Origin of the sequence: Streptomyces sp. NPDC096048, from assembly GCF_044763415.1 — a bacterium.
Lineage (GTDB): Bacteria > Actinomycetota > Actinomycetes > Streptomycetales > Streptomycetaceae > Streptomyces.
On record NZ_JBIWGG010000007.1, the window covers coordinates 372,480 to 426,511 of the forward strand.

Consider the following 54,032-nt stretch of genomic DNA (forward strand, 5'->3'; position numbering starts at 1 on the left):
CCGGCGCCGTCGGCGAGCAGCACGTCCCCGACCGGCGCCACGCCGTCCGCGGCCTTGGGGGTCCGCGGACAGCTGCGGGCCGACGGCCACACCCGCCGGTACCTCCTGCACCGGCCCGCCGCCGCCGACGACGGCCGGAGGCCTCTCGTCATCGCCTTCCACGGCCGCGGCGCCGACGCCGCCGAGATGCGCGAGAAGACCCGGCTGGAGAAGGCCGCCGGGGCGCGCGGCATGCTGGTCGCCTACCCCGAGGGACTCGACAACGGCTGGGGCGCGGGTACGCAGGCCACCGAGCGGCGTCCGGATCCCGACCTCGACGTGCGGTTCACCGAGGCACTGATCAAGCACCTGGTGCGCACCGAGCGGGCTGACCCCGAGCGGGTCTACGTCGCCGGGTTCTCCAACGGCGGCTCGATGGCGCTGCGCATGGCCGCCCAGCGTCCCGGCCTGCTGGCGGGAGCCGCCTCGGTCTCCGGGCAACTGCCCGCGGGCGCCGCCGCGGTCGAGCCCACGGGGCCCGTCCCCGTCATGGTCGTCTACGGCGCCGACGATCCCGTACGCCCCCTCGCGGGCTGGCCCTCCCCGCCGCCGGACCCCGAGGAGCCGATCCTGCCGAGCCTCTCGGCCCGGGACAGCGCGGAGGCGTTCGCGGCGGGTGGCGCGGGCGAGCCGGTCACGGAGGACAGGAAGGGCTACGACCGGACCGTCTGGCGCCTGAGGGAGGATCCCGACGCCTCCGACGCCTCCGACGCCTCCGACGCCTCCGACGCCTCCGGCGACGGCCGGGAGGCCACCGTCGAGCTCCTGGTCGTCGACGACGCCGGTCACACCTGGCCGGGTTCGTCGATCACCCCGCCCAAGGGGTTCGGCCCCACCAGCAAGGCCCTGAACGCCACCGACACGATCCTCGACTTCTTCGCCGCCGCCTGACCGGCGACGCGGCCCGACCCACGGACAGGAACCCTGATGCCGGACTCCCCTTACTCCACCCCTCCGCCCCGCCGCGGGCCGCGCAACGGTGTGCGGGCCGTGGCCGCGGTGGGGGTCGTGCTCGCCATCGCCGCGGGCGGCTCCTACGCCGCCGGGTTCGGGCCCTTCGCACGCGGCGACGACGGTCCCGACCCCGCCGCGATGAAGCAGGCGCGCGCGTTCCTCGCCGACTGGGCCGCCGGGCGCCTGCCGAGCGCGGCCGGCCGCACCACCAGACCCGGCACGGCGCAGGAGGTGCTGCAGAGCTTCACCGCGGGCCTCGACATCGGCGAGCCGCGGCTGACGGCGGCGGGGGAGGCGAAGGAGGCCGAGGACGGCACCCTCGGCGTCCCCTTCACCGCGAAGATGCCGATCAAGGGCCTGGGCACCTGGTCGTACGAGTCGCGGCTGCCGCTGCGCGAACAGGAGGACGGCGGCTGGAAGGTGGACTGGCGGCTGTCCCTGGTGCACCCGCGGCTGAGCGACACGGAGAAGTTCCGGCTCGAACGCGAGGAGACGACCCCGCCGAACGTCACCGACCGCGACGGGACCTCCCTCTCGGGCGGCGAGTACCCGTCCCTGGCCCCGCTCCTCGGCCGGCTCGCCGGCAGCTCCGGTGGCGGACCGCGCGGCGCGGTCGAGCTGATCGACCGGGCCACCGGCGAGACCGTGCGCACCGAGGCGAGCTTCGGGATGCGGCCCGACCCGGCGACGGACGGCAAGCCCGTCCGCACCACCCTGGACGCCACCTGGCAGTCCGCCGCCGAGCGGGCCCTCACCGAGGCCGACGGCAAGAACGCCGCCCTCGTCGCCCTGCGCATCGACAACGGCGAGGTCCTCGCCCTCGCCAACTCCCCCGCCACCGGCTTCAACCGCGCCGCCTCCGGCACCTACGCGCCCGGCTCCACCTGGAAGATCGTCACCAGCAGCGCCCTGCTGCTCAAGGGCGCCGTCCAGCCCGACGACGTGGTGGACTGCCCCAAGTACCTGACCGTCGGGAAGGAGTTCCACAACGTCGAGACGTCCGAGTACCCCGGCGCCACCTTCCGCAAGGACTTCACCGAGTCGTGCAACACCGCGTTCATCAGCCTGCGCGGCAAGCTCGACGACGGAGAGCTGGGCAAGGTCGCCCGCACCTACTTCGGGGTCGGGCAGGAGTGGCACATCGGCATCCCGACGTACGACGGCTCCGTGCCGGTGCCCAAGGACGAGACGGAGAAGGCCGCGTCGATGATCGGGCAGGGCCGCGTCCAGGCCAACCCCCTGATCATGGCGTCGGTAACGGCCACCGCGGTCTCCGGCGAGTTCCACCAGCCGTCCGTCACCGCAGGCCATCCGGACGAGACCCGCACCGAGCCGCTCCCCGACGAGGTCGCCACCCAGCTGCGCGAACTGATGCGGGCCACCGTCACCGACGGCACCGCGCACGCCCTGGCCGGCCTGCCCGGCGAGATCGGCGCGAAGACCGGTACCGCCGAGGTCTCCGACGACCAGGACAACAACGGCTGGCTCGTCGCCCACCGGGGCAACGTGGCCGTCGCCGTGGTGGTCGAGGAGGGCGTCACGGGCGGCGGCTCGGCGGGACCGGTCGTGCACAGCCTGCTGTCCGCCGTACCGGAGGATCCCTCCTGAGCCGTTCGGGACGCGGCGGGCGGTCAGCCGAGGCGCACCGGAAGTTCCGCCAGACCCCGCAGCAGGGTGCTGGTGCGCCAGGTGAGCGTCGCCGGGTCGGCGGCGAGGGCGAGCGCGGGGTGCCGCCCGAGGAGCAGCCGTACGGCGACGGCGGCCTCGACGCGGGCCAGCGGGGCGCCGAGACAGTGGTGGAGGCCGTGGCCGAAGCCGAGGTGGCCCTGCGCCCGGCGGCCGATGTCGAAGTGGTCGGGGTCGGGGAAGTGGCCGGGGTCGCGGGAGGCGGCGGCGAGGGAGACGAGTACCGAGTCGCCGGCGGCGATCCGGGTGCCCGCCAGCTCCAGCGGCTCGGCCGCGAAGCGGAACGCGGTGGCGTGTACGGGGGAGTTGTACCGCAGCGACTCCTCGACGGCACGCTCGGTCAGGTCCGGCTCGGCGCGCAGGCGGGCGAGCTGGTCGGGGTGGGTGAGCAGGCTGTGGAGGGTGGCGGAGATCAGGTTGACGGTCGTCTCGTGGCCGGCGACGAGGAGGAGGAAGGCCATGCCGAGCAGCTCCTCGGCCGTGAGGGCGCCGCCGTCCGCGGCGGCGGCCAGGTCGCTGAGCAGGGTGCCGTCCGGGGCGCGGCGCTTGTGGTCGGTCAGTTCGGTGAGGTAGCCGGTCAGCGCGCCGGCCGCCGCTGCCGCCGCCTCGGGGGAGGTGGGCATGACCAGCTCGTTCGACCAGGTGTGGAAGCCCGCCCGGTCGGTCTCCGGGACGCCCAGCAGGTCGCAGATCACCGTGACCGGCAGCGGCAGCGCGTACCGGCCGACCAGGTCCGCCGTGCCCTGCCGCGGCAGCGCCGCCAGCAGGTCGCCCGCGACGCGCTCGACACGCGGGCGCAGCGCGGCGATCCGTCCCGCCGTGAAGTGGCCGGCCACGAGCTGCCGCAGCCGGGTGTGGAGCGGCGGGTCGCTCTGGAGCATGTTGCGGCCGATGGCGTGCCCGCCGTCGGTGCGCCAGGACGCGGAGTGCCGGATGTCGTTGCGCAGCCGCGGATCGGTGAGCGCGGCCCGCGCCGCCTCGCGCGTCACGACCAGCCGGCTCTCCCCGCTGCCCGGCACGAGCACCCGGTGCACGGCGCCCCGTGCCCGCAGGGCGGCCAGTTCCTCGACGGTGGGCGCGGACATGGGGCCTCCCGGTGCAGGAAGAGATGAAACGGGGAATATTCCCCATTTAGAGGTTCGACGATAGCATCGGCACCGCTGGCTCGGGGAGCACTCCCCGGTTCGTACGACCCGGAGGGTGAGGGATGACCGTCGGCGCACGCGACGGAGCGCCCCGGCAGCGACGCGACGCGCGGCGCAACCGGGAGCTTTTGCTGGGGGCGGCCCACGAGGTGTTCACCGAGGAGGGCCTGGACGCGCCGCTGGACGTGATCGCGCGCCGGGCGGGCGTCGGCAACGCGACGCTCTACCGCCACTTCCCCACCCGCGCCGCGCTCGTGGACGCCGTCTTCCGCGACTCGCTGACCGGCACGATGGACGCCGGCGAGCGGGCCAGGAACGCCACGGACGCCTGGGCGGGCCTCACCGCCTATCTCGACGCGGTCTTCGGCACCCTGGCCGCCGACCGCGGCACCAACGACCTCATGACCACGCACCTGCGGGGCGTCGACAGCCTGGAGGCCGTGCACGAGCACAACCGCCGGACCGTTGACTCGCTGCTGTCCCGCTGCCGCGCCGAGGGCACCGTCCGCGCCGACGTCACCGCCGAGGACGTCCTGTTCGCGCTCGCGGCACTGGGCCGTGCCGTCCCGGCCCTGACCGCGGCGACCGCGCCGGACGCCTGGCGCCGCCCCCTCGCCCTGCTCCTCGGCGGCCTGCGCACCGCGCCGGTCCCGTCGCCCCTGCCCGCCCCCGCGCTCACCGCCGCCGAACTCGGCGACGTCCTGCGGGAGATGGGCCCGCACCGCACGCGCGGTGGCGGCCGCGAGGCCGACGCGTGAGGTGAGGTGGCTCAGCCCTGGGAGGTGGGGGCCGCGGGCCCGCCGTCCGCGGTGTCCTCGCGGCGGACCGCCTCACCCCGGATGACGCGCGGCGCCTCCCGGTCCTCCGCCGGCGTCCGCTCCTCGGCCTTCGCCGCGCGGGCCTCGGCCTTGAGGATGCGGGCCGACTTGCCCGCCGAGCGGGTCAGCTCGGGGAGCTTCCTGGCGGCGAGAACGGCAATGACGACGATGAGAATGATCGCGAGCTCGCTCAGTCCGAACACGGCGCTCCCCTGTGGGCGTACGGTGCGGGCCCGCGGCACGGGCCCGCACGGAATCTACGGCAAAGTCGGCGGAGGTCGGGGCCGGGGCCGGGGGCCTCAGAGGTCGAACTCGTGCGGCGGCAGGTCCAGGGCGTAGCACGCCTCGCGGACCACGGCCCGCTCGTCCTTGTCGAAGTCCCCGTCGGCGCCGCCGATCACGATGCCGATCTGCACCACGGCCCGTGCCTCGGCGGGCTTCTTCTTCGCCTTGGCGATCTCCTGGAGGACGCCGACCTTGCCGAAGGCGAAGTCGGCGGTCAGCTTGTCCAGGTTGGCCTCGAAGCGGCGGCGCAGATCGTCGGCGGGGAAGTTCCGCAGCACCTCGTTGGTTCCGAGCAGCTGGGCCACGCGCTGCCGCTCGGACGGGTCGACGCTGCCGTCGGCTGCCGCGACCAGCGCGCACATCGCCATGCTCGCGTCGCGGAAGGCGCCGCTCTTGAGGTCGTTCTTCTTCGCCACGAGCTGCGTCTGCATCTGCGACGCGGACTCCTTGAAGCGGTCCCACAGGGCCATGAGAACTCCGTACGGGTCGGGAGGGGTGAGTTTCTACACCCTTGTAGAAGTTATCAGGCGTCCCCCTCGTCCTCGAAGCCGTCCGCGAAGCCGTCCGCGAAGCCGTCCTCGGACTCGTCCTCGGGCTCGCCCTCGAAGAAGTCCCCCACCTCGTCGACGACCTCGGCCGCCACCAGACCGCCGGCGACCCCCACCGCGAGTCCGGCGCCGCCGGACAGGGCCCCGGACTCGTGCCCGTACACGGCGTGGGAGCCGTACGACGCCCGGTGCTCGACCAGTTCCCGGACCCAGCCGTCGACGAGGGCGTTCCAGTCCCGCGGCCCGGCCGCACCCTCGTGGGAGACGGTGAAGCGACTGAGGGCGTCGTGCCCGTCGGCGAACGGACCGCCGCGCTTGTCCGCCTCCAGCACCACCTCGAGGGCGCCGGGCACGGCCAGGAAGGTCAGCTCGATCTCGTTGACCTGGTGGGCGTACCGAGGGGGCGGGGTGAGCTCGATCTCCTGGTAGAAGGGCAGCTGCTGCCCGGTGCCGCCGATGCGGCCGTACTCCAGGTCGGCGGAGCGGAAGCCGAAGCCGAGCTGCCCGAAGGCCTCCAGGACGGCCTCCTGGGCGGGCAGGGGCGCCACGGTCAGCCGGTCCAGGTCGCCCTTGTCCCGGGCGCCGGCGACCGCCAGCTCGGTGCGCACACCGAGCACGGTGCCCAGGGGCTGCCCGTAGAGCTCGGTGACCGGTGTCTCCCAGGGCAGCGGCACCGTGAACGGCACGCTGCGCCGCTCGCCCGCCGCGAGCCGGAAATCCCCGCCGACGGTGTGCCGGCCGAAGACGACGACGCCCTCGTCCTCCCCGTGGCCGCCGTGCTCGGCCTCGACGCGGGCCACCAGCTCCAGTGCGACGTGCTCGACATCGTGGTCGGCGGTGCCGCCGACCAGCTGGACGTGGCCCGGCAGCACGCCCCCCGGCCGGGCGGCGCCCGGGGCGAGGACCGTGTCCACCGTGGGCCCGCCCACGCCGAGGGAACCGAGCAGCCGCTTGAACACCATCGAGGCGTTCACTCCTTCACGTTCGTTCTCACGTTCGTCCGGGGAACAAACCGGAACCGTCCGGCTGTTCTCTACAGGCGAGTAGAAGCATAGGGGTCCGGGGGTATTCGAGGACTCCCCATGCTTTTGCTCGTCCTTTACCATGAGAGGGAAATCCTCGGGCAGCCGGCTGGTACCGGCGCCCGCCGACCCCGTTAAGGAGTCCCGTTCCGTAATGGAGCCTCCCAGTACCGGCCGTGCCGTGGCCGGCCCGCAGTCCTTCCTGTGCGCGCGTGCGCCGTATGTGCGTGAGGGAAGCGGGGTGGCACGGTGACCGAGGTCCTGCTGCTCCTGCTGGCCCTCCTCCTCACCCTGGCCTGCGCCCTCTTCGTGGCGGCCGAGTTCTCCCTCACCACCGTCGAGCGCGGTGACCTGGAGCGTGCCGCGGAGTCCGGCGAGCGCGGCGCCGACGGCGCCCTGAAGGCCGTACGCTCCCTGACCCTCCAGCTCTCCGGCGCCCAGCTCGGCATCACCGTGACCTCGCTGGTCATCGGCATGCTGGCCGAACCGTCCCTCGCGGTGCTGCTGCGCGGCCCGCTGCGGGCGATCGGCCTGGGCGGTGCCGCCTCGACGGTGGCGACCGTGCTCGGCGTGGTCGTCTCCACCGTCGTCCTGATGGTCGTCGGTGAGCTGGTCCCCAAGAACTGGGCGATCTCCCGCCCGCTGGCCGTCGCCAAGGTCGTCGCGGGTCCGCAGCGCGGCTTCACCACCGCGTTCGGACCCTTCATCCGGCACCTGAACGGCACCGCGAACCGCTTCGTGCGCCGCTTCGGCCTGGAACCGGCCGAGGAGCTGGCGTCCGCCCGCAGCCCCGAGGAACTGGTCGCCCTGGCCCAGCACTCGGCCGCCGAGGGCGCCCTGGAGGCGGACTCGGCCGAGCTGTTCGTACGTACCCTGCACCTGGGCGAGCTGACCGCGGAGAACGTCATGACCCCGCGCGTGGACGTCAAGGCCCTGGAGGCCCACGCCACCGCCGCCGACGCCGCGAACCTCTCGCACGCCACCGGCCTGTCCCGCTTCCCGGTCTACCGGGACAGCCTGGACGAGGTCATCGGCACCGTGCACATCCGCGACGTCCTGGCCCTGGAGCCGGAGCGGCGCACCGGCACCCCCGTCACCGAGCTGGCCACCGCGCCGCTCCTGGTGCCGGACAGCCTGCCCGCCGACCGCCTCCTGGAGCGCATGCGCCGGACCCGCACCATGGCCGTCGTCATCGACGAGTACGGCGGTACGGCGGGCGTGGCGACCGTCGAGGACATCGTGGAGGAGGTCGTCGGCGAGGTGCGCGACGAGCACGACCCGGTCGAGATACCGGACCTGCTGCCCGCCCCCGCCGGGACGGACGGCCGCACCGCCTGGGAGGCCGACGGCTCGCTCCGCCTGGACCGGCTCGCGCGCATCGGCCTGACCGCACCGGACGGGCCGTACGAGACCCTGGCCGGCCTGGTCGCCACCCACCTGGCACGCATCCCCGCCAAGGGCGACGTCATCGACCTGGACGGCTGGCGGCTGGACGTCCTCGACGTCGACCACCACCGCGCCGACCGGCTGCGGGTCACCGCACCCGCGCCGGTCCCGTCCGCCGAGCGGACGCCGGAGGTGGCCCGATGACCGCCGTACAGCTCCTCATCGGCGCCCTGACGCTGCTGACCAACGCGTTCTTCGTCGGCGCCGAGTTCGCCATGATCTCGGTACGCCGCAGCCAGATCGAGCCGCGCGCGAAGACGGGCGACAAGCGCGCCCGGATGACCCTGTGGGGCCTGGAACACATCTCCGCGATGATGGCCACCGCCCAGCTCGGCATCACCGTCTCCTCGCTGGTGCTCGGCGCGGTCGCGGAACCGGCCATCGCGCACCTGATGGAGCCGGTGTTCGAGGCGGTCCACATGCCGCACGCGCTGGTCCACCCGATCGCCTTCGCCATCGCGCTGGCCCTCGCCACGTATCTGCACATGCTGATCGGCGAGATGATCCCGAAGAACATCGCGCTGGCCGCCCCGGCGACCACCGCGCTGGTCCTCGGCCCGCCGCTGGTCGCCCTCACCCGGGCGCTGAAGCCGGTCGTCTTCGGCATCAACGCCTTCGCCAACACGCTCCTCAAGCTGCTGCGGGTGGAGCCGAAGGACGAGGTCGAGGCCGTCTTCACCGACGACCAGCTGGCCCGCATGGTCGTCGACGCGAGCGAGGCCGGACTCCTCACCCCGGCCGACGGCGAGCGTCTGCGCGACGCGCTGGAGCTGGGCACCCGCCCGGTCGGCGAGATCCTGGTCCCGGCCCAGAAGATGCGCACGGTCGACCACACGGTCACCCCGGCGCGGCTGGAGCGCATGGCCGCCGATGCGGGTTACTCCCGCTTCCCGGTCACCGGCCCCGGCGGCACCGTCCTCGGCTACCTGCACATCAAGGACACGCTGGGCCTCACCGACCGCGACCGTCCCTTCCCGCGCACGGCCCTGCACCGGGTCACCCGGGTCCGCATCGACACCCCCCTCGACGACACCCTCACCGCGCTGCGCACCGAGGACAGCCACCTGGCCGCCGTCACCGGCGAGACGGGCGCGGTCCTGGGGTTCGTGACGATGGAGGACGTCCTGACGGAACTGGTGGGCCCGACGACACCGGTGGCCTGACCCGGGATTCTCGTACGGCGACGGAACTCCGTCTCGACCACGGGCGTCTCCCACAGCGAAACGGCGCCGACACCGGCGCCGACACCGCCGCGGGAGGCGCTCATGGCCATGGTCGGCCTGTTCTGGATCACCGAGGACGCCGTGTACGTGGGCGCCGAGCCCACCGGCACGGCGTCCGGAGTGCGCCTGACCAAGGACGGGGTCGAGATCCTCGGGCTCGGCCAGGACCGGTTCTGGCCCTGGCCCGAGGTCCGCGGCCTCGACGTCCGGGACGTGGCCGTGCGGTCCGCCGCACGCCGGCTGGCCTCCATGGCCTTCGACTCGCTGGTCGTCCTGGCCACCGGCGACGGCGAACACCCGCCGGCCTTCACCGTGCGGGTGGACACCACCGCCGACGGCACGGTCGAGGCCGGCGCCCTGACCGCCGTCCCCGGCGGCATCCACACCCCGGACGAGTACGACCTCTCCCGCACCCTCCTCACCCGCCTCACCACCGGCGCCACCCCCGTCGACGACCTCCTCGCCTGGCGCCGCGACGAGCCCGAGGACGTCGCCCCGACCAGGGACGAGCGCCTGGCGCTGCTGCGCCATTGGACGACGGCCGCCGCCTGACCGCACGAGGCCTCGCTCGACCTGCCCGCCCCCGTCTTCGCGCCGGATGCCGAGCTGCACCGAGCGGATGCTCTGCCGTACGGGGGCACGTGGCGTGGGCACAGGGGAACGGCGCGGTTCCTCCTCGCGATGGGCCAGGCCTGGGAGACGCGAGGTCAGCTTCCCGATCCTGCGGGCGATCACGGCCCGGGACGCGCGGATCACTGAGGTATGCCCGTTCCGCTGGGCCACCCGAGCCATCGCCGCCGCCTGCGCCGCGTCCGCGCCGGCGGACTGACACCGACCCTGAATCCGCCGGCGCCGCCCGGGCCCCGGCCCCGGCGTACCGACGGCGGGCCGGGGCCCCGGAGTACCGTGGAGGAACCGGGAGCATGCCGCGCACCGGCCCCGACACCGGTGCCGCTCCCGGCGATCGACGACGCCGGGCCGGTCCGCCCGAGCCCGGGGCGGGACTCGCCTCATGACCGTGAACGTGCCGGTACGTCCGACGACCACAGAACGTGACAGGCGGCCGGTCGGCCCGGACCGGCCGGTCCCGGGGAGGCCGAAGGCGGAAAGGGGCTCCTCGCCCCTCGCCGGAGAACGCGTCCGGCCGTTGACGCGGCGCCAGACAGAGGACCGGTTCGGAGACCTGGGCGACCTGTACGCGCAGACCTCCGGCGGCGGCCCGCGGGCGTGGAACGAGGCCCGCGGCGCCTTCCTGCGGCAGTTGGCGGCCGACGTACGGCGACCGGGGTTCTCGCTGCTGATAGCGGAGAGCACCGTCCTGACCGGCTGCGCCTACGGCTACCCCGTACCCGGCGGTGGTACGGAGGGAATGCGGGGCCTGGACGCGTACCTGCCGAGGAGCGTGCTGCCCGTCGCCGCGTCCGGACGGCTCTTCCTGATCTCCGGGATCATCGTCCCGGCGCGTGTGCGCAGGCGGAACCAGGACCGCGCCTGGAACCTCGCCCGGCGCCTGCAGAAGCGACTGCTCACCGAGCACGACGCCGTCCTCGGGGTCACGCTGGTGGACCGGACCGACGTCGCGACCGTCCACGCGCTGCGCTCCTGGGGCTGGCACTACGCGGAGGGCGACACCCTCCAGGCATCCCTGCTCGGCCAGTACGGCGTCCTCCTGCTCGGCCCCTGAGCCGCCCGGCGCCGTCTCGCGCCGCCCCGCCCCGCGTCAGGGCGCCGGCAGGCGCAGGGCGAGGAGGGCGATGTCGTCGGTGCTGCCGGCCGGCATCCGGGCCAGGACCTCGTCGCACAGGGTGTCCAGTGGCTCGTGGACGAGCGCGAGGGCGTTGCGGCGCAGCCGGCCGAGGCCGGTGTCCAGGTCGCTGCCCGGTACCTCGACCAGGCCGTCGGTGTAGAGCAGCAGTGTGGATCCCGGCGGCAGCGGCTCCGTGGCGTCCGGCCGTCGCCCGCCGGCGCCCAGGCGGGCGCCGAGCAGCAGCCCCTGCCCGGCCTCCAGATACCGTGCCCCGCCGTCCGGGGTCAGCAGGAGAGGCGGTGGGTGCCCGGCGCTGGTCCACCGCAGGGCCCACGGGCCGGTGCGCGGGCCTTCGACCCGGGCGAGGACGAGGGTGGCCATCGAGACGGTCGTGACGGCCTGCATGGCGTCGTCGAGGCGGTCGACCACGGCACCGGGCGGCTCGGCCCGGTCCCATGCCAGTGAGCGCAGGATGCCGTGCAGCTGGGCCATGCCCGCGGCGGCCGTCAGGTCGTGCCCGACCACATCGCCGATGACCAGCGCGACCGCGCCGTCCTTCAGCTCGAACGCGTCGTACCAGTCTCCGCCGACCTGGGAGCCGGCCGGGGCGGGCTGGTAGCGGGCGGCCAGCCGCAACGGGCCCGGCTGGGGCAGCGGGGCGAGCAGGTTGCGCTGCATGGCCTCGGCGACGGCGCGCTGGCGTCCGAACCGGCGCGCGTTGTCGATGACCAGCCCGACCCGGCGGCCGATGTCGCCCACCACCTCCAGGTCCGCCGCGTCGAAGGGATGCGCCGGGTTGGTGCGCACCAGCGTCAGGGCGCCGGTGACCTGCCGCTGGGCGCCCAGCGGCACCGTGAGGACGGAGGTCGCGCCCACGCTCCGCAGGAAGTCGTCGTGCACGGCGGTCAGCGGGGAATCACGCCGAGCGCATCCCCCCTCCCGCACCTCCTCCTGCCCCTGTCCCGCCTTCTCCGTCTCCTTCCTCTCCTGCTCCTGCTCCTGCTCCTGCTCCTCTTGCTCTTGTTCCTGCTCCGGGGCCGGCTCGGGCTCGGGCTTCTGCCCCTGCAGCATGGGCTCGCCCCCGTTCAGCACCCGGGCCGGCTGTGTCAGGGCCGCGTTCCCGGTCCTCGGCACCGGACCGCGCCAGTCCTCCCGCGACGCGTCCCGGCCCGCGGGACCGGTCACCGCCACCCGGTGGACCTGCCCGGAGCCGACCAGGAGGTCCACCGCCGCCCAGTCCGCCAGACGGGGCACCAGAAGGCGGCCCAGCCGGGCCAGGGCCTCGTCGGTCTCCAGCGTCTGCCCCAGTACGTCCGTGATCTCCGCGACCAGCGTCAGCCGCTCGGTCAGGTCCTCCAGGGCGCTGGTGTAGGCGGCGCGCTCCCGGCGCGCGCCGCGGTCGGCGGCGATGTCGCTGAACAGCAGGGCGATGCCTCTCGGGAGCCCGTCGTCCGTCAGCGGGGACGCGGACCAGGACACCGCCGTCAGGCCGCCGTCACCCCGCAGATAGCAGTCGCCCTCGCCACGCGCGGCGGTCCCCCGGGCCAGCGCCTGGAGCAGCAGGCACTGGTCTCGCGGAATCCTGCCGCCGTCCGGGCCTCGGTGGAGCAGCTCATGGACGTCGGCGCCGAGCATCGTCGCCGCCGGACGGGCCAGCAGCAGCTCGGTGGCCCGGTTGACCGCGACGATCCGCCCCGCCGTGTCGATCACGGTCAGGGCAGTGTCCAGCTGTTCGGCGATCCGCTGCCAGAACTCCGGTTCAGCGGCCCACCGCCGTTCCGCGCCCTCCGCACCGGGCCCCACACCGTTCGCCACGTCGCCCCTCCCGTCCGCCACCAGTGTCCGATCGTCGCCGGACGGGAGCCCGGCCGCACCGGCGACACACGTCGGCTGCCCCGGCGCCGCCGCCGGAACCCTCCGGATGTGTGTTCGCCGCGACAGATATCCGGCAGGCGCGATTAGAGTTCAGGTGCGGGAGAACGGATTCCCCGCGGCGGGCCGTGTCCCCAGCGGTTCGCGGGAAGGTACGCATGCCCTCGAAGAGCGGGCTGAACGCCGAAGGCCGGCCGCAGGTCGCCGACCGGCTCGACGACGATCAGTACCCGGCGTACACCATGGGCAGGGCGGCCGAGCTGATCGGTGCCACGCCCGGTTTTCTCCGCGCCCTCGGTGAGGCGGGGCTGATCAGCCCGAAGCGTTCGGAAGGCGGGCACCGCCGCTACTCGCGGCGGCAACTGCGCCGCGCCGCCCGCGCCCGCGAGCTGGTCGGCCAGGGAACGCCCATCGAGGCCGCCTGCCGCATCGTCCGCCTGGAGGACGATCTGGAGGCGGCGCTGCGCATGAACGAGGAGCTCCGCCGCGAGGCCGACCGGCCCGGCGACGGTGGGAACGGGGAACGACGCCGCGAATGAAAACCTGCCCCCGGTGAAGCAGATATTCGCAGAACGCCGGAAAAACAATTCTTGCGTGGAATCGGGGCGCCATTCCGCGCGATTCATTTCCTGCGTCGCCAGTTCATATCGTGCTAGGCTGGACATCAGTTGCAGTTGTGGTTGCCATTTGTGTTACCGGTTTTCCGGGCAGGTGATCATCGCAGCGATGGGAAGGTCCGCACAGTGCGGGCCTCCAGCACTGCCTAGGAGTAAAAGACATGGCTTCCGGTACCGTGAAGTGGTTCAACGCCGAAAAGGGCTTCGGTTTCATCGCGCAGGACGGCGGCGGCGCCGACGTCTTCGCCCACTACTCGAACATCGCCACCCAGGGCTTCCGTGAGCTCCAGGAGGGCCAGCGGGTGAACTTCGACGTCACGCAGGGCCAGAAGGGCCCGCAGGCGGAGAACATCGTTCCCGCGTAACGCGCGAACCACTCATGAGGGCTCGCACCGCAAGGTGCGGGCCCTCATGCGTTGCGCGCCCGGCGTCCGCTCACCAGCCGGTCGCCAGCAGATGGTTGAGGAGCAGGGCCAGTACGGCCTGCGCCGCCAGCCACCCGCGCGGGCGGCCGAGGAACGCGCAGGCCGGGAGCAGCCACAGGGCGAAGGGCAGCCAGATGCGTTCCGTCTCCGCCTTGCTCATGCCGGACAGGTCGGCGACCAGCAGGGCGAGCAGCCCGGCGCCGACGAGAAGCGCCAGCCGGGTGTCCTCGCCGGGCACGGCCCCGCCGCCCCGCCGGACCAGCAGGCCCCCGGCCCTGCGCAGGCCCGCCACCGTCGCCAGGCCGGTGATGAGCACCGTGCAGGCAAGGTTCGCCCACACCCAGTAGCCGTAGGGCCGGACCCCGCCCGCGCCCTGGTAGTACCGCGTGACCAGCAGGTGGTAGGCCTCCCACCAGTCGAACCCGGCCATGGTGAACGCCACCGGCACGACCGCCAGCCCGGCCAGCAGCGGCATCAGCAGCACGGGACGCTCCCGCACCCGGCGTCGGCCGAGCCACAGCACCGCCGCCCCGATCACCGCGAAGAGCGTGAGCCCGTACGAGAGATAGCAGGTCAGGCCGAACAGCAGCCCTGAGCCCGCCGCCCACCACAGCGAGCGTCCGGTGACCGCGAGGGCCAGCAGCGCCACGGCCCACGCCGCGACCGCCGCGAAGTAGGCGTCGGCCGACGTGCCCAGCCACACCGCGGCCGGCGTCAGGACCAGGAAGGGCGCCGCCCGCCGGGCGAGCCGCTCGCCGGCGAGCGCCCGCACCGCCACCAGCACCGCCACGCACGCCGTCGCGCCCACCGTGATGCACCAGGCCCCGGCCCAGCCCCCGCCGCCCAGCCCGATCCGGTCGAGCAGCACGAAGGTGAGCGTGGCCCCCGGCGGGTGACCGGCGACATGGGCGGGCCAGTTGTCCGGGGAGTGGAGAAGGATGTGCCCGTTGAACTCACGCAGAGTCGCCGGTACGTCGTGCCAGCGGTCGATGACCGAGAGGTACTCCTGCCTGGTGGTCAGCCGGCCGGCGACGCCCCGGTGCCAGCCGTCGACGAGGGCCAGCGACCAGGTCCAGGCCATCGCGGCGCCCCAGGCCGCGGGGAGCAGCGCGCGCCATGGCAGGCGGCCGGCGACGGCCGGCCCGTACGCCGCGGTCGCCGCCGCCACCAGGACGGCCGCCGGGGTGCCGGGGCCCAGGTGCGGGCCCCAGCGGCCGAGCAGCGGTGGCCAGCCGACGATCAGGGTGTCGTAGGAGTACACGTAGCGGCCGACCAGGACGGCGGCGGCGACGAGCAGCACGGCGGCCGCGGCGGCGTAGAGGTCGCGAGAAAGGGAGCGCAGGCGGGTCACACCGGGACCGTAGGCCGGGAGATCGCCGACCGGACGGTGCACGCGGCGGACGTCAGCGTTTCGTCATGGGTCGGAGCCCGCCCGCGGGGCCGGTCCCGGCCTACCGTCGGGACATGCGCGACCTCGCCTCACGGCTCCCGTCCTCTCCGGGCTTCTGGCGCAGCCCCCTGCGCGGCCCCCGCTTCACGGCGGTGCTCGGCCTCGTCCTGCTCGTCGGCATCACCGTGCTGTTCGTGACGGGCCTGCTCTCGTACGCCGCGTACAACCCCGGCCTGGACCCGGTCAACGACAAGACCCCGGACAAGGGAATCCTCGGCTTCTACCTCTTCGCGTGGCCGACCGACCCGGACTGGCTGTACCGCCTCACCCAGGGCGTCCACGTCACCCTCGGGCTCACCCTGATCCCGGTGCTGCTGGCCAAGCTCTGGTCGGTCGTGCCGAGGCTCTTCACCCTGCCGCCGGCCCGCTCGCTCGCCCACGCGCTGGAGCGGCTCTCGCTGCTGCTGCTGGTCGGGGGCGCGCTGTTCACGTTCCTGACCGGTGTGCTCAACATCCAGCTCGACTACGTCTTCCCCGGCTCCTTCTACCCGCTGCACTTCTACGGGGCCTGGGTCTTCTTCGCCGCGTTCGTCGCGCACGCCGCGCTCAAGGTGCCGGTGGCGCTGCGCAACCTCCGGGCGATGCGCGAGGAGCGCGACGACGACCTGGTCTCCCCGCGGCCGGACCCGCCCACCGTCTCGCGGCGCGGGGCGCTGTGGCTGGTGGGCGGCGGCTCGCTCCTGATGTTCGCGACGAACGCCGGCCGCAGCTTCGACGGACCGCTCCGGGAGACGGCCGTGCTGTCGCCGCACGGCGGGCCGGAACCGGGGAACGGCCCCAATGGCTTCCAGATCAACAAGACGGCCGTCCACGCGGGCATCGACCCGGCCGAGACCGGCGAGGACACCTGGCGGCTCGTCGTCACGGGACGCACGGGGACCGTCCGGCTCGGCCGGGCCGAACTGCTGCGCCTGGAGCAGTACAGCGCGGCGCTGCCCATCGCCTGCGTCGAGGGCTGGTCGACGTCCGATCAGTGGTGGCGCGGAGTGCGGCTGCGGGACCTCGCCGCGCTCGTGGGCTTCGAGGACGACCCGCCGGACGTGTTCGTCGAGTCCCTCCAACGGCGGGGTGCGTTCCGCAGCGGGGCACTGCGCGCCAACCAGGTGGCCGACCCGCGCTCGCTGCTCGCCCTGCACGTCAACGGCGAGGCGCTGAGCCCGGACCACGGATACCCGGCGCGGATCATCGTGCCTGCCGCGCCCGGCGTGCTGAACACCAAGTGGGTGGCCCGGATGACGTTCGGAGACCTGTGATGAACCCTGTGCGTGGGCTGCGGCCCGGGAAGCGGCTCGGGAAGCTGTCCGTGAAGTGGCCCGCGTCGCGGCCCGTGATCGGCGGCCCCTTCCAGATCCTCCTGCTCGCCTGCTCGTTCGCGCTCGCGGGCTACGCGGGTGTGCGGCTGCTCGCCGGCGACTGGCTGGGCGTGGTGCTGTGGTTCGTGGGGGCGGCGCTGCTGCACGACCTGGTGCTGCTGCCCCTGTACGCGGTGGCCGACCGGGCGGTCGTACGAGGGCTGGGGGCGGCCGGACGCCGCTCGTGGGCACTGTATGTGCGGGTCCCGGCCGCGTTCTCCGGGCTGCTGCTGCTCGTGTGGTTCCCGCTGATCGGCGGCCGGGTGGACCGGCGCTATCAGTCGGTCGCCGGGCTGTCGGCGGAGGGCTTCCTGGCCCGCTGGCTGCTGATCACGGCGGTGCTGTTCGGCGTCTCGGCGCTGCTCCTGGTGCTGCGGCGATCGCGTCCGCCGCGCAGCGCGACGAAGCGGCGCCCGCCCGACGTCCACTGAGCCACGACCCGCCAGCCGGCGGCGCCCGCGTCGCGGACCAGAGCGGGGGTGCCGATCCGCGCCCAGGGGAAGGGGCTGCCCGCCGTACGGGCGTCGGTGACGTCGACGACCTGCACCTGGGCGCGTTCGTCGACATCGGCCTCGGCCGCCTCGGCGATGAGCAGGCCGCCCGGTGCGAGCAGGACGGCGACGCGGGCCAGCAGGGCACGGGGGTCGCCGCCGATACCGATGTTGCCGTCCATGAGGAGGACGGTGCCCCAGCGTCCCTCGCCGGGCAGCGGGTCGAAGACGGAGCGCCGCAGCGACTGGCCTCCGAGCCGCAGGGTGTGGGCGACGGCGGCCTCGCTGACGTCGATGCCGAGGGCGGTCCGGCCCCGGGCGGCGAGTTCCGCCACCAGCCGGCCGGGTCCGCAGCCCACGTCGAGCACGGTGCCCTCGCACCGGTCGAGCACCTCCAGGTCGACCGGATCGGCCCGCGCGCACCAGCGCTCCACGTCCAGCGGCAGCAGCCAGCCGTCCGTGCGGCGCAGGAACAGCGGGCCCCGGCCGGCGCGCAGGGCGGCGGCGTAGGGGTCGGAGGCGGCCCAGGGAGCGGCAGCGGTGGTGCGCGGGGCGGGTTCCGCGAGGAGGGCGGGGGCGCTGCCCGGCCGGCCGTTCGCCGGTCCGCCCGGCGCGCCGCTCAAGGCCCTGCTCATCGGTCTGCCCGCCCGCCCGCGACCGCCGTGGACGCGGCCAGCCGGGCGGCGAACCGGGTGTGCGGGGCGCAGGCGGCGACGGCCCGTGCGTCGGCGGCGGTGTCGACGTCGCGCAGGCACGGCAGGTCGCGCACCCGCAGCCCCGCCGCGAGGAGCCGCGCCCGCTGCACGGCCCCCGTCACCGGTGTCGACATGGGTACGCCCCGCAGCAGCGCGGGGTCGGGGCGGGCCAGGCCGAGCGCCCAGAAGCCGCCGTCCTCGGCCGGACCGAAGCAGGCGTCGCAGTCGGTGAAGTCCACGGTGAGCAGCTCCGGTGTCACCTGCGGGGTGTCCATCCCGATCAGCAGGGCGGGCCCGGCGCACCCGGCGAAGGCGTCCGCGAGCCGTTCGTCGAGGCCGCCCGCGCTCTGCGGTACGACGTCGATGCCGGGCGGCAGCCAGGGGCCGGGGGCGCCGTCGAGCACCAGCACCCGGCGCCGCGCGGGCGTCGCGGCCACGGCGCGCAGGGTGTCGGTGAGGGCCGCCTCCGCGAGCGCGGCCGCCTCGGCCGGGCTGAAGGGCGGGGTGAGCCGGGTCTTGACCCGGCCGGGCCGGGGCTCCTTGGCGACGACGAGGAGGGTGCTCACCATGTTCACCGTGAGTTCCCCTCGTGGGCGGCGCCACGCGGGAGCGGGCCTGACGGCCCCTCGGCGAGGACACCGCGCATGTCCCGTACCGCGTGCCAGGTGCCCCGCCAGGTCCCCGTCACCTTCGAGGCACCGGTGCGGGGCAGGTAGGGGACATCGTGCTCGGTGATCCGCCAGCCCGCGTCGGCGGCGCGCACCACCATCTGGAGCGGGTAGCCGCTGCGCCGGTCGGTGAGGCCGAGGGCGAGCAGCGGCTCGCGGCGGGCGGCGCGCAGCGGGCCGAGGTCGTGCAGGTCGAGGCCGGTGCGGCGGCGCAGCATGCGGGCGAGCGCGAGGTTGCCCGCGCGGGCGTGCACGGGCCACGCGCCCCGGCCCTGTGGCCGCCTGCGGCCGAGTACCAGGTCGGCCGTTCCGGCGCGGACCTCGCGCACGAAGGGCGCGAGCAGGCCCGGGTCGAGGGACGCGTCGCAGTCGCAGAAGCAGACGACGTCGGCGGTGGCGGCGGTCAGCCCGGCGTGGCAGGCGGCGCCGAACCCGCGGCGCGGCTCGGGCACGACCGTGGCGCCGAGCCCGCGGGCGATGTCCGCCGAGCCGTCGGTGGAACCGTTGTCGACGACGAGCGCGCGCCAGCCGGACGGGATGCGGGCCAGGACCCAGGGGAGGGCCCCGGCCTCGTTCAGACACGGGAGTACGACGTCGACGTCGGGAGCGGGCGAGGTGGTCACGGCTTTCACCCTACGAACCGGAATCGGACGAATCGGACTCTCGCTCCTTACGAAACGCGGACGTCGAGGCCCCGGCCCCCCTCCGGGACGACGCCGAGGAGGACGCGGTGCGAGGCTGGGCGCATGCAGCATCAGCCGCACGAGCCAACACCCCGGGACGGGTCCCGGGCCGGGTCCTCGGCCGGGCCACCCGCCGGGCCCCTGGACGCGCCCCGGACCGGGCCCTCCGCCGGGCCCTCGACGGGATCCCCGGCCGCGCCCCCGCCCGGGACCGCCCGTGTCCTGGTCGTCGACGACGACCCCACGGTCGCTGAGGTCGTAGCCGGTTATCTGGATCGCGCCGGTTACCTCGTCGACCGGGCCGACGACGGTCCGGCCGCGCTCACCCGGGCCGCCGCGCACCGGCCGGACCTGGTGGTGCTGGACCTGATGCTGCCCGGCATGGACGGCCTGGAGGTGTGCCGGCGGCTGCGTGGGCAGGGGCCCGTGCCGGCCATGCCGGTGATCATGCTGACCGCGCGCGGCGACGAGGACGACCGCATCCTCGGTCTGGAGGTCGGCGCGGACGACTACGTGACCAAGCCGTTCAGCCCGCGGGAACTGGTGCTGCGGGTGGAGTCCGTGCTGCGCCGCACCCGGCCCGCCACCGTGGAGCGGCCCCTGGGCGCGGCCGGTCTGACCGTCGATCCGGCCGCCCGGCGGGCGACCAAGAACGGCAGCGAACTCGCGCTCACCCTGCGCGAGTTCGACCTGCTCGCCTTCCTCCTGCTGCACCCGGGAAGAGCGTTCGCACGGGAGGAGCTGATGCAACGGGTGTGGGGCTGGGACTTCGGCGACCTGTCCACCGTCACCGTTCATGTCCGGCGGCTGCGCGGCAAGGTCGAGGACGACCCGGCCCGGCCCCGGCTGATCCAGACCGTATGGGGCGTGGGCTACCGCTTCGACCCGGCCGGCGGCCCCGTCGGGCCCGAGGCGGACTGAACCATGCACGACACCCTCCTCATCGCCCTCTACGCCTTCGCCGGCGCCGCCGCCACCGGCCTGGTGGGAGCGTGCATACTGCGGCTGATCCGGCGGCGCTCACTGACCGCGTCGCTCGCGGTGGTGGCGGCGGTCGCCGTCCTCGCGATGCTCGCGGGCACCCTCGCGGTCGCGTGGGCGATGTTCCTGTCCCCGCACGACCTGACCGTCGTCACGACGGTCGTGGCGATGGCGGCCGTCGTCTCCCTGGCCACCGCGCTGCTGCTGGGCCGCTGGGTCGTCGCCCGCAGCCGCGAACTGACCGCCGCCGCCCGCTCGTTCGGAGAGGACGGCGGCTACGCGCCCCCCAGGGCCGGTGCGACCGCCGAACTGGACGCGCTCAGCCGTGAGCTGGCGGCCACCAGCGCCCGGCTCACGGAATCCCGGGAACGGGAACGCGCCTTGGAGACCTCCCGGCGCGAACTGGTCGCCTGGATCTCGCACGACCTGCGTACGCCGCTGGCCGGCCTGCGCGCCATGTCCGAGGCCCTGGAGGACGGCGTCGCCGCGGACCCCGCCCGCTACCTCCGCCAGATCCGCACCGAGGTGGAACGCCTCAACGACATGGTCGGAGACCTCTTCGAGCTCTCCCGCATCCACGCCGGCACGCTGCCCCTCGCCCCGGCCCGGATCTCCCTGTACGACCTGGTCGGTGACGCCCTCGCGGGCGCGGACCCGCTCGCGCGGGAGCACGGCGTACGGCTGGTCGGCGACGGCGTGGCGGCCGTGCCGGTCGAGGTGGACGGCAAGGAGATGAGCCGGGTCCTCGGCAACCTGCTGGTCAACGCGATCCGCCGGACCCCCGCCGACGGCACGGTCGCGGTCGCCGCCGAGCGCTCGCCCGACGGCGTGGTGGTCTCCGTGACCGACGGCTGCGGCGGCATCCCCGAGGAGGACCTGCCGCGCGTCTTCGACACCGGCTGGCGCGGCACGCACGCCCGTACCCCGCCGGCCGGCGCGGGCCTCGGCCTCGCCATCGTCCGGGGCATCGTGGAGGCCCATCGCGGCCGGGCCACCGTACGCAACATCCCCGGCGGCTGCCGCTTCGAGGTGACCCTGCCGGCACCGGAGGGGTGAACGGGCGGACACTCGCGCGGTGCCGACGTCTCGGCGCGGGGGCCGGTCGTCCGGCGGCGTACCGACCGCTCGGTGCCGCCGGGGACGGGGGGCAGGCACCGTCCTGACGTCCCGCCCGGGGCAGGGACCCGGGCGGGCGCCGTGTTCACTCCCCGCGCAGCCCCGCCCGCGCGAACTCCCGCATCCCCTCCGCGAAACCCACCCGTGGCCGCCACCCCAGCTCGGCCCGCAGCCGCGAGGAGTCGGCGGTGATGTGGCGGACGTCGCCGAGGCGGTACTCGCCGGTGACGACGGGCTCGGGTCCGCCGTACGCGGCGGCCAGGGCGGCCGCCATCCCGCCCACCGTGTGCGGTTCACCGCTGCCGGTGTTGTACGCCGTGAGCGTCCCGCCCGGCGGTTCGGCCTCCAGCGCGGCGAGGTTCGCCGCGGCCACGTCCCGTACGTGCACGAAGTCCCGGAGCTGGCGGCCGTCCTCGAAGACACGCGGGGCCTCGCCGCGGGCGAGCGCGGAGCGGAAGAAGGAGGCGACACCGGCGTAGGGGGTGTCGCGCGGCATCCGGGGCCCGTACACGTTGTGGTAGCGCAGGGACACGGCCGTCGCGCCGGTCGTCCGGGCCCAGGCGGCGGCCAGGTGCTCCTGGGCCAGCTTGGTGGTGGCGTACACGTTGCGCGGGTCGGGCGGGGCGTCCTCGCCGACCAGCCCGGGGGACAGTTCCGTGCCGCACACCGGGCACGCGGGCTCGAACCGGCCCGCGTCCAGGTCGGCGGCGGCGCGCGGTCCCGGCCGCACGACTCCGTGCCGGCGGCACGTGTACCTGCCCTCCCCGTACACGACCATCGACCCGGCCAGCACGAGCCGCCGCACGCCCGCGTCCGCCATGGCGGTGAGCAGGACGGCGGTGCCGAGGTCGTTGCGCGAGACGTACTCCGCCGCGTCGGCGAACCCGTTGCCGAGCCCGACCATCGCCGCCTGGTGGCACACGGCGTCGACCCCGGCGAGCGCCCGGGCGACGGCCGCCGGGTCGCGGACGTCCGCGCCGGGGTCCTCGCGGACGTCGTAGCCGAAGGGCTCGTGCCCGTGCGCCCGCAGCACCTCCACGACATGGGACCCGATGAACCCGGCACCGCCGGTGACCAGTACGCGCATACGGCCACGTTAGGTCCGCGGGGGCGGCGGGCCGGGCGCCGCGACCGGCACGTCACGACTCCGTAAGACGCGGGTGCGGGCCCGGCCGACGGCGGCTTTGCCATCCCTTTGCAACCCGCCCCGCCGCCGCCTCGTCTCTCCGTCCGATCCACGTCCACACCCCACGCGACACCCGCCCACCGACGAGAGAGAGCGACCCCGATGCGCCGAACCATCCTCAGCGCCGTGGCCCTGGCCTGCACCGCCGTACTGGCGGGCACCGCACCCGCGTTCGCCGACGACCCGACCCCGGTCCCCTCCGCCCCTCCGGCCGCCGGCGCCCCGAGCCCCGGCACCGAGCCGAGCGAGGCGCCGTCGCCCGCCGTCAGCTCACCGGCTCCGGCGGCCGAGCCGTCCCAGGCACCGGCCGACGGCCAGGTCTCCGCCGTGCCCGAGGGAGCGCCCGACACCGGAGTCGCGGCGCCGGCGTCCTCCGGCGCCGACGACGGGCTCATCGGCGCGGGCGCCGGCGCCGTGCTCGTCGCGGGCGGCGCGGTCCTCTTCGTCGTACGTCGCCGGCGGGCGACGACCGGCGCATGACCCCGGTCTCCAGGCGCGCCCTCGCCACCACCGCGCTGGCCGCGCTCCTCGTGGGCTGCGGCGGCGGCCCAGGGGACGACGCGGGGGAGCCCGCACGCTCCACGGCCACGGCACCGCCGTCGCACGCCTCCGCGAAGCCGGTGCGGCCCCTGGCGCGTTCGGTCCCGCTCGGCCTGCGCATCCCGGCCATCGGCGTCGACACCCCGGTGATGCGGCTGGGGCTGGCGTCGGACGGCACGGTGGAGGTCCCGCCCCTCACGGACGACGACCGCGCCGGCTGGTACCGGCACTCGCCGACCCCGGGTCAGATCGGCCCGTCGGTCATCCTCGGCCATGTCACGGTCGGCACGCACGGGGACGGGGTCTTCCGGCACCTCGCGCGGCTGCACCGCGGCGACCGCGTCGAGGCGCGCCTGGAGAACGGGACGGCGGCGGAGTTCACGGTCACCTCGGTACGGACGGTGGCGAAGGCCGACTTCCCGACCGACGACGTCTACGGGGACGTGGACCGCCCGGAGCTGCGGCTCATCACCTGCGGCGGCCCGCGGGTCGGCGAGGAGTACCGGGACAACGTGATCGCCTTCGCGGAGCTGAGCGGCTGAACGACCGAGCGACCGAGCGGGCGAACGGCTGAACGGCTGAACGGCTGGACGGCTGAGTGTCGCCGTGCACCGCCGCGCACTGCCGAGTCCCGCCGCGCACTGCCGAGTCCCGCCGTGTCCCGCATACCCTCACGACCATGGAGAGCGTTGAAACGGTCCCGTGACAGGGCGGCGTCCGAACTGTTCGCCGCCCTGTATCCGCGCCTCGCCGGCTGGTGCCGCCGGCTCGTCGACGACGACGAGACGGCCCACGAGATCGCCTCGGAGGCGTTCACCCGGCTCTGGGCCCGCTGGACGTCCGTGGAGGAGCCCCGCGGCTTCCTCTACGTCACCGCCGCCAACCTCGTCCGCGACCACTGGCGCAAGCTGGAGCGCGAGCGCCGGGCGGTGCGCCGGGTCACCGCGGAGGTCGCCGTGCGCCCGCACCCCGAGCAGGCCGACCCCTCGGTGCGCCTGCTTGTGCAGTCCCTGCCGGAGCGACTGCGCGTGCCGATCCTTCTCCACTACTACGCTGACATGCCGATCCGGGAGGTGTCCGTGCTGACCGGACGCAAGGAAGGAACCGTCAAGGCCGACCTCCACGCGGCCCGCGAACTGCTCCGCGCCCATCTGAGGAGAAGTCTTGACCACACGCCTTGAGGACGGCCAGGACGACCCGGGGTTCGAGCGGGACGACGACGATCCGCTGCTGGTCGTGCTGCGTCCGGGCGGCGACTGTCTGGGCCCGCCCCCCGGCCGTTACGAGGCGGTCCGTCGGGCGGCGTCCCGCCGGCGCCTGCTGCGCGCCGCGGCCGGTGCCGCCGCGACCGCTGCCGCCGCCGCTCTGATCGCCCTGCCGCTGCATGGGGCGGCCCCCGGGCCGCCCACGCGCCCGACGGCACCGCTGGCCCCGGCCCCCGCTCCCGCCGGCCCCACGCCGCCGACCTCACCGAGCCCGGTCCCGCCCCGCGACCCGTCGCTGGGGGCGTCACCCGAACCGTCCGAGCCCACCGCGCCGGAATCGGCGTCGCACGCGGCATCGCCCCCGGCGCCGGGCTCCGCTCCGTCGGCCGTGCCGAGCCCCCCGCCCACGGCCGGCCAGGCGCCGTCGAGCGCACCCGGAGTCGAGCCGTCGGCACGGCCGAGTACCGTGCCCACGCCCTCGGAGTACGCCGGCGCGGCTGCTACAACGGGACGATGATCTATCACGTGGTGCCGTTGGCCGAGTGGAACGCAGACCCCGGCCGTCCCTACACGCCCGCCTCCCTCACGGAGGACGGGTTCGTCCACTGCTCGCCCGACGAGGAGACCACGCTCACCGTCGTCAACGCCTTCTACCGCGACGCGCCCCGGCCCCTGCTGGCGCTGCTCCTCGACGAGGACAGGCTCACCGCGAGGTGCGTGTGGGAGGCGGCCGTACCCGCGCCGCCGCCCGGGATCGCCGAGGGCACGCTGTTCCCGCACGTGTTCGGCCCCGTCGACCGCGCGGCCGTCCAGCGCGTGCTGGAGGTCCGGTGGGACGACGAGGGCCGGGCTACGGGGCTGTCCTGACGTGGGAGGGGGCGGACGCCCCCTGTGTCACGCGTCCTGCTGAGGTGTGCCGCCGAGCAGCGCCGACGCGGTCTGGACCGGCGTGGCGGCGGGCTCCGGCGCGGGCGCGAGCTCCGGGTCCGGGTGGCAGGTGAAGCCGAGGCGGGTCATGGCCCGGGTGACCTCGCCGCTGGAGAAGTCGCGCCGGTCCTGCCGGGTGACGATCTCGCCCACCTGCTTGACGGGGTAGCGACGGCGGCCGATGGTCACGGACTCACCCTTGACGGGTTCGGGAGTGACACCCTTCATCGAATCCAGCACCCCACCCTTGGTGAGGTCGAACGGGTACCGGGCGATGACACAGCGCATGATGCCTCCACAAGGGGGAGATGGGGCGGGTGGGTTTGCCGTTCGCGACGGCCCGGGAGGAGCTACGCAGCCGAGCCACCGGCGGACTGGCGCCGCGGCCTGCGGCGCGGGGCCTCGCCGGCGGGCCGGCCCTGGGCGTTGCGGCCCTGGCCGGTACGGCTCTGCTGGGTGGCGGAACCCTGGCCGGCGCGGCCCTGCGCGGAGCGGCCGCGACGGCCACGGGACGAGGAACCCCCGCCGGACGCGGCGCGACGCGGGCGCTCCACGACCGGTACGGCGATGACGACCGGGACACCGGACGGGGCCTGCGCCCCGGTGATGCGGGACAGCTCCGCCTCGCCCGAACGGACCGGCGTGACCTGCGGGGTGATACCGGCCGAGGCCATCAGCCGGGTCATGTCGCGCCGCTGATTCGGCGTCACCAGGGTGACGACGCTGCCGGACTCGCCGGCGCGGGCCGTGCGGCCGCCGCGGTGCAGGTAGTCCTTGTGGTCGCTGGGCGGGTCGACGTTGACGACCAGGTCGAGGTTGTCGACGTGGATGCCGCGGGCCGCGACGTTGGTCGCCACCAGGGCCGTCACGTGCCCGTCCTTGAACTGGGCGAGGGTCCGGGTGCGCTGCGGCTGGGACTTGCCGCCGTGCAGGCCCGCGGCGCGGACGCCGCTGTTCAGCAGGTGCTTCACCAGCCGGTCCACGGCGTGCTTGGTGTCCAGGAACATGATCACCCGGCCGTCGCGCGCCGCGATCTCGGTGGTGGCGCGGTGCTTGTCCGTGTCGTGCACGTGCAGCACGTGGTGCTCCATCGTGGTGACGGCACCGGCCGACGGGTCGACGGAGTGGACCACCGGGTCCGTCAGGTAGCGGCGGACCAGCCGGTCGACGTTGCGGTCCAGGGTGGCCGAGAACAGCATCCGCTGCCCGTCGGGAGCGACCTGGTCGAGCAGGGCGGTGACCTGGGGCATGAAGCCCATGTCGGTCATCTGGTCGGCCTCGTCCAGGACGGTGACGGTGACGTCGCCGAGGTGGCAGTCGCCCCGGTCGATGAGGTCCTTGAGCCGCCCGGGCGTCGCGACGACGACTTCGGCGCCGCCCCGCAGCGCGGAGGCCTGCCGGCCGATCGACATGCCGCCGACCACGGTGGCCGACCGCAGGCCCAGGGCGCGGGCGTACGGGGCGAGCGCGTCGGTGACCTGCTGGGCCAGCTCACGGGTGGGTACCAGGACGAGGGCGAGCGGACGTCGCGGCTCGGCGCGCCGGCCGGCCGTGCGGGACAGCAGGGCGAGACCGAAGGCGAGCGTCTTGCCCGAGCCCGTGCGGCCGCGGCCGAGTACGTCGCGGCCCGCCAGGGAGTTCGGCAGGGTCGCCGCCTGGATCGGGAACGGCGCGGTCACGCCCTCGCCCGTGAGTGCGGTCAGCAGGCGCGCGGGCATGTCGAGCTCGGCGAACGACTCGACGGCGGGCAGCGCCGGCGTGATCGTCTTCGGCAGCGCGAACTCGCCGCCCTGGGGGGCGGCCGGCCGGCGGCCGGAGGTCTGGGAGCGGCGGGGGCCGCCGCCGGAGCGTCGTCGGTCGTTGGTGCGTACGCGGTTCATGGGGAACCTTCCTTGATATGGCACGTATCAAGGGAGACCCGCAGCAAGGGAACGGCGCAGGGAATCGCAAGAACGAGCCGGACCCGGTCGGTTTCGGCGGATACAGCCGTGTGGACCGGGAGAATTGATGAAACCGGAAAAACTGAGTGCGCGGGGCGGAACGGGAACCCCCGCGGGGCGCGCTGCGCCCGGAAACGCGGCGAGCTGGGGCCCGCACCCGAAGGTGCGGGCCCCAGCTGCGAAGTATGCGTGAGCGTCAGGCGGGAACGATGTTCTCGGCCGTCGGGCCCTTCTGGCCCTGCGCGATGTCGAACGTCACCTTCTGACCCTCGAGCAGCTCGCGGAAGCCCTGGGCGTTGATGTTCGAGTAGTGGGCGAAGACGTCGGGGCCGCCGCCGTCCTGCTCGATGAAGCCGAAGCCCTTTTCCGCGTTGAACCACTTCACGGTGCCGGAAGCCATAGTTTTCTCCTTCGGTACGGTGCTCGGAGTTCACCCTGTGTGAACTCCGGTCGCCGTGATGATCACCCCGTCGGAAAAACCTTCAGGCAACCACAACTGCAACTGCCTTCGACACTAGCACGGCGTGATCGCCGGGGCGCTGGCGATAATCCTGCTCCGACTGGCCGATAGAGGAATATTCCCCGGGCGTCCGACTGATTTCTCCTGTCCTGGCGGCAGATATTGCCCCCCGTGGACCGCAGCCTCACCGCCCGTGCCGCCGCCCGCAGCGCCATGACCTCCCGTGATGAGGGTCTGTGCCGCCTCTGCGTCGCCGGACACGGTGAAAGCGGCAAAAGGGGTGAGGGGTGTCTTGCGAGACAAAGGACACGTCCCCCTGGGGTGCGGGGAACCTGCGCGGCCGGCCGGGCTCCGGCGGGCCGCGCCCCGGCCGGCCGCGCGGCCCGCGGCGGGCGGCGCCCCGCACGGAAAATGGGACCCGCCGGAAACAGGAACGGAACCCGAGAGGTAATCTTTCCGTCTTTCTCTGCCGACGGGCTGCTCCTCGTGAACAGGAAAGCGGCAAATCGACTAAAGATTGACAAAGAAGGCATTGCGGGTGTTTTCACGAATAGGTAGCAGAAGCGCATTCTCCGCTTTGCGCCGACCGCGGGCGAGACTTTGGGCCGTGGCGGCTGCGGTGGCCCTCGGATTCCTCATCACGCTGGAGATCGCCGCGCGTCGCTACGGCCTGCCCGGCCCGATCACCCATCAGGCGCGGGAGCTGGTGTTCGCCCCCGCTTCGGGGCCGCTGCTGTACGCCAGTATGGCGTTGACGATGGTGGTCCTCCCCTGGCGGCAACGGTTCGTCGCGGCCGGTGCGGCGGTCGGAATCGACGTCGCCGTCGCCCTGGTGCGGTGGGCCGCCGACGCCACAGTGGCCGAGGGCCACTCCTTCGGCAACGGCGCGCTGTGGGTGATCCTGGGCGTCGCGGTCGTCGCCGTCACGCGCCGCACCGGCCAGGACCGCGTCCTGCTGCTGAAGGGCGTCGGACTGGGCCTGCTCCTGGTGGCCGGCCGCAAGACCGGCGACGCCTGGCTGCTGATCACGTCGAAGACCCGCCCGGACGTGCTCGACCCGTACGTGGCGGTCGCCGATCACGCGCTGGGCAACCCGTCGTGGCTGGTGGGCCGCGCCGTGGAGGCCACCGGCCCGGTCGGCACCCATGTTCTGGACTGGGTCTACGCCCAGCTCGCGGTGGCCGCGGTCGTCGTCGCCCTGTACCAGTTGCGCCGCGTGGCGGCCGAGCGCCGCTTCCCGGGCCACCACCTGGTCCGCACCTTCCTGGTGATCGGCCTGCTCGGCCCGGCCATCTACATGATCTTCCCTGTCGTCGGACCGGTCTTCACCTACGGCACCGGCGCGTTCGGCACCGGCGGCGAGCAATGGGCGTTGGCCAACCTGTGGCCGGACACGTCACCGCCGCTCGGCACCCCGCACCCGTGGACGTACGACGGGATCACGCCCCGCAACTGCATGCCCAGCCTGCACACGGCGTGGGCCACGGTGATATTCATCCATTCCCGTAAGGCCCCCCGTTTGCTGCGATTCGCAGGAACGTTTTGGCTTATCGCCACCCTCACCGCGACGCTGGGATTCGGTTACCACTACGGAATCGACCTCGTGGCCGGAGTGGTGTTCGCGGTCACGATCGAGGCGGCACTGCGCTCGCTCGACCACGGCTGGGACCGGCAGGGAATCCAGTTGGTCGCATACGGGACCCTGGTCTTCACCGCCCTGTTGGTGACGACCCGCTACCTGCCGATGGAAATGGCCGAACACCCGTGGATCGCCGGGCCACTTCTCCTTCTGGCGATGGCATCGGTGGTCTACGGCTACGCGCGGACCGTCAAGCGGTGGGAACCGAAGGCCGCGGTACCGGTGCGGCGACCGGAACCGCGACTCGAACCGGCCTGAGCGACGATCACCGCGTCGGGCGACCGGTCGGGGGTGGCCCCGGAGCCCGAGGGTCCGGAGCCCGAGGGTCCGGAGCCCGGGGCCACGATGGCGACCCGCGCGGCGGAGTGATCCACGTCGACGGTATATCTTCCTCGCGCGGCGCGTTGAGTGTGTTCTCCGCGCCGCGTCAGGGAGGGAAGACATGCGCATACCACCGTTTCGGCGCCTGGCCACGCTGGCCACGACGCTGGGGCTCTCGCTCGGGTTCCTCGGCACGGGAGTGACACCCGCCCAGGCAGCGATCAGTGACTGCCCGAAGGGCTACTTCTGTGCCTGGAAGACGTACGACGGCACCGGCACCATGTACAAGACGAATACCGACAAGGCGACGCTCGGAGGGTGGGACAACACCTTCCGAGCGGTCGTGAACCGCACGTCCGAGTTCGCCTGCCTCTACGACGACCCGGACTACGGTCTGTCCACCGCCGGCGCCTCCGTGTGGAACCCCGACCCCGCGGGCACCGAGTGGGGCAACGGGGGCGGCGCCGTCAGTTCGGTGCGGTTCGTCCGCACCGCGCGGGAGTGCTCCGCCCCGGCCCATCCGCAGTGGTACGCGGCGACCGCGCCCCGGTCGGCGGGCTTCGGTGACCTGAACGCCGACCGCCGGGCCGACGTCCTCGTCCGGGACAAGGCGGGCCGCCTCTGGTTCCTGCCGGGTGACAGCACCGGTCGACTGGTGGGCACGGGCGGCTGGAACGCGATGAGCGCCCTGACCCGGCACGGCGACTTCAGCCGTGACGGCCGCGAGGACGTCATCGCCCGCGAGGCGTCCACCGGCAGGCTCTGGCTCTACCCCGGCACGGGCAGCGGCGCTCTCGGCAGCCGCAAGCTGATCGGCACCGGCGGCTGGAACGGCATGCGCGAGCTCACCGCCTTCGGCGACCTCACCGGCGACGGCCGTTCCGACCTGATCGCCGCCGAGAAGTCCACCGGCAAGCTGTACCTCTACCCCGGCACCTCCACCGGCGCTCTCGGCTCCCGCAAGCTGATCGGCACCGGCGGGTGGAACGCCATGAACGCGTTCGTCGGCATGGGCGACACCAACGGTGACGGCCACCCCGACCTCTACGCCCGCGAAGCCGCCACCGGCAAGCTGTACCTCTACCCGGGCACGTCCACCGGCGCTCTCGGCAGCCGCAAGCTCATCGGCACCGGCGGCTGGAACGTCATGGACGCCCTCCTCGGCCTGGGCGACGTCACCGGCGACGGCCGCACCGACCTCGTCACCCTCACCGACAGCGGATTTCGCAGCGAGGAGTGCCGGGGCGTCGGCTGCCAGCTCGTGTACAAGGGGAGCGGAACAGGCGCACTGGAACGAGGGATCGTGACAGGCACCGACTGGTGGCACCTGAACGGCGCCTTCTGATCCGACGGAAGCGCCGGCGCCGCCGGGCTCAGCGCACCGGGAAACCGAACGAGTAGCCCTGCTCCTTGAGCCAGGGCAGGACACGGCGCAGGGCGTCGACCGTCTGGGAGCGGTCGCCTCCCGCGTCGTGGAAGAGGATCGTCGGCCCGTTCGGCAGCTCCCGCCGCACGGTCTCGACGATGGCGTCCGCACCCGGCCGCTCGAAGTCCTTGGTGTCCACGTTCCAGCCCAGCGGGCGCATGCCCCGGGAGGCGGCCAGCTCGCGGCTGTAGGGGGTGAAGGCCCCGCCGGGTGCCCGGTAGTACATCGGGCGCACGCCACCGGACGCCTTGGTGATCATGCGCTCGGCGTCGAGGATCTCCTGGGACTGGTAGGCCTCGGACTTCCTGTCCATGGCGGTGTCGTGCGACACCGTGTGGTCGCACAGCCGGTGCCCCGCCGCGACGACCTCCTTCACGAGGCCGGGGTGGGCCTGCGCCTGCGTCCCCGTCACGCAGAACGTGGCTTTCACCCCGTACTCGCGCAGCAGGTCCAGCACTTGGGGGGTCCACGCGGGGTCGGGGCCGTCGTCGATGGTGATGTTGACGCCGCGCGCCCCCTTGTCCGAGGCGTGCGCGATGGTCGCCGCGACCCGCTTGACGTCACTGCCCGGCGTGGGCGACGCGGTCGCCTTCGGTGACGAGCCACCCACGGCGTCGGCCTGCGCGGTCCACACCGAGGCTCCGACGGCGAGCACCGTCACCCCGAGGGCCGCCCCGACCACCTTGCCGTACCAACCCCGCCCGCCGCTGTGCCGCGCCATGTCCGCCCGCCTTCGCGTAGTTTCCCGCCGATCCCCACCACCGTCGGGATCACCAGAGAGGACGGGGAACGGTGCCCGGGGGCTGCGTCCGTTACCGATCACGGACAAACCCGGGGAAGTGCGCGGACAACCAGGCCTCCTACGGGCCGGAAGCGTCAACTCCGCCGAGCTGTGGCCGGATATCCCCTCGGTGGCCGCCGCCCCCTCGGCCAGAATTGCTGCCCCACGACACATGCGCCCCGTCCGTGCGGTGGCCCGTGCCCGGGAGGCCCTGATGCTGCCAGACGCGAGGCCGGACGAAGACGGGACAGGGGGGCCGAGGGAGACAGGGACGACGGACCGGCCCGCACGGCAACGGCCTCCCGCCGACCGCGTCGCGCTCCGCGGCGACCTGCGCTCCGCCCTGCCGGACGCCACCGCGGCGGTGCTGGTCACGGCGCTCGTGTTCGCGTTCCTGTACGCGCGCATGGAGTCGGGTGCTTCGGACACCGTCGCGGTGATGCCGTTCATGGACGACCCCGGCACCTACTGGATGTACCTGCTCAGCCAGGCGTTCGGATGGTCGGGTCTGCTGTGGGCCTGGGGCACGGTCATGCTCGGTCTGCTGCTGACGGGACCGCGTCCCGCCCGGCTGCCGGTCTCCCGTCACATACTGGAGCGCTGGCACCGCACCACGAGCCTGACGACGATGGCCCTGATGTTCGCGCACGCGCTGATGTTCGCGGCCGAACTCGTCCGCTACGAGACGAAGGTGGGCTGGGCCGAGCGGCTGTGGGTGGGTTTCGCGGACAGCTTCGTGCCCGGCTGGTACGACTCCGGCACCGGCCAAGTCGCCATCCCGCTCGGCCAGGGCGCCCTGTACCTGGCGATACCGCTGGGACTGCTGTTCTACGTCCGGCACCGCATCGGAGCGAACACGTGGCGACGGCTGCACCGGTTCGTGATCGTCGTATACGTGCTGAGCGTGTGGCACACCCTGCTGTACGGGACCAACGTCTGGTACGGGGAGTGGCCGCGCACCGTCCTGTGGCTGCTGCAACTTCCGGTGGCGGCCCTGCTGTTGCTGCGTCTGCTGCGACCCGCCCGGCGGGCCGAACGGCTGGGTACGCAGAGGGGAGGCGCGGGTGCGGCCCGGCCCGCCTGGTGGGCGCGTGCGGCAGGACGGGTCGTCGCCGGAGCCGTCGTCGTGGGACTCGTCGTCGTGGTGGTGTCCGGCCGCGACGGCGGACGGGACCGTCCGGCCGATCCGCCCGCGACGGCGCCGCACGCTCAGGAGACGGAATGACGGCCTGATCCGGGCGGGCGTACCGTCCCGCCCGAATGGGATGATGGCCGGCGACAAGGCGACGGCGGAACGAGGAAGCCGGTGTGAATCCGGCGCGGTCCCGCCACTGTGATCGGCGAGCGAGTCCCGACAGGCCACTGCCCGGCAACGGGTGGGAAGGCCGGGGCGAGCAGCGACCCGAGAGCCAGGAGACTCACGCGGTCGCCTCCTCGACGGACCACCGGGGCGGATCTCCCCGGAGAGAGGGACGGCACCGCATGCCCGCAACGCCGACCGGACCGACGACAGACGACGCGTGGCCGCCCGCCACGGCTACCGGCCCCGTGCCGTGCCGCATCGTCGTCTGCCGCGACTGCTGCTGCGGCAGCCCCAAAGTGACCGGCGTCGACCACGCGGCCCAGACGGAACGCCTGCGCGCCGCGGCGCCGGTACGGGTCTCCGACTGCCTCGACGTCTGCGACCAGGCCAACGTCATCGTCGTGCAGCCCTCCGCCGAGGGCCGGGCCGCCGGGGCGCGGCCGGTCTGGCTCGGGCTGGTCAACGACGCGGACGGGACCGAGGACGTGGCCGCGTGGGCCCGCGCCGGCGGCCCCGGCGTGGCGCCCCGCCCGGAGATCCTGGACCTCTACGCCTTCACCCCGCCACGGCGCCGCACCGCCGGCTGACGGCCCGCCGGCCGGCCGGCGCGGTTCGCGGCGGACCGCGCGGGCGGCGGCGACCAGGTTCTCCGGAGAGGCGCGAGTCTCTGGCCGGCCGCGGGTCTTCGGGCGCGACCGGGACTGACCAGCGGCCGCTCGGCGGGGCTCGGCGGGGCTGGGTGGGGCTGGGTGGGGCTGGGCTCGGTGGGGCTCGGCGGGGATGTCCTCCAGCCCGGTGCGCGGCCGGTCGGCCATCTCGGCCGCGCTCGCCCGCCTGCCGTGGCGTGCGGCCGGTCAGCCAGGGGCGATGCGGCTGAGGTGCTCCCAGGACCGGTACAGATCCGCTTGGGCCCGGCCCATCTCCAGTACGTGATCGAAGGACTGGCTGCCGACTATGAGCCGTCGGGGCGGGTCCGGCAGCGCGGCCAGTTCCATGATGACCGGGGCGGCGGTGCCCGGGTCCGGGGCGACGGCGTCGCCCCACATCGCCTCCATCTCGGTGCGCAGGGGCTGATACCGCGCCTGGGGTTCGGTGGTCGTGGTGCCCGTGGTGAACAGGCCGGTCTCGTAGCCGCCCATCTGCACGACGGTGACCTTGACGCCGAACCCCTCGACCTCCATGGCGAGCGCCTCGCTGACCGAGTCCAGGGCGGCCTTGCCCGCGCCGTAGAAGCCGACGGTGGCCATGCCGCCGCCGCTGCCCATCGAGGTGACCTGGAGGAGCCGGCCCCCGCCCTGGGCGCGCAGGTGGGGAAGGACCGCCTGGGCCACCCATACGGCGCCGAAGAAGTTCACATCCATGTGTGCCCGGATCTGCTCCTCCGTGGCCTCCTCCACCATGCCGTAGAGCATCACGCCGGCGTTGTTGACGACGACGTCCAGCCTGCCGAAGGCGGCCGCCGCCCGCTCCACGCCGTCGAACACGCCCTGGCGGTCGGTGACATCCAGCGAGAGCGGAACCAGGTGGTCGGGGTACTTCGCGGTCAGTTCCTCCAGGGGGCCGACGTCTCGGGCGGCGGCGACCACTCGGTCGCCGCCCGCCAGCGCGGCCTCGGTGAAGGCCCTGCCCAGGCCGCGGGAGGCTCCGGTGATGAGCCAGACTCTTGCCTGCGTCACGCTGTCTCACTCTCAGTAAACGAAACGGGTCGTCTCGGTTCGTTCTGAGCTTAGGGCACGGCCCTCGACTATGCAATACGGCCCGTCTCGTTTCCCTTCGTGCCTAGACTGGGCGCATGTCCAACGAGAAGGGGCCGGACCACTCCCGGCGCAAGGAACGGTCCCGGCAGGCGATCCTGGCGGCGACCCGCGCGCTGGTCGTGGAGGAGGCGTACGAGAAGGTCACCGTCGAGGCCATCGCCACCCGTGCCGGCGTCGGCAAGCAGACGATCTACCGGCGGTGGCCGTCGAAGAGCGCGGTCGTCTTCGCCGCTCTCCTGGATCTGAGCGCGGACGCGGACGGAGAGTCGGTCGCGCTGCCGGACACCGGTGACGTCGAGGCGGACCTCAAGCTCGTCATGCGTGCCACGGCACAGGAGTTCGCCGACCCGTCCTTCGACAGGCTGATCCGAGCCCTCAACGCCGAGATCTCCAACGATGCCGCGCTGGCGGCCGAGTACCGCGAGAAGCTGGCCCGGCCGCTGGACGAGGCGAAGAAGGCACGCTTGCGCAGTGCCCAGGACGCCGGCCAGCTCGATGCCGACGCCGACCTCGACCTGGCCCTCGAAGTGCTCTACGCCCCCCTCTTCCAGCGGTGGCTGCACCGCAGCGGTCCGCTGACCGCCGCATACGCCGACTCGCTCGTCGACGCGACCCTCAGGGCTTTCGGCCCGCCCGGCGGCGACCCCCGCCGTCCAGGGCCGGATGCCGCGGCCTCGCCGACGGTGGCATAGGGGGAACATAGGCGCGCTGTGAAGTCTGGGCGAGCAGGCATTCACCGCTTCGATGGGATGACATGAACCCGAAAAGACGCAGCGTCACGTTACTGGCCACGACGCTCCTCGCCGCCGCCGCGGTGACCGGCATCGCACCGTCCGCCCAGGCCACACCTCCGGCCGCCGCCCAGGCGTGCACGTACAAGGCCGCCCATCTGCCGGTGCCGTCGGGCATCGAGGCGGGCGCCGTGGTGGCGACGGGCGGGAACGGGGTGTACGCGGGGGAGATCGAGTTCCCCGAGGAGGATTCGCTGCAGCATGCCGTCCTCTGGCAGGACGGCCGGCTCACGGACCTGGGGCCCGCGGCCGGTGCCGACTTCGACCTCTACATCAGCGACGTGAACAGCAAGGGCACCGTCGTGGGGCACGGTGCCAAGGTCACCGGTGTGACCGATGGGTTCCCGTCCTGGTCGTGGTTCCCGGTCGTCTCCCGCGACGGCAAGCTGGAGCAGCTTCCGGTGCTCCCCGGCACGTACGACGTGCAGACCCGTGTGATCACGGAGAACGGGGACATCTACGGCGAGGGCCGCGGCGCCGACCCGAACTACTCCGAGGTCTACAAGTGGCCGGCGGACCGGCCCGGCACCGTGGTCAGGCTGCCCGGCTTCCCGCGCGGCAGCAACGTCGAGGGCGTCGACACCGACGGCACGGTGGCGGTCACGGCCGTGGACAACCCCAAGGGCACCTGGCGGCCGTACCTGTGGAAGGACGGAGTCGCGAAGCCGCTTCCGATCCCGTCCGGTGCGGCGCACGCCCAGGTCACCGGGATCTCCAACGGCTATGTCATCGGTGACGCCCTGACCTCCGACTTCGCCAGGTCCGCCGTCCTGTGGGACAGGACGGGCAAGGCGACGGCCCTGCCGAACGGCCAGGGCACCAGGGCCATCAACAGCCAGGGCCTGATCCTCGGCACCAGCAAGAAGCTGGGCTCCAGCCTCTGGCAGCTGACCAGCAGCGTGGGGGCCGCCCCGAGCGACGGCATGGTCTACGCGCTGGGCGACGACGGCACGCTGGCGGGCGCGAAGGCCCGCGCGGGCAGCACCTACCCGCGCTTCCCCGCCGTGTGGAACTGCGGCTGATCCGCACCGGCACCACAAGGGCGCCGAGCGCCGGCAGGTGACAAAAAGGGACCCCAGGCCACTGGCCTGGGGTCCCCATGCAGCGGGTGACGACAAGCGAACTCGCGCCACCGACTCGGCAAGCGACGACGCGGGCCCGGGTTCTGTGGGCCCTGACCACGCCGTTGCCGGTCCGATCCACCGGCGGGCGGAGGGGGACCTGACACCTGCTGGGTCAGAAATAGTGCTTTCGTCCGCCGACGGCACGCCCTGTGGCGCCGAGAATCCACAGAATGGCGCCGACCGCAATCAAGATCCCGCCTATCGTCGTCAGGAGGGACATTCCTACCAGTATCCCGATGATCAGTAGGATGAGGCCAATGACAATCATTGTGATTCCATTCTCTCGAGTCTTCTCGACACGTGAGCGCGTATGCGTGGATCTCGCTCATTCGTAGGAGTGAGTTTTCCTCTGAGGCCCACCGATTACCCTGTTCCGAACGGTGTACGCGCACTCCTCGTCACCAACTCCTCGGATCGATTCCTCGTACCGTTCGGGGGCGTTTGCCCGGGGGTGCGGCGGATGACCACCTGGCGGGTCTCGGCCGGGTCGATCACGTCACCGACCAGGAGGCCGCGCTCGGCGGCGCGGTAGGGGCGCGCCAGCTCCGCCCGATACTCCTTACTCCTTACTCCTTGATCAGCTTGATCGGCTGTTCCCGCATCGCGTCGGGATCGTCGGCCTCGGCGATCAGGCGTCGGAAGACGACGCCTGACGATGTACGCGCCTCCGTACCTTGCGCGGGATCAGTGAGATCCGGGGCACGGACGCGTTGCGGTACGCGTGGAGGAGCTCGGCACCGTGCCGGACGATTCCGCCGTGCTCCTGGTCGACGCCCGGGAAGCAGCCGGGTACGTCGAACAGGGTCACCAGGGGGATCTTGAAGGCGTCGCACAACCGGATGAAGCGGGCACCCTTCTCACTGGCCTCGATGTCGAGGACACCGGGCCAGCGACTGCGGCTGGCTCGCGACGACGCCCACGACCCGGCCGTCGAGACGCGCGAGGGCGCGAGGGCGCGAGGGGGTGATCAGTCCCTGCTGCGTCGCGCCCAGGGGACGGTCGGCTGAAGTACGGCCTCGCTCAGGGCCTGGCTCCGCAGCGTCGTGATCCTTTGGTACTCGGGGTCGGCCACCATGCGGCTGAACGCGTCCCGGCTGGGGTAGCGGACGAGCAGCACGGCATCCCACGCCTGCCCGTCCTCGGCCACCAACGGCGCACCGCCGTCACCGGCGTAGAGCAACTCGCCGCCGTACTGCCGCAGGAAGGGCGCGGCCCGACGCGAGTACTCCTGGTACGCGTCACGGCCACCGGGTGCGAAACGCAGCAGGTTGAGCATGACGACGGGCTCGTTCGGGGCGTGCGTGCGCAGCGCCGCGAGCGCGGCTCCCGAGGGATCGACGGCCATGGAGGTCTCCCGGTGTTCGAGGGCCGGCACGGGCAGGGGAACGCGCTCTCGGGGCCCGCACCGCGCCGGTGGACGACAGAAGGTTAGAGGAAAGAACTCACGCTGCATACCATCCGGTCGGTACGACGATCGGGCACCGCGACGCCGTCGTCGACGGCTCGGCGTGCCGAGCGGCGAAGTGGGGCAGCCCAGGGACGCCGTGAGCACGGTACGGCAGGCGCACCGGGGCGCCCGCCGTCTCGTCCGCCGCCACGGACGACGGCAGCCCCATCTTCAGCGGCTCCGGCGCCTACGACTCCTCGTCCTCGTCCACGTCCTCATCCGACGAGAGCCGCGGCTCTTCGGACGGCACTCGGAGACCTGGTGCCCGCCTGGCGGCGGGACCGGGCCGCGAGTCGCAGCCTGCCTCGCAAGCCGCCCCCTACGTATGCGACTTGACCACCCTTCGCTCAACGCATGGCGCGAGTCACATGAACAGCGTCTCGCGATGTGCGCTCGCACAGGCTCCATGGCTCTGCCCAGATCGATACCTGACCCCCGAGGTGATCGTGCGTGTCGGAACGCACCGTCGTTGACCGTGGGTTTCCGTCCCTACAGGCATGCGAAGGGCAGGGCAGGGCAGGGCCCTCGGAAAGCGGTAGGCCACCGCCACCGAGGAGCCGGCTGCGCACGGTCCGTCCAGTGCGGGGATCAGTTGTTGAACGGGGCGTTGCGGCCGCACTGCATCCACGAGCGTCTGGCGCCGGTTCCTCTGTCATTCGATCAGAGCCGCGCGGTGCACGCTCCGCCCATTGTGCTATTTCGAATGGCATACTCGGAGTGTGACTGACGGCGACGTTGACTTCTCCCCCGGCGACGGCCCCACCAGCGGTATCTCCGTCACCTTGACCGCCGGAACCCTGCAGGCCATCCGTGAGCGGGTCGGCAAGCGAGGTGTCTCGGCTTACCTGGAGAAGGCGGCCCAGCGGCAGATCGAGCGCGACAATCTGGACGAACTGATCGCAGACTTCGACAAGGTGCACGGTCCGGCCGATCCCGAGGCCGTGGCGGCCAAGCGTGCCCGGCTGACCGGAGGCGCCACGAAGGCCGGGGCGGCCGCGTGAGCGGTGTCCTGGTCCTGGACAGCGAGGGCCTGGCGAAGGCCATACACCGGGATCGGGAAATCCACGAGTGGCTGACGGCGGCTCGCGACGCGGACCTGCCCGTGATCACCTCGGCGGCCGTGTTGGTCGAGGTGATCCATCCGAAGATCAACGACGCCGCACTGAAGTGGACCCTGTCCCGCCTGAGCGTCGAGCCGGTGACCCAATCCGTCGCACAATCCGCTGCCGCCTTGCTGCGGGCAGCAGGGCTGCACGGCCACAAGTACGCCATCGACGCCATGCTGTGCGCCACCGCCTTGCAGCATCCCGGCCGGGTGACGATTCTGACTTCGGACGTGGAGGACATCGGGCTGCTCACTGCCGAGCATCCGCGCCTGAGTGCGGAGAAGGTCTGAGCCGCGAGGCCTTGTAGAGGCGGTGCTCGCCGTGCGGATTCGGTTCTGGCTCAGCGGTCTCCTGCCCGGTTGGCAGGTCGGCTGGGAGGGACACCCTCTCGACCTGCTCGGATCAGGCTGAACGATGGCATGGTCGGCATCGGACAGGGGCGTGTCACGCCCGAGTAGCGGCACCCCCACCGTTCCGAACCCTCTGGAAGGGCATGGACCCGGGCTCCGGCACGCGCCAGACGATGCGGACTTGCTCGTCGAGAGGAAGCGAGGGGCCGCCGATGTATATGCAGTGGATGAGGGAGGTCGTAGAGCGCCTGCTGAGCGGCCTGGCACGGCGCGGCCCGGAAACGACTGAGGCCCAAGTCATTGACCGGGGCCTCAGTATGGAGCGGGTGACGAGAATCGAACCCGCTGGATCTGGTGCGGTTGTGGTGCACGCCGCTCGTCCTCCACGCTCTAGGCCACCTGACGCTTCTGCGCCCCGTAGCGCTGCATCAGCGCGGTGATGCAGGCCGAGTCCTCCCGTGTGTTGCTCATCCTGCCTGTGTTTTGTCCACCTGTGCGCCGAGGTCAGCGGTGTCTGCGGACGGTGGTGCCTTGATGGTCGCCGGCTGGTTAACGTCGAGGAAGGTGAAGGTCAAGTCGAGCGGATCGCCGTCGACCAGCTCCAGCGGCTTGCCCTCGCCGCTCCGTGTGGCGTAAGTGTCGCCCCGCATGCGGAATTGCCTGGTGTGGTTGTCGTCGCCGATCCACAGATCCATGGTGAGCGTGCCCTCGACGCGTAGCGCTGTGAACTGATCAAGGCTGTTGATCTGGCGCTCCCGAGCCGCCTCGCTGGCGGCAGCGTCACGGGCGGCGCCGATGCCGCTACTGGTGACCGTTCCTCTGTAGTGAGTGGTCCGGGTCCCGTCGATCGTCTCTGTCCCGATGCTTCGCACGTTCTTGGATGCGGTCAGGATCGTGGACTGCACGGCTGGGTTGCCTTCGATCTGACGCGGCAGTATGCCGTAGGACTGGTTGTCCACCACGCTGCGTCCCCATACAGCCGGGTCGGCGCTGAACCAGCTCTTGCCATCCAGCTTCTCGAAGTCGATCGCACTCCCGCTTACGTACATCACTTCGTCGACGAACCGGACCTCCAACTGACCGTCTCCACCCTGGTCGGTCGCGTTCATCTTCACACTCATGGCCAGGGGTTCCGTGGTCATGGATGCCTCGGCCTCCAACCGGCCCTTGTCCGGCACGGTCCCGGTGACCCGGTAGTGGAGCGACGTGATGCGCTCGGAGTTCGCCGCCGCCTTCGCCACGGCCGTAGCGGGCGTCACCCTGGGCGAGCCCTGATTCGGGGAGTTACTCGCCGAGCCCTCTCCGCAGGCACTCGCTCCCGCAGCAAGCAGCACAACAGCGAAGGTCGCGCTCGTCACCCTGAGTGGTACACAACCACAAAAGGAAATCGTCATAATTCCCCCCCCGGGAATTGAGGTGGCTGACCCAAGCCAAGGCCGTGAGCGTATCCCGGCGTGTGCCCGGTGATCCGCCGGGTCCTGGTGGTCATGTGCGACGGACCGCCCCGCCTGCCAACGCGTGCTTCTGGGGCCTCAGCGTTTCAGCTTGGGAAGCTCGGGTCACTAGCGGCCTGTTGTGGAACTGACCTGCGGCGGAGTGCTCAGGGGTCGATCTGGCCGGCGAACTCCTCCCTGCCGTTCCCCGTGCGTCCCCGCCCGATCTGGCACGGCTGTGGCACGGGCTCTGATCCGTAGCTGCGTCGAGAAGGGCCGTGGGCGGTCATGCCAGTCGTGGCGCGGCCTTGTGAGGGCACTACCGAGTGTGCGCGGTTGCTGTACTTCGCTGCTGTGCCGCGCTACAGCTTGATCAGGTTCGGGCGGGCATCCGAAGGCCCGAACGCCAGGATCCGCGGCAGAACCTCGCGCATACGCGCCACGTCTGCTGCCGGCGCCCGGAGCAAGGCCTCCACCACGGGATCGGCCAGGCCAAGGGCGTCCAAGGAAGAGGGGTCCAGGGTCACCCGGAGCACATCGCCGTCCAGTTCCACAGCCCGCACACAGCCATAGGCAGTGCCCTGGTCGGGCGTAACGAGACAGTGCGTGTCCATGCCGAGGCCTACATCCTGCGCGTCGGGCTCGTCGAAGTCGCACATGAACAACAGGGAGAAAGCATCCTCGTCGTCCGACTCGGCCACCCCGGCCATCAAGCAGTCATCCTGGCCCGGATCGTCGAGCCCGCATGCAATCTGTGCCGTGAACCTGTACACCATGTAGGTGTTCTAACACTTGAGGCCGACATTCGGGCTCAGACCACCCGGCCGGCCGAGCCTCGGGCGCACCCCAGCAAGATGCACCGCCCATCTGGCCCGGCACTTGGAGCTGCGGCCTCGTCCTTACCAGGTCGATCATGAGACACCGCTTCGCGCGACTACTCGTCCCAGCGAAGGAAAGACAGTCCGTGCCAGTGTGCTAGCGATTGCTGTCATTCGCGTCTTTTGGTGTCAGGCGCTGATGTCAGGGAGCAGAGCGCCTCTTGACCGGTCTGAGACTGAGTACCTGTGCTCATGCGTAGAGCCAGTCACAACAGCATGCTGAACGGCATGCGATCAACAGGCTGGCACACGAAGTGGACACGGTGGTCGTTATGAGATCCGAGGGCGCGCCCACGACTGGTGCGCAACTTGGAGTCAGCGTGGCGCTGCTCCTCATAGACCTGATGGTCATCGCTTGGTTGGTGCTTATCCAATACGGCATGGCTGGATGGGCCGACAGCTACAACGGCGGCGCTCCGCCCAGCGCGCCCAAAGAAGCACTGCGGGGAATGTGGCTTCTGGCCGGCGGTGCGGTCATCACGGGCGGCGGCCTTCTTGCTTTGCGTTGGCGTCTCCCCGGCATTGTGCAGCTGGTCGTCCTGGGAGCCGGAGCCGTGTTGCTCGCCTACTTTGCCACCCACAAGTAGGTCACTTCGCAACCCACCTGAACTCCCACTCGCCCCAGCTCCCCTCCCGTCCGCCGTCGACCCGCACACCGTGGAGTCGGGCGTGGTTCAGGGGCGTTCAGGTAGAGCGCGCCACTGTTCGAACGACCTGGACGCACTGGGCCACGTCTGCTCCGCTCGGCAACGGCGCCCGCCTCCACTCCGGTGCCGGCCGATCCCCCGCCGGAGGCATCGTCTGCGACCGCTCCCTGTTCCATGCGGTGATCGACTCATGGCTCCGGCGCTTCCGGCTCCCTGACCACTCAGGTATCTCTCTGAGCGGCCTGGTACGCCTCGTACTGAGACCAGGCACGTTTGAGCGTCTCGATAGCCGCGTCGATGGCGCCGCGCTCTTCGAGGTAGTCAAGCTGGCCCTGCTTTCCCTTGCCGGAGGGCCAGTCGGGGTCATGGGAGACGTCCCGCGCGAGATCTCCAATGGCAGTGCGGTGATCGGCGTGAGTCTTCAGCCATGCGGTGAAGGTATTCGGTTTGGGCATATCGGCATCCTTCCGCCGACGTGTCCGGGCTAACCCCCGGGCCTGGTCCGCGATGACAACGTTCCAGGGAGGTCCCAGAGCACGAGAATGCCTCCACTCGCGCCGTATGCGCAGGTGGGAGGCGTGATCACAGATGCTGCTTCTTCTTGCCCTGAGGTCCGGCTGGCCGACCCCGCCGACCGGGCCGCGGCTCGCACGCTTGCCCAGGCTGGCATCGTCCCTGCCGACCTGGTCACCTTCTACGACACCATCGGCGACGTCACCTGGGCGGACGTCGGCAACGGCTACTTCGTCGACTCGGCGGGCGATGTCCTTCCACGGTTCAAGCAGTACGGCGCTGTCGATGTCAGCACGGACAGGAAGGCCGACGGTCTGGTCATCGGCTCGGACGGCGGCGGCCTGTCCTATGTCGTTAGCCCTGGCGGAGTGATCTACCGGACGCGAACGGCGTCGCTGGACGAACCGGAACTCGACCGGGTGGCTGATGACCTGCGGCAGTTTCTCGAGCTGCTGGAGCGATCCCTGACGCGGTTCGTGGCCAACGGCGAGCCGGGACCCGTTCCGGCGCCACCCTGCAGGGCACGACGGTCCGCGCCGGGCAGTCGTCCGAGAAGGCCGCGCTGATCTACCAGCACTCCGACGACGAGCGTCAGGAAGAGGTTGCCGCCGGCCTCGACGCGACCGTCCGGAAGGCTCGGGCCGCCGCTGCCCGGCAGGCCGACGGGAAGCGTTCTGGCACAGATCTGGCACGTGGCGAGTGAGCATCGTGAACAGCAAAAAGGCCCGGGTCTCCACCTGGGCCTTCTTCATGGAGCGGGTGACGAGAATCGAACTCGCGCTCTCAGCTCGGGAAGCGACGGCGCCTGCGCAGCCGGACACTTCCGGCCTGGCCGTCTGCTTCCGGCGTGACCCCTGCGGGCGCAGGACCGCACCGCTGTCGACCGTGGTCGACCCGTCGTACGGGCACGCCGCCGGCCCGAAGGCGCGGGAAGTCCTCCCGGGGAGCACCGCCGAAGCGCTGGGAGCGACCCGCCCGGTCGCGCCGTGCGGTCGATGCGCTTTCCCGGCTGGTCCTACGGGCGGATCAGCGCAGTCCGGCGAAGAGATCGTCCTCGGGCAGGGCCGCGCCGGTGGCGTCCTGGACACGTACGAAGGTCTCCACGCCCATCAACTCGCCGAACCTCTCCTTTCCCATCCTGAGGAAGAAGATGTTCTCGCCCTGACTGGCATGCGCGGCCAACGCGTCGAACTTCTGACCGCTGAACGCGGTGGTGTCCACCCACGTGGTGATCTCGTCGTCAGGCAGGCCGATCTCGGCCATCGCGGCGGCCTCGGCCGGGTCCGGCTCCGGCATGTCCGGATGGAACTCGCGCATGATCTCGCCGAACCGCTGCATCCCCGAGCGGGGCATCGTGGTCCAGTACACCTTCGGTGTCAGCGCGGTCATCTCCAGCGCCGCCATCGTGATGCGGTGGGCCTGGATGTGGTCGGGGTGGCCGTAGAAGCCGTTCTCGTCGTAGGTGACGACCACATCGGGTCGGTAGTGCCGCATGAGTTCCGCGAGTCGGGCCGCGCCTTCCTCCACGGGGGTCTGCCAGAAGGATCCGGGGGCGTCGTTGCTCGGCCAGCCCATCATCCCGGAGTCGGCGTAGTCCAGCATCTCCAGATCGCTGACCTTCAGGACGGCACGGCTCTCTTCGAGTTCCTGACGACGCATCAAGGCGACCGCCGCCGGGTCGTGCCCGGGCTCGCCCGGCTTGACACCCCCCGGCCCGTCACCGCAACCGCCGTCGGTACACGTCACGAGAACCGTGCGGATGCCCTCCGCCGCGTACCGCGCGAGGACACCCCCGGTTCCGGTGGCCTCGTCGTCGGGGTGGGCATGTACTGCCATGAGCGTCAAGGGCCGGTCGGTCATGAAACAGTCCTCCTGTGGACATAAGTCCTGGCCCGAGTGCGCGGCGGGCGTGCCGCGATCCTGGAGCCCGGATCCTGGTGGGGCGGACGACCTCGCGGCCTCGGTGCTCCCGCCGTCCGGCGCCGGCCCCTCGGTCGGTGCAACCGCGCCGGACGCACCGGCTGTTCCCGGCGAGGCCATTCGGCCTTCCGGGCGTCGGCGTTCGACGCGACCGGCGGACAGACGCGACCCGCACGTCTCAGCGCCACGTCGGATTCGGCTTCCGTACGGCACCAGCTGTGAGATTCCGATACGGAAGATGATCCGCGCCGGCCTCGCCACCACCGTCCGGAAGGCGAAGCCGAAGCGACGGCGCGTGAACGGGATCCAGGTCTCTTGCCTGGGCAGATGTTCTCTCCTCGGCGTGGTCATGAGGGTCGGTTCGTACTGTTGTCGACCGTGGCCGTCCACCCTTACGGGCATGCTGTGGGCGCGGCTTCGAAGAACGATCGGCAGAGCCTGTGCACGAACGGGTTCTGCGCTCGGTCCGGTTGGCGGGGACGCCCACATCGGGGCGCCTCGCGTGTGCACGTGCCTTCCGGCGACGTGCACCGCCGAACTGACCCTCTGGAAGGCGCCCTGACCCGTCCGCCGCGGCAGGGAACCATGTCCTGCCGCGTCGCTCGCCCCGCCCGGAGTTCGAGCGGTGCGGCGTATCCACCGAGGCCGCCGCAGCCGTGACGGCGTTCGGACACCGGCCGGCGACCACCGCTTCAGGAGTGCGGGAGTGGCGGGCTGAACGGCTGCGGCTCACGGGCGCCAAGACGATCACGGCCAAGGCTTATCGACTCCTCAGGGCCATCATGGAGACGGCCGGGGACGACGAACTGATCACGCGCAGCCCGTGCCGCATCAAGGGCGCCGGTAAGGAGAAGGCCGCTGAGCGGCGCATCGCCACCGTGGGCCAGGTGGGCGCCTTGGCCAATGCGGTGGGGATGCGGTGGCGGCTCATGGTCTGTCTCGGCGCGTACGGTCCACTCCGACCGGAAGAGCTAGCCGGTCTCCGGCGCAGGGATGTTGACCTTGACCACTTACGGCTCCGTGTCCGTCTCGCCGAGCCGGAGCGTATGAACGGGCGACGCGTCCAGGGCGACACCAAGTCCGAGGCAGGCACCCGGACCGTGATTCTTCCCGCCTTCCTCCGCCGGGAGCTCCGCCGGCATCTGGAGTCGCACGCCGAGCCGGGGCCGGACGGGCTGCTCTTCGTCGGTGAGAAGGGGGCTCCTTTCCGGCGCAGCACCTTCGGGCGGAAGTGGCGGAAGGCCCGGGAGGTCGTCGGCATGCCGGGGGGCTTCCGGTTCTACGACCTGCGGCACACCGGGCACACGCTCTCCACCCGGTCGGGCGCCACCCTGAAGGACACGATGGTGCGCGCCGGACAGTCGTCCGAGAAGGCCACGCTGATCTATCAGCACTCCGACGAGGAGCGACAGGAGGAGGTCGCCGCCGGCCCCGATGCCACCGTCCGGAAGGCCCGGGAAGAGGCTGCCCGGAAGACGGCCGAGACACCTTCTGGCACGAATCTGGCACGCGGCCAGTGATCACAACGGACAGCAAAAGAGCCCAGGTCGCTGACCTGGGCCTTCTTCATGGAGCGGGTGACGAGAATCGAACTCGCGCTCTCAGCTTGGGAAGCTGATGTTCTACCATTAAACTACACCCGCGTAAGACGCCGACCACGTCGGTGGCTGGACGCTCGCTCACTCTACCTCATCGCTGGCCCCCGGTGTTCGCGCCGTGGGGCCGGCGGGCGTTTCGGCGGGGGTGATGCGGCTGCGGGGGGCCGGAGTTGAGGCGTACGGTTGGCGCGTGAGCGAGGGGCCGGGCGGGGCCGGAGTGCCGCCTGGAGAGTCGTCTCTTTGATCCCGTACTGTGGCTTTTGTCGTCAGGGTAGTAAGCCAGACGCGGCTCTTGGGGAAGGGACTTGAAGGACTTGATGGATCGCACCGTCCTCCGCTGTGCCGATGGGCACGTATTCACCGCCGCCTCGTTCCCGATGCAGCAGGCCGAGCGACTCGGCCCCGGCCGGCTCGTCCGATGTCCGCGGTGTGCGCGGCTGCGGAGTGCCGTGCCGGTGGGGTCGGTGAAGCGGTAGCCGGCCTTCCCGCCGGGGAGACCTCAGAGGATCAGCAGGACGCAGTCAGCAGGACCCAGTCGGTAGGACCAGTGGGTAGGACCCACTAGGTCCGGGCGCGCGGGGTGGCGGCGGTTGTCGCTGCTCCGCGCGCCTTGCGTATCCTCGGTGCGTGCTTCTCTCAGACAAGGACATCCGGGCCGAGATCGACTCCGGGCGCGTCCGCATCGATCCCTTCGACGACTCCATGGTGCAGCCGTCGAGTATCGACGTGCGCCTCGACCGCTACTTCCGGGTGTTCGAGAACCACCGGTACCCGCACATCGACCCCTCCGTCGAGCAGGTGGACCTCACCCGGCTCGTCGAGCCCGAGGGGGACGAGCCGTTCATCCTGCATCCCGGCGAGTTCGTGCTGGCCAGTACGTACGAGGTCGTCTCGCTGCCCGACGATCTCGCCTCGCGGCTGGAGGGAAAGAGCTCGCTGGGACGGCTGGGGCTCGTCACGCACTCCACCGCCGGGTTCATCGATCCCGGGTTCTCGGGGCACGTGACGCTCGAACTCAGCAATCTCGCGACCCTGCCCATCAAGCTGTGGCCGGGGATGAAGATCGGGCAGCTGTGCCTGTTCCGGCTCACGTCGCCGGCCGAGCACCCGTACGGGAGTGAGCGGTACGGGTCCCGTTACCAGGGGCAGCGGGGGCCGACCGCCTCCCGGTCCTTCATGAACTTCCATCGGACCCAGGTATGAGCCGGGCATGAGCAGCGAGAACGCAGGCGGGACGCGAGTATGAGTGACGTTCGGGAGAATCTGACCTACGAGCAGTTCGGCGTCGCCGTGCGGGAACTCGCGCAGGCCGTCGCCGACGACGGGTACGAGCCGGACATAGTGCTCTCCATCGCCCGTGGCGGGGTCTTCGTGGCCGGCGGGCTGGCGTACGCGCTCGACTGCAAGAACATCCACCTGGTGAACGTCGAGTTCTACACCGGGGTCGGGACCACGCTCGAGATGCCGGTCATGCTCGCGCCCGTGCCCAACGTCATCGACTTCTCCCGGAAGAAGGTCCTCATCACCGATGACGTCGCCGACACCGGCAAGACGCTCAAGCTGGTGCGGGACTTCTGCCTGGACACCGTCGCCGAGGTCCGCAGCGCCGTGATCTATGAGAAGTCCCACTCGCTCGTCCAGTGCGAGTACGTGTGGAAGCGGACCGACGAGTGGATCAACTTCCCGTGGAGTGTTCAGCCTCCCGTCGTGCGGCGGGCCGGGCAGGTGCTCGACGCCTGATTCCGGCGGACGGCGGACGGAAGAATCTCGAAGGGCCCCCGGCGTCGCGCCGGGGGCCCTTCGCGTGCCGGTCACACCGTCAGAACGTGCCCAGCTTCAGGATCGACAGCAGCGCGATCAGCTGGATCGCCGACGCGCCGAGCGCCTTCGGCCAGGGCAGGTCGTGGGAGCGGCCGACCATCAGGGTCAGCAGGGCGCCGGCCGCGACCCAGGTGGCCCAGCCGAGGATCTGGACGAAGGGCGCGTCACCGCCGGCGAACATGGCGACGATCAGACGCGGGGCGTCCGTGAGCGACATGATCAGCATGGAGAGGCCGACCGTGGGCTGCCACGCGCCGTCGCCGCCGAGCTGGCGGGCCAGGGTGTGGGTGACCACGCCCAGGACGAACGCGCTCAGGACCATCGCCACGGCCGTGGTCAGGACGATCGGGATCGCGTTCGACAGGGTGGCGTTGATCGCCTCCTCGCGCGCGCCGTCGAAGCCGAAGACCGCCAGCAGGCCGTAGAGGAAGGTCACGATGAGCGCCGGGACCCACATCGCGTAGTCCCGCATCTGGAGGAAGGTCTGGTTGGGGGCGAGGACGACGCCCCTCAGCAGGGCCTTCCAGTGCAGGCGGGGGCCGACCGGGCCGGGCGGCGGGGCGGAGCCGGCGCGGTAGGTCTCGCCCTGGTTGTAGGGGTCGTCGCCGACCGTGAACGCCTGGGTGTGGCCCGGGTTGTTGGCCGCGTACGGGTCGTGCGGGGCCTGGCCGCCGTGGTGGCCGCCCTGGGGGTAGCCGCCGTCGCCGAAGTACTCCGGCTCGCCGTGCCCTCCGCCGTGCGGCTGCGGCCACGGTGAGCCGCCGGCGCCGGGGCCGCCACCCCCGTACGGCTGCTGCGGGTACGGCTGCCGAGGCGCCGCGGGACCGCCGTACGACGGTCCCTGGGGCGCCTGCTGTCCGTACGGAGGGTGTTGCGGTCGCGCGTTGGGAGCGCCGTTGTTCCGGCCGCGTCCGATCCTGAATCCAGCCACGCCTTCGAACGTACCTGGTCCCGGAGAGTGACGTGCGTGGCCCGGCCTCTCGGAGCGCCCTTTGCTGCCGAGCTGTGACATCCCTTACGGGGGCCGACCGGGGCGTCCCCTAGGGGCCGTGGACACCGCAACGGCCCCTGACCCGCTCGGGGTCAGGGGCCGTCGTGCCTCGGGCCGTCGTGCCTCAGGATGCGGGCCCGGGGCGGTTACTTCACCGGCTCCGGCGCCGGCTCGCTCTCCGTCTCCGGCTCGCCCGCCGGGTCGGCCGGGGTCTTGACGGAGTCCAGCAGGAGCTGGGCGACGTCGACAACCTGGATGGACTCCTTGGCCTTGCCGTCGTTCTTCTTGCCGTTGACCGAGTCCGTCAGCATGACCAGGCAGAACGGGCAGGCGGTGGAGACGATGTCCGGGTTGACCGAGAGGGCTTCGTCGACGCGCTCGTTGTTGATGCGCTTGCCGATCCGCTCCTCCATCCACATCCGCGCGCCGCCGGCGCCGCAGCAGAAGCCGCGCTCCTTGTGGCGGTGCATCTCCTCGTTCCGGATGCCCGGGACGCTGGCGATGATCTCGCGCGGGGGCGTGTAGATCTTGTTGTGGCGGCCCAGGTAGCACGGGTCGTGGTACGTGATGATGCCCTCGACCGGGGTGACCGGGAGCAGCTTGCCCTCGTCCACGAGGTGCTGGAGCAGCTGGGTGTGGTGGATGACCTCGTAGTCGCCGCCGAGCTGCGGGTACTCGTTGCCGAGGGTGTTGAGGCAGTGCGGGCAGGTGGCGACGATCTTCTTGGCCGACTTGGGCTTCGCCGACTCGGGCAGCACCTTGCCGTCGTCGTCCATCTCCTCGCCGAAGGCGGCGTTGAGGGACATGACGTTCTCCATGCCGAGCTCCTGGAAGAGGGGCTCGTTGCCGAGGCGGCGGGCGGAGTCGCCGGTGCACTTCTCGTCGCCGCCCATGATCGCGAACTTGACGCCCGCGATGTGGAGGAGTTCGGCGAAGGCCTTCGTGGTCTTCTTGGCGCGGTCCTCCAGGGCGCCGGCGCAGCCGACCCAGTAGAGGTACTCGACCTCGGTGAGGTCCTCGATGTCCTTGCCGACGACCGGGACCTCGAAGTCCAGCTCCTTGAGCCACTCCAGGCGCTGCTTCTTCGCCAGGCCCCAGGGGTTGCCCTTCTTCTCCAGGTTCTTGAGCATCGTGCCCGCCTCGGACGGGAACGCCGACTCGATCATCACCTGGTAGCGGCGCATGTCGACGATGTGGTCGACGTGCTCGATGTCCACCGGGCACTGCTCGACGCAGGCGCCACACGTGGTGCAGGACCACAGGACGTCCGGGTCGATGACGCCGTTCTCCTCGAGGGTGCCGATCAGCGGGCGCTCGGCCTCCGCCAGAGCGGCGGCCGGGACACCGGCGAGCTGCTCCTCGCTCGCCTTCTCCTCGCCCTCCATGGTCTTGCCGCCGCCGGCCAGCAGGTAGGGGGCCTTGGCGTGCGCGTGGTCGCGCAGGGACATGATCAGGAGCTTGGGGGAGAGCGGCTTGCCGGTGTTCCAGGCGGGGCACTGCGACTGGCAGCGGCCGCACTCGGTGCAGGTGGAGAAGTCCAGCAGGCCCTTCCAGGAGAACTGCTCGACCTGGGAGACGCCGAAGACGTCGTCGTCGCCCGGGTCGGTGAAGTCGATCGGCTTGCCGCCCGACGTCATCGGCAGCAGGGCGCCCAGCGCGGTGCCGCCCTTGGCGTCGCGCTTGAACCAGATGTTCGGGAAGGCCAGGAAGCGGTGCCAGGCCACGCCCATGTCGGTCTTCAGGGCGACCGTGATCATCCAGATGAAGGAGGTCGCGATCTTCAGGCCGGCGAAGAGGTAGACGAGGTTCTGGAGCGTGGAGACGTCCAGGTCCTGGAGCGCGGAGACGACCGGGTACGAGATGAAGAACGACGCCTCGTAGCCGTCCACGTGGTGGAGGGCGCCCTCCAGCGCGTGCAGCATGAAGATGCAGACGCCGACGATGAGGATGACGGCCTCGACGAAGTACGCCTGGCCGAAGTTCGAGCCGGCGAAGCGGGACTTGCGGCCCGGCTTGTTCGGCTTGCTCAGCTGGCGGATCCCGATCAGGACCAGGATGCCGAGCACCGTCATCGTGCCGATGAACTCGACGAAGACGTTGTACGGCGCCCAGTCGCCGATGATCGGCAGGATCCAGTCGGCCTCGAACAACTGGCCGATCGCGTTGACGATCGTCAGCAGCAGGGAGAAGAAGCCCACCGCCACGAACCAGTGCGCCACCCCGACGATGCCCCAGCGGTTCATCCGGGTGTGGCCGAGGAATTCCCTGACCACGGTGATGGTGCGCTGTGCGGGTTCGTTGGTCCGCGTGCCGGCCGGTACGGGCTGGCCGAGCCGCATGGAGTTGTAGATCTGCAGGACGGCGCGGCCGAACAGTGCGACGCCGACCACGATCAGGACCAGCGACACGATGATCGCGGCGAGTTGCATTTGGGGGCTCCTCGGGCCTGCGAGGTTGCGAGGGGGCGGTATTCGGTATTACTAAGCGGTAACTTATTCAGTTCGTCTGAGAGTACCCCCATCCTCCGCCGCACTGTAGTCGGACGTGCGGTGATCTGCGTCGCTGAGGCAACCCTGACCGGCGCCGACGGCGGCCTTGGTGGGCGACGGCCGGCAGGGCGACGGCGACCCCGCCCGCCGGGGCGGGGTGGCTCGCCCAGCCGGACGCGTTCGGGCGCGCCATTCGTCGCAAATCATGATATTCGGCTTGTTTCGGGCATAGGTTGTGCCCGTGCTCTACGGGATCATCACCGCCACCGCCTCCTTTCTCCTCGCCGCCCTGCTCACCGCGCTGCTGAGGGCGCCCGCCCTGCGCCTCGCCCTCGTCGACCGGCGACGGCAGCGGCCCGTCCCCCTGCTCGGCGGAGTGGCCGTCGTCCTCGTCACCGGGCTGGTCGCCTGGGCCGGGGACTGGACCGGTGTCGTGCCGTTGGGGTCGCTGGTCGGCCGGCTGCTGCTGGCCGGGGCCGCCGTCGGCGCGCTCGGCCTGGCCGCCGACGTGTGGCGGCTGCGGCGGCGGTGGCTGCTCGCCGGTACGGCCGTCGCGGCGGCGTGCGTGGTGCCGTACGAGGTGACCGGGCCGGTGGCCGGGGCGCTCGCCGTGGGCTGGATCGCGGTGGTCGCCGTCGCCTTCCGGGGGCTCGACCACGCCGACGGGGTGGCCGGGACGGTGGGGGTGGTGACCGCCTTCGGTGTCGGTGCCTGCGCCGCCGCCGAGCTGATGGACGGGCTGGCGGTGCTGCTGAGCGCGCTGGCCGCCGCGCTGACCGGGTTCCTGCTGCACAACTGGCACCCCGCGCGGGTCGCGCTCGGGGCGTGCGGGTCGCTCTTCGCGGGCTTCCTGCTCGCCGGGGCGGCCGTGTTCACCCGGGCGGGGCACGAGCCCGGGGCCGGCGTGGGGGTGCTGTTCGCGCTGACCGCCCTGGCGAGCGTCGACGCCGTACTCGTGCTCCTCTCGCGGCGGCTGGCCGGACGGCCCCTGCTGCGCGGCGGGCCCGACCATCTCGCCCACCGGCTGCGGCGGCTCGGGCTCACTCCGCAGGGCGCGGTGGTGGTCCTCGGTGCGGCCTCGTTCTGCGGGGTACTCGTGGGCGTGCTCGTGCACACCGGCTGGGCGGGCGGGACGGTGGTGCTGTGGGTGGCGGGCGCGGCGGTGGTCGGCGTACTGGGTCTGCTGCGGGTGCGGGTGTACGAGCCCCGGCGGGCGGGGACGGATCCCCGGACCCGTACGTCACTCCACGGACCTCGCCCGGAACCGCGGGGACGGCCCCGGGAGTCCCCCGAGGCAGCGGTCGCCCCGCCCCGTGCGTCGTCCCGGGCGGCGATTTTTCCGGTTCGTCAGGCCAGGCGGGAAGAGAAAGGGCAGGTCAGCGCGCCATTGCGTGTAAGGAACGGATAAGAGTTGAGCCTGCCCGACTCACCTCTGTTGACGCATCGGAATGCGTCCTGCACACTTGAGCCTGTTCCACTCAAGTCAGCTGGAGGTTATTCACCATGGCACGTGCGGTCGGCATCGACCTGGGCACGACTAACTCCGTCGTCAGCGTTCTGGAGGGCGGCGAGCCCACCGTCATCACCAACGCCGAGGGCGCCAGGACCACGCCGTCCGTCGTCGCCTTCGCCAAGAACGGCGAGGTGCTGGTCGGCGAGGTGGCCAAGCGCCAGGCGGTCACGAACGTCGACAGGACCATCCGGTCGGTCAAGCGCCACATGGGCACCGACTGGAAGATCAACCTGGACGGCAAGGACTTCAACCCGCAGCAGATCAGCGCCTTCGTGCTGCAGAAGCTGAAGCGGGACGCCGAGTCCTACCTGGGCGAGAAGGTGACCGACGCGGTCATCACCGTCCCGGCGTACTTCAACGACGCCGAGCGCCAGGCCACCAAGGAGGCCGGTGAGATCGCGGGCCTCAACGTCCTGCGCATCGTCAACGAGCCGACGGCCGCCGCGCTGGCGTACGGCCTCGACAAGGACGAGCAGATCATCCTCGTCTTCGACCTCGGTGGCGGTACGTTCGACGTCTCGCTGCTGGAGATCGGCGACGGCGTCGTCGAGGTGAAGGCCACCAACGGTGACAACCACCTCGGTGGTGACGACTGGGACCAGCGCGTCGTCGACTACCTGGTCAAGCAGTTCCAGTCCGGCCACGGCGTGGACCTGGGCAAGG

53 protein-coding genes, 1 tRNA gene, 3 pseudogenes and 1 riboswitch (2 of these 58 cut by a window edge) are annotated in these 54,032 nt (G+C 72.0%); of the genes and pseudogenes, 33 read left to right on the forward strand and 24 right to left on the reverse strand.

Annotated features, from left to right (window positions below):
* Together ACIQ6R_RS21655 and ACIQ6R_RS21660 are read left to right on the forward strand one after the other, a co-directional pair.
* A protein-coding gene (locus ACIQ6R_RS21655; protein WP_404222897.1) for an alpha/beta hydrolase family esterase crosses the window boundary here: on the forward strand, positions 1-930 show its 3' portion. It extends 126 nt beyond the left edge of the window; only the last 930 of its 1,056 coding nucleotides appear in the window; its start codon lies beyond the left edge, outside the window; the stop codon is at positions 928-930.
* A 36-nt stretch (positions 931-966) separates the two neighbouring features.
* Positions 967-2,601: a penicillin-binding transpeptidase domain-containing protein gene (locus tag ACIQ6R_RS21660; RefSeq protein WP_404222898.1), complete on the forward strand. Its 1,635-nt coding sequence runs from the start codon at positions 967-969 to the stop codon at positions 2,599-2,601.
* A gap of 23 nt (positions 2,602-2,624) precedes the next feature.
* On the opposite strand, the gene ACIQ6R_RS21665 is transcribed toward ACIQ6R_RS21660, so the two are convergent.
* Positions 2,625-3,764: a cytochrome P450 gene (locus ACIQ6R_RS21665; protein WP_404222899.1), complete on the reverse strand. Its 1,140-nt coding sequence runs from the start codon at positions 3,762-3,764 to the stop codon at positions 2,625-2,627.
* Between the two features lie 122 nt (positions 3,765-3,886).
* Here ACIQ6R_RS21665 and ACIQ6R_RS21670 point away from each other — a divergent pair, with 122 nt between their 5' ends.
* Complete coding sequence (locus tag ACIQ6R_RS21670) at positions 3,887-4,582, forward strand: TetR/AcrR family transcriptional regulator (RefSeq protein WP_404222900.1); 696 nt, start codon at positions 3,887-3,889, stop codon at positions 4,580-4,582.
* A gap of 11 nt (positions 4,583-4,593) precedes the next feature.
* Here ACIQ6R_RS21670 and ACIQ6R_RS21675 read toward each other — a convergent pair whose 3' ends face one another.
* The 3 genes from ACIQ6R_RS21675 to ACIQ6R_RS21685 all read right to left on the reverse strand — a co-directional run bounded on the left by ACIQ6R_RS21675 (position 4,594) and on the right by ACIQ6R_RS21685 (position 6,437).
* Positions 4,594-4,845, reverse strand: coding sequence for a twin-arginine translocase TatA/TatE family subunit (locus ACIQ6R_RS21675; RefSeq protein WP_404222901.1), 252 nt, complete (start codon positions 4,843-4,845; stop codon positions 4,594-4,596).
* A 96-nt stretch (positions 4,846-4,941) separates the two neighbouring features.
* Positions 4,942-5,397: a tellurite resistance TerB family protein gene (locus ACIQ6R_RS21680; RefSeq protein ID WP_404173227.1), complete on the reverse strand. Its 456-nt coding sequence runs from the start codon at positions 5,395-5,397 to the stop codon at positions 4,942-4,944.
* A gap of 53 nt (positions 5,398-5,450) precedes the next feature.
* Positions 5,451-6,437, reverse strand: coding sequence for a sporulation protein (locus ACIQ6R_RS21685; RefSeq protein ID WP_404222902.1), 987 nt, complete (start codon positions 6,435-6,437; stop codon positions 5,451-5,453).
* Between the two features lie 309 nt (positions 6,438-6,746).
* Between ACIQ6R_RS21685 and ACIQ6R_RS21690 the strand changes: the two genes are divergently transcribed.
* The 4 genes from ACIQ6R_RS21690 (at position 6,747) to ACIQ6R_RS21705 (ending at position 10,850) form a co-directional block, all read left to right on the forward strand.
* A complete protein-coding gene (locus tag ACIQ6R_RS21690; protein ID WP_404173231.1) occupies positions 6,747-8,087 on the forward strand; it encodes a hemolysin family protein in 1,341 nt (446 codons plus the stop codon).
* Positions 8,084-9,106, forward strand: a complete 1,023-nt coding sequence (locus ACIQ6R_RS21695; protein WP_404173234.1) for a hemolysin family protein — start codon at positions 8,084-8,086, stop codon at positions 9,104-9,106. The genes ACIQ6R_RS21690 and ACIQ6R_RS21695 overlap by 4 nt, the downstream gene beginning before the upstream one ends.
* Before the next feature lie 102 nt (positions 9,107-9,208).
* Positions 9,209-9,718, forward strand: a complete 510-nt coding sequence (locus ACIQ6R_RS21700) for a hypothetical protein (RefSeq protein ID WP_404173237.1) — start codon at positions 9,209-9,211, stop codon at positions 9,716-9,718.
* Between the two features lie 595 nt (positions 9,719-10,313).
* Positions 10,314-10,850 (forward strand): hypothetical protein, encoded by a 537-nt coding sequence (locus ACIQ6R_RS21705; protein WP_404173240.1) that lies wholly within the window; start codon positions 10,314-10,316, stop codon positions 10,848-10,850.
* Positions 10,851-10,886: 36 nt separating this feature from the next.
* Here the strand turns inward: ACIQ6R_RS21705 and ACIQ6R_RS21710 are convergent, their stop codons facing one another.
* Complete coding sequence (locus ACIQ6R_RS21710) at positions 10,887-12,728, reverse strand: SpoIIE family protein phosphatase (protein ID WP_404222903.1); 1,842 nt, start codon at positions 12,726-12,728, stop codon at positions 10,887-10,889.
* A gap of 215 nt (positions 12,729-12,943) precedes the next feature.
* On the opposite strand from ACIQ6R_RS21710, the gene ACIQ6R_RS21715 reads away from it, so the two are divergent.
* Both ACIQ6R_RS21715 and ACIQ6R_RS21720 read left to right on the forward strand, forming a co-directional pair.
* Positions 12,944-13,324: a MerR family transcriptional regulator gene (locus ACIQ6R_RS21715; protein ID WP_404173246.1), complete on the forward strand. Its 381-nt coding sequence runs from the start codon at positions 12,944-12,946 to the stop codon at positions 13,322-13,324.
* Between the two features lie 239 nt (positions 13,325-13,563).
* Positions 13,564-13,767, forward strand: coding sequence for a cold-shock protein (locus ACIQ6R_RS21720; RefSeq protein ID WP_003975194.1), 204 nt, complete (start codon positions 13,564-13,566; stop codon positions 13,765-13,767).
* Between the two features lie 70 nt (positions 13,768-13,837).
* Here the strand turns inward: ACIQ6R_RS21720 and ACIQ6R_RS21725 are convergent, their stop codons facing one another.
* Entirely contained in the window at positions 13,838-15,178 is a 1,341-nt protein-coding gene (locus tag ACIQ6R_RS21725; protein ID WP_404173250.1) for a hypothetical protein, read from the reverse strand.
* A gap of 113 nt (positions 15,179-15,291) precedes the next feature.
* On the opposite strand from ACIQ6R_RS21725, the gene ACIQ6R_RS21730 reads away from it, so the two are divergent.
* A complete protein-coding gene (locus ACIQ6R_RS21730) occupies positions 15,292-16,530 on the forward strand; it encodes a molybdopterin-dependent oxidoreductase (RefSeq protein WP_404222904.1) in 1,239 nt (412 codons plus the stop codon).
* Between the two features lie 376 nt (positions 16,531-16,906).
* Here ACIQ6R_RS21730 and ACIQ6R_RS21735 read toward each other — a convergent pair whose 3' ends face one another.
* Genes ACIQ6R_RS21735 through ACIQ6R_RS21745 form a run of 3 tightly spaced genes read right to left on the reverse strand, consistent with a single transcriptional unit; the run spans position 16,907 to position 19,115 of the window.
* The gene (locus tag ACIQ6R_RS21735; protein ID WP_404222905.1) at positions 16,907-17,755 is read right to left on the reverse strand and encodes a class I SAM-dependent methyltransferase; all 849 of its coding nucleotides are present in this window, start codon (positions 17,753-17,755) and stop codon (positions 16,907-16,909) included.
* A complete protein-coding gene (locus ACIQ6R_RS21740) occupies positions 17,752-18,381 on the reverse strand; it encodes a DUF2064 domain-containing protein (protein WP_404173767.1) in 630 nt (209 codons plus the stop codon). The genes ACIQ6R_RS21735 and ACIQ6R_RS21740 overlap by 4 nt, the downstream gene beginning before the upstream one ends.
* Positions 18,382-18,386: 5 nt before the next feature.
* Positions 18,387-19,115, reverse strand: coding sequence for a glycosyltransferase family 2 protein (locus tag ACIQ6R_RS21745; RefSeq protein ID WP_404222906.1), 729 nt, complete (start codon positions 19,113-19,115; stop codon positions 18,387-18,389).
* Between the two features lie 114 nt (positions 19,116-19,229).
* On the opposite strand from ACIQ6R_RS21745, the gene ACIQ6R_RS21750 reads away from it, so the two are divergent.
* Together ACIQ6R_RS21750 and ACIQ6R_RS21755 are read left to right on the forward strand one after the other, a co-directional pair.
* Entirely contained in the window at positions 19,230-20,087 is an 858-nt protein-coding gene (locus ACIQ6R_RS21750; RefSeq protein ID WP_404222907.1) for a response regulator transcription factor, read from the forward strand.
* A gap of 3 nt (positions 20,088-20,090) precedes the next feature.
* Positions 20,091-21,203: a sensor histidine kinase gene (locus ACIQ6R_RS21755; RefSeq protein ID WP_404222908.1), complete on the forward strand. Its 1,113-nt coding sequence runs from the start codon at positions 20,091-20,093 to the stop codon at positions 21,201-21,203.
* A 145-nt stretch (positions 21,204-21,348) separates the two neighbouring features.
* Here ACIQ6R_RS21755 and ACIQ6R_RS21760 read toward each other — a convergent pair whose 3' ends face one another.
* Entirely contained in the window at positions 21,349-22,350 is a 1,002-nt protein-coding gene (locus ACIQ6R_RS21760) for an NAD-dependent epimerase/dehydratase family protein (RefSeq protein ID WP_404222909.1), read from the reverse strand.
* A 201-nt stretch (positions 22,351-22,551) separates the two neighbouring features.
* On the opposite strand from ACIQ6R_RS21760, the gene ACIQ6R_RS21765 reads away from it, so the two are divergent.
* From ACIQ6R_RS21765 to ACIQ6R_RS21785, 5 genes are all read left to right on the forward strand, one after another.
* Positions 22,552-22,929, forward strand: coding sequence for a sortase-dependent protein (locus ACIQ6R_RS21765; RefSeq protein WP_404222910.1), 378 nt, complete (start codon positions 22,552-22,554; stop codon positions 22,927-22,929).
* Entirely contained in the window at positions 22,926-23,531 is a 606-nt protein-coding gene (locus ACIQ6R_RS21770; RefSeq protein WP_404222911.1) for a class F sortase, read from the forward strand. The genes ACIQ6R_RS21765 and ACIQ6R_RS21770 overlap by 4 nt, the downstream gene beginning before the upstream one ends.
* Before the next feature lie 147 nt (positions 23,532-23,678).
* Positions 23,679-24,170 (forward strand): RNA polymerase sigma factor, encoded by a 492-nt coding sequence (locus tag ACIQ6R_RS21775; protein ID WP_375923481.1) that lies wholly within the window; start codon positions 23,679-23,681, stop codon positions 24,168-24,170.
* Positions 24,154-24,711, forward strand: a complete 558-nt coding sequence (locus tag ACIQ6R_RS21780; protein ID WP_404222912.1) for a hypothetical protein — start codon at positions 24,154-24,156, stop codon at positions 24,709-24,711. Before ACIQ6R_RS21775 ends, ACIQ6R_RS21780 begins: the two co-directional genes overlap by 17 nt.
* On the forward strand, positions 24,708-25,061 hold the full coding sequence (locus tag ACIQ6R_RS21785) for a DUF952 domain-containing protein (RefSeq protein ID WP_404173274.1): 354 nt from the start codon (positions 24,708-24,710) through the stop codon (positions 25,059-25,061). Before ACIQ6R_RS21780 ends, ACIQ6R_RS21785 begins: the two co-directional genes overlap by 4 nt.
* A gap of 27 nt (positions 25,062-25,088) precedes the next feature.
* Here ACIQ6R_RS21785 and ACIQ6R_RS21790 read toward each other — a convergent pair whose 3' ends face one another.
* The 3 genes from ACIQ6R_RS21790 to ACIQ6R_RS21800 form a co-directional block, all read right to left on the reverse strand.
* Positions 25,089-25,409, reverse strand: a complete 321-nt coding sequence (locus tag ACIQ6R_RS21790; RefSeq protein WP_404173276.1) for an SCO5918 family protein — start codon at positions 25,407-25,409, stop codon at positions 25,089-25,091.
* A 62-nt stretch (positions 25,410-25,471) separates the two neighbouring features.
* Positions 25,472-27,001, reverse strand: coding sequence for a DEAD/DEAH box helicase (locus ACIQ6R_RS21795; protein ID WP_404222913.1), 1,530 nt, complete (start codon positions 26,999-27,001; stop codon positions 25,472-25,474).
* A 256-nt stretch (positions 27,002-27,257) separates the two neighbouring features.
* Positions 27,258-27,461, reverse strand: a complete 204-nt coding sequence (locus ACIQ6R_RS21800; protein ID WP_055418803.1) for a cold-shock protein — start codon at positions 27,459-27,461, stop codon at positions 27,258-27,260.
* 637 nt (positions 27,462-28,098) lie between these two features.
* On the opposite strand from ACIQ6R_RS21800, the gene ACIQ6R_RS21805 reads away from it, so the two are divergent.
* Positions 28,099-29,418, forward strand: coding sequence for a phosphatase PAP2 family protein (locus ACIQ6R_RS21805; RefSeq protein WP_404223027.1), 1,320 nt, complete (start codon positions 28,099-28,101; stop codon positions 29,416-29,418).
* Between the two features lie 184 nt (positions 29,419-29,602).
* Positions 29,603-30,826 (forward strand): FG-GAP-like repeat-containing protein, encoded by a 1,224-nt coding sequence (locus tag ACIQ6R_RS21810; RefSeq protein ID WP_404222914.1) that lies wholly within the window; start codon positions 29,603-29,605, stop codon positions 30,824-30,826.
* A 28-nt stretch (positions 30,827-30,854) separates the two neighbouring features.
* Here the strand turns inward: ACIQ6R_RS21810 and ACIQ6R_RS21815 are convergent, their stop codons facing one another.
* Positions 30,855-31,628, reverse strand: coding sequence for a polysaccharide deacetylase family protein (locus ACIQ6R_RS21815; protein ID WP_404173289.1), 774 nt, complete (start codon positions 31,626-31,628; stop codon positions 30,855-30,857).
* 274 nt (positions 31,629-31,902) lie between these two features.
* Here ACIQ6R_RS21815 and ACIQ6R_RS21820 point away from each other — a divergent pair, with 274 nt between their 5' ends.
* A complete protein-coding gene (locus ACIQ6R_RS21820) occupies positions 31,903-32,913 on the forward strand; it encodes a ferric reductase-like transmembrane domain-containing protein (protein ID WP_404222915.1) in 1,011 nt (336 codons plus the stop codon).
* A 68-nt stretch (positions 32,914-32,981) separates the two neighbouring features.
* A riboswitch (cobalamin riboswitch) is annotated at positions 32,982-33,108 on the forward strand.
* Between the two features lie 62 nt (positions 33,109-33,170).
* Complete coding sequence (locus tag ACIQ6R_RS21825) at positions 33,171-33,578, forward strand: (2Fe-2S) ferredoxin domain-containing protein (protein ID WP_404222916.1); 408 nt, start codon at positions 33,171-33,173, stop codon at positions 33,576-33,578.
* 267 nt (positions 33,579-33,845) lie between these two features.
* Here the strand turns inward: ACIQ6R_RS21825 and ACIQ6R_RS21830 are convergent, their stop codons facing one another.
* Positions 33,846-34,667 carry an SDR family NAD(P)-dependent oxidoreductase gene (locus ACIQ6R_RS21830; protein WP_404173295.1) on the reverse strand — a complete coding sequence of 274 codons (822 nt, stop codon included), beginning with the start codon at positions 34,665-34,667 and terminating at the stop codon, positions 33,846-33,848.
* Positions 34,668-34,783: 116 nt separating this feature from the next.
* Here ACIQ6R_RS21830 and ACIQ6R_RS21835 point away from each other — a divergent pair, with 116 nt between their 5' ends.
* Positions 34,784-35,440, forward strand: a complete 657-nt coding sequence (locus tag ACIQ6R_RS21835) for a TetR/AcrR family transcriptional regulator (RefSeq protein WP_404222917.1) — start codon at positions 34,784-34,786, stop codon at positions 35,438-35,440.
* A gap of 62 nt (positions 35,441-35,502) precedes the next feature.
* Positions 35,503-36,561, forward strand: a complete 1,059-nt coding sequence (locus tag ACIQ6R_RS21840; protein WP_404222918.1) for a hypothetical protein — start codon at positions 35,503-35,505, stop codon at positions 36,559-36,561.
* A 561-nt stretch (positions 36,562-37,122) separates the two neighbouring features.
* Here the strand turns inward: ACIQ6R_RS21840 and ACIQ6R_RS21845 are convergent.
* Positions 37,123-37,610, reverse strand: a pseudogene (locus tag ACIQ6R_RS21845) (carboxyl transferase domain-containing protein); the annotation flags it as partial.
* A gap of 20 nt (positions 37,611-37,630) precedes the next feature.
* Positions 37,631-38,008 carry a DUF1330 domain-containing protein gene (locus ACIQ6R_RS21850; RefSeq protein ID WP_404222919.1) on the reverse strand — a complete coding sequence of 126 codons (378 nt, stop codon included), beginning with the start codon at positions 38,006-38,008 and terminating at the stop codon, positions 37,631-37,633.
* Positions 38,009-38,829: 821 nt separating this feature from the next.
* Here ACIQ6R_RS21850 and ACIQ6R_RS21855 point away from each other — a divergent pair.
* Both ACIQ6R_RS21855 and ACIQ6R_RS21860 read left to right on the forward strand, forming a co-directional pair.
* Positions 38,830-39,111 carry a hypothetical protein gene (locus ACIQ6R_RS21855; protein ID WP_404222920.1) on the forward strand — a complete coding sequence of 94 codons (282 nt, stop codon included), beginning with the start codon at positions 38,830-38,832 and terminating at the stop codon, positions 39,109-39,111.
* Positions 39,108-39,506 (forward strand): PIN domain-containing protein, encoded by a 399-nt coding sequence (locus ACIQ6R_RS21860; protein ID WP_404222921.1) that lies wholly within the window; start codon positions 39,108-39,110, stop codon positions 39,504-39,506. Before ACIQ6R_RS21855 ends, ACIQ6R_RS21860 begins: the two co-directional genes overlap by 4 nt.
* Positions 39,507-40,033: 527 nt before the next feature.
* On the opposite strand, the gene ACIQ6R_RS21865 is transcribed toward ACIQ6R_RS21860, so the two are convergent.
* Complete coding sequence (locus ACIQ6R_RS21865; protein WP_404222922.1) at positions 40,034-40,807, reverse strand: hypothetical protein; 774 nt, start codon at positions 40,805-40,807, stop codon at positions 40,034-40,036.
* Positions 40,808-41,361: 554 nt separating this feature from the next.
* Positions 41,362-41,775 (reverse strand): Imm10 family immunity protein, encoded by a 414-nt coding sequence (locus ACIQ6R_RS21870; protein WP_404222923.1) that lies wholly within the window; start codon positions 41,773-41,775, stop codon positions 41,362-41,364.
* A 422-nt stretch (positions 41,776-42,197) separates the two neighbouring features.
* Here ACIQ6R_RS21870 and ACIQ6R_RS21875 point away from each other — a divergent pair, with 422 nt between their 5' ends.
* Complete coding sequence (locus tag ACIQ6R_RS21875) at positions 42,198-42,464, forward strand: hypothetical protein (RefSeq protein WP_404222924.1); 267 nt, start codon at positions 42,198-42,200, stop codon at positions 42,462-42,464.
* A gap of 281 nt (positions 42,465-42,745) precedes the next feature.
* Here ACIQ6R_RS21875 and ACIQ6R_RS21880 read toward each other — a convergent pair whose 3' ends face one another.
* Entirely contained in the window at positions 42,746-42,979 is a 234-nt protein-coding gene (locus tag ACIQ6R_RS21880) for a YozE family protein (protein ID WP_404222925.1), read from the reverse strand.
* A 123-nt stretch (positions 42,980-43,102) separates the two neighbouring features.
* On the opposite strand from ACIQ6R_RS21880, the gene ACIQ6R_RS21885 reads away from it, so the two are divergent.
* Positions 43,103-43,603, forward strand: a complete 501-nt coding sequence (locus tag ACIQ6R_RS21885) for an SMI1/KNR4 family protein (RefSeq protein WP_404222926.1) — start codon at positions 43,103-43,105, stop codon at positions 43,601-43,603.
* Positions 43,534-43,740: pseudogene (locus ACIQ6R_RS21890) on the forward strand (site-specific integrase); the annotation flags it as partial. The gene ACIQ6R_RS21885 and the pseudogene ACIQ6R_RS21890, both read left to right, overlap by 70 nt.
* A 323-nt stretch (positions 43,741-44,063) precedes the next feature.
* Here the strand turns inward: ACIQ6R_RS21890 and ACIQ6R_RS21895 are convergent.
* On the reverse strand, positions 44,064-44,897 hold the full coding sequence (locus ACIQ6R_RS21895; RefSeq protein ID WP_404222927.1) for a PIG-L family deacetylase: 834 nt from the start codon (positions 44,895-44,897) through the stop codon (positions 44,064-44,066).
* Positions 44,898-45,643: 746 nt separating this feature from the next.
* On the opposite strand from ACIQ6R_RS21895, the pseudogene ACIQ6R_RS21900 reads away from it, so the two are divergent.
* Positions 45,644-46,477: pseudogene (locus ACIQ6R_RS21900) on the forward strand (tyrosine-type recombinase/integrase); the annotation flags it as partial.
* A gap of 49 nt (positions 46,478-46,526) precedes the next feature.
* On the opposite strand, the gene ACIQ6R_RS21905 reads toward ACIQ6R_RS21900, so the two are convergent.
* A tRNA-Gly gene (locus tag ACIQ6R_RS21905) sits at positions 46,527-46,600 on the reverse strand.
* Between the two features lie 582 nt (positions 46,601-47,182).
* On the opposite strand from ACIQ6R_RS21905, the gene dcd reads away from it, so the two are divergent.
* Both dcd and ACIQ6R_RS21915 read left to right on the forward strand, forming a co-directional pair.
* Positions 47,183-47,758 carry a dCTP deaminase gene (dcd, locus tag ACIQ6R_RS21910; RefSeq protein WP_375911015.1) on the forward strand — a complete coding sequence of 192 codons (576 nt, stop codon included), beginning with the start codon at positions 47,183-47,185 and terminating at the stop codon, positions 47,756-47,758.
* A gap of 39 nt (positions 47,759-47,797) precedes the next feature.
* Positions 47,798-48,295 (forward strand): phosphoribosyltransferase, encoded by a 498-nt coding sequence (locus ACIQ6R_RS21915; RefSeq protein WP_121748162.1) that lies wholly within the window; start codon positions 47,798-47,800, stop codon positions 48,293-48,295.
* 79 nt (positions 48,296-48,374) lie between these two features.
* Here the strand turns inward: ACIQ6R_RS21915 and ACIQ6R_RS21920 are convergent, their stop codons facing one another.
* Both ACIQ6R_RS21920 and ACIQ6R_RS21925 read right to left on the reverse strand, forming a co-directional pair.
* On the reverse strand, positions 48,375-49,388 hold the full coding sequence (locus ACIQ6R_RS21920) for a YIP1 family protein (protein ID WP_404222928.1): 1,014 nt from the start codon (positions 49,386-49,388) through the stop codon (positions 48,375-48,377).
* 125 nt (positions 49,389-49,513) lie between these two features.
* Positions 49,514-51,796, reverse strand: a complete 2,283-nt coding sequence (locus ACIQ6R_RS21925; RefSeq protein ID WP_404173360.1) for a (Fe-S)-binding protein — start codon at positions 51,794-51,796, stop codon at positions 49,514-49,516.
* Positions 51,797-52,097: 301 nt separating this feature from the next.
* Here ACIQ6R_RS21925 and ACIQ6R_RS21930 point away from each other — a divergent pair, with 301 nt between their 5' ends.
* Positions 52,098-53,264: an MraY family glycosyltransferase gene (locus ACIQ6R_RS21930; RefSeq protein WP_404222929.1), complete on the forward strand. Its 1,167-nt coding sequence runs from the start codon at positions 52,098-52,100 to the stop codon at positions 53,262-53,264.
* 95 nt (positions 53,265-53,359) lie between these two features.
* Positions 53,360-54,032, forward strand: the 5' end (the start) of a protein-coding gene (gene dnaK / locus ACIQ6R_RS21935) for a molecular chaperone DnaK (RefSeq protein WP_404173366.1). 1,181 nt of this gene lie beyond the right edge of the window; only the first 673 of its 1,854 coding nucleotides appear in the window; it begins with the start codon at positions 53,360-53,362; its stop codon lies off the right edge, out of view.

What these genes read in the sequence shown, in the direction of transcription:
- ACIQ6R_RS21660 (WP_404222898.1), top strand. Translation starts at nt 967, where the DNA reads ATGCCGGACTCCCCTTACTCCACCCCTCCGCCCCGCCGCGGGCCGCGC.
- ACIQ6R_RS21665 (WP_404222899.1), bottom strand. Translation starts at nt 3,764, where the DNA reads ATGTCCGCGCCCACCGTCGAGGAACTGGCCGCCCTGCGGGCACGGGGC.
- ACIQ6R_RS21670 (WP_404222900.1), top strand. Translation starts at nt 3,887, where the DNA reads ATGACCGTCGGCGCACGCGACGGAGCGCCCCGGCAGCGACGCGACGCG.
- ACIQ6R_RS21680 (WP_404173227.1), bottom strand. Translation starts at nt 5,397, where the DNA reads ATGGCCCTGTGGGACCGCTTCAAGGAGTCCGCGTCGCAGATGCAGACG.
- ACIQ6R_RS21685 (WP_404222902.1), bottom strand. Translation starts at nt 6,437, where the DNA reads ATGGTGTTCAAGCGGCTGCTCGGTTCCCTCGGCGTGGGCGGGCCCACG.
- ACIQ6R_RS21695 (WP_404173234.1), top strand. Translation starts at nt 8,084, where the DNA reads ATGACCGCCGTACAGCTCCTCATCGGCGCCCTGACGCTGCTGACCAAC.
- ACIQ6R_RS21700 (WP_404173237.1), top strand. Translation starts at nt 9,209, where the DNA reads ATGGCCATGGTCGGCCTGTTCTGGATCACCGAGGACGCCGTGTACGTG.
- ACIQ6R_RS21715 (WP_404173246.1), top strand. Translation starts at nt 12,944, where the DNA reads ATGCCCTCGAAGAGCGGGCTGAACGCCGAAGGCCGGCCGCAGGTCGCC.
- ACIQ6R_RS21720 (WP_003975194.1), top strand. Translation starts at nt 13,564, where the DNA reads ATGGCTTCCGGTACCGTGAAGTGGTTCAACGCCGAAAAGGGCTTCGGT.
- ACIQ6R_RS21730 (WP_404222904.1), top strand. Translation starts at nt 15,292, where the DNA reads ATGCGCGACCTCGCCTCACGGCTCCCGTCCTCTCCGGGCTTCTGGCGC.
- ACIQ6R_RS21735 (WP_404222905.1), bottom strand. Translation starts at nt 17,755, where the DNA reads ATGAGCAGGGCCTTGAGCGGCGCGCCGGGCGGACCGGCGAACGGCCGG.
- ACIQ6R_RS21750 (WP_404222907.1), top strand. Translation starts at nt 19,230, where the DNA reads ATGCAGCATCAGCCGCACGAGCCAACACCCCGGGACGGGTCCCGGGCC.
- ACIQ6R_RS21755 (WP_404222908.1), top strand. Translation starts at nt 20,091, where the DNA reads ATGCACGACACCCTCCTCATCGCCCTCTACGCCTTCGCCGGCGCCGCC.
- ACIQ6R_RS21760 (WP_404222909.1), bottom strand. Translation starts at nt 22,350, where the DNA reads ATGCGCGTACTGGTCACCGGCGGTGCCGGGTTCATCGGGTCCCATGTC.
- ACIQ6R_RS21765 (WP_404222910.1), top strand. Translation starts at nt 22,552, where the DNA reads ATGCGCCGAACCATCCTCAGCGCCGTGGCCCTGGCCTGCACCGCCGTA.
- ACIQ6R_RS21770 (WP_404222911.1), top strand. Translation starts at nt 22,926, where the DNA reads ATGACCCCGGTCTCCAGGCGCGCCCTCGCCACCACCGCGCTGGCCGCG.
- ACIQ6R_RS21785 (WP_404173274.1), top strand. Translation starts at nt 24,708, where the DNA reads ATGATCTATCACGTGGTGCCGTTGGCCGAGTGGAACGCAGACCCCGGC.
- ACIQ6R_RS21790 (WP_404173276.1), bottom strand. Translation starts at nt 25,409, where the DNA reads ATGCGCTGTGTCATCGCCCGGTACCCGTTCGACCTCACCAAGGGTGGG.
- ACIQ6R_RS21795 (WP_404222913.1), bottom strand. Translation starts at nt 27,001, where the DNA reads ATGAACCGCGTACGCACCAACGACCGACGACGCTCCGGCGGCGGCCCC.
- ACIQ6R_RS21800 (WP_055418803.1), bottom strand. Translation starts at nt 27,461, where the DNA reads ATGGCTTCCGGCACCGTGAAGTGGTTCAACGCGGAAAAGGGCTTCGGC.
- ACIQ6R_RS21810 (WP_404222914.1), top strand. Translation starts at nt 29,603, where the DNA reads ATGCGCATACCACCGTTTCGGCGCCTGGCCACGCTGGCCACGACGCTG.
- ACIQ6R_RS21815 (WP_404173289.1), bottom strand. Translation starts at nt 31,628, where the DNA reads ATGGCGCGGCACAGCGGCGGGCGGGGTTGGTACGGCAAGGTGGTCGGG.
- ACIQ6R_RS21820 (WP_404222915.1), top strand. Translation starts at nt 31,903, where the DNA reads ATGCTGCCAGACGCGAGGCCGGACGAAGACGGGACAGGGGGGCCGAGG.
- ACIQ6R_RS21825 (WP_404222916.1), top strand. Translation starts at nt 33,171, where the DNA reads ATGCCCGCAACGCCGACCGGACCGACGACAGACGACGCGTGGCCGCCC.
- ACIQ6R_RS21835 (WP_404222917.1), top strand. Translation starts at nt 34,784, where the DNA reads ATGTCCAACGAGAAGGGGCCGGACCACTCCCGGCGCAAGGAACGGTCC.
- ACIQ6R_RS21840 (WP_404222918.1), top strand. Translation starts at nt 35,503, where the DNA reads ATGAACCCGAAAAGACGCAGCGTCACGTTACTGGCCACGACGCTCCTC.
- ACIQ6R_RS21850 (WP_404222919.1), bottom strand. Translation starts at nt 38,008, where the DNA reads ATGGCCGTCGATCCCTCGGGAGCCGCGCTCGCGGCGCTGCGCACGCAC.
- ACIQ6R_RS21870 (WP_404222923.1), bottom strand. Translation starts at nt 41,775, where the DNA reads ATGGTGTACAGGTTCACGGCACAGATTGCATGCGGGCTCGACGATCCG.
- ACIQ6R_RS21880 (WP_404222925.1), bottom strand. Translation starts at nt 42,979, where the DNA reads ATGCCCAAACCGAATACCTTCACCGCATGGCTGAAGACTCACGCCGAT.
- ACIQ6R_RS21895 (WP_404222927.1), bottom strand. Translation starts at nt 44,897, where the DNA reads ATGACCGACCGGCCCTTGACGCTCATGGCAGTACATGCCCACCCCGAC.
- ACIQ6R_RS21915 (WP_121748162.1), top strand. Translation starts at nt 47,798, where the DNA reads ATGAGTGACGTTCGGGAGAATCTGACCTACGAGCAGTTCGGCGTCGCC.
- ACIQ6R_RS21920 (WP_404222928.1), bottom strand. Translation starts at nt 49,388, where the DNA reads ATGTCACAGCTCGGCAGCAAAGGGCGCTCCGAGAGGCCGGGCCACGCA.
- ACIQ6R_RS21925 (WP_404173360.1), bottom strand. Translation starts at nt 51,796, where the DNA reads ATGCAACTCGCCGCGATCATCGTGTCGCTGGTCCTGATCGTGGTCGGC.